Raw genomic sequence first — 54,932 nt, forward strand, 5'->3', positions numbered from 1 at the left:
GATTGTATACAACTTTATATTCACTTTGTAAGCCTGATTTTTCGCATTTTTCACCGACTGTCATCTTTTACTGCTATTGGCGTGAGCCTGCAAGAAATCTGCCTGACTGGTCAATTATTAATTGAAAGGCTTATAGGTTGTGCGGTTCGACGGCAAATATGCAGATGGCGAGGGTGATGCGAAAAATGTCGTTTTTATTGTGTACAATTTTCTTTAAAAGTGTCTTAATCAGTCGCTCGCCGCAGCTTTTCGTGCTCCGAATCGGTGCGGTCTCCTTTTCAACTGACTTCGGGAGGCGCGAAGTCTGACTGCTCCACGCAGGCAGGCGCGCAGAATCAATGGGACGTTTGACTACACACGTTTTGGACGCAGCACACGGTTGCCCGGGCAGCTCGATCAAGGTCGAGTTGTACCGCGTTGAAGGATCGCAGCTGGAATTGGTCGCCACTGCCGTCACCAACAGCGATGGCCGTGTCGATGCGCCGCTGCTGCAAGGCGATGACTACCGCACCGGGGTCTATCAGGTCCAGTTTCATGCGGGCGATTACTACCGCGCCCGTGGCGTCAAGCTGCCGGAGCCTGCATTTCTTGATGTGGTGGTGCTGCGTTTTGGCATCTCCGCCGAGCAGGATCACTACCATGTGCCGTTGTTGATTTCGCCTTACAGCTACTCCACCTACCGCGGCAGCTGATCCCCCAGGCAGCAGCTGCACCCTGGAAGCGACTGCGCATATAGCTTCTTTGGTCTTTCGCCCGCTCACACTGCGGGCTTTTTTTCGTCTGTGAAAAAGTCAAAAGATCGCAGCCTTCGACAGCTCCTACATATCCCGCGTAGGAGCTGCCGAAGGCTGCGATCTTTTGATCTTGCTGTTTAGCGGCTCAGCAGGGACGCTGCACCCGCGCCACTGAACAACCCTGCACTGATCCGGTTAAACCAGCTCTGGCCCTTGCCGCTGCGCAGATACCGCGCCGCACCATGGGCGCCGAGGCCATAAGCCAACTTGCAGGCCAGATCCAGCAGTGTCCAAGTGACAATCATCACCAGCAACTGCGGCAGGAACGGCTGTTCGGCACTCAGGAACTGCGGCAGGAAAGCGGCGAAGAACAGGATGTCTTTCGGGTTGCTTGCGCCCAGCATGAACGCACGCCCGAACAGTGCGCGAAAGCGTGGCACCGGCGCGGCTTGTGGCACTTCAGCGCCGTGGGAAGGCTGGCGCGATTGCTGCCAGCTCTGCCAGGCGAGGTAGAACAGGTAAAGGGCGCCAAGTATCTTCAGGGCACTGAACAGCTGTTCCGACGCCAGCAACAACGCACCCAGGCCCAGCGCCGATGCACTGAGCAGGCAGATCGAGGCCGATACGCCGCCCAGAAAGGCCGGGTAAGAGCGGCGCAGGCCGTAATTCAGACTGTTGCTGATCATCAGCAACGACAGCGGCCCCGGGATCAGGATCACTATCAGCGCAGCGCCGCTGAACAGCAGCCAGGTTTCCAGACTCATCACTTTCCTCCATTTGCACAAAAGCCCCACCCGACGGGGTGAGGCTGTTTTCAAGTGTGTACCGCGTGTGGCTTACAAGAAGATGAACTTGGCGATGAAGATCGCGCAGAGCACCCACAGGCTCACGGAAATTTCCTTGTACTTGCCGGTACCGGCCTTCAGCGCCACGTAGGTGATGAAGCCCAGTGCGATACCGTCGGCGACCGAGAAGGTCAGCGGCATCATGATTGCGGTGACAATCGCCGGAATGCTGTCGGTGGCTTCGTCCCATTCGATATGGGCCATGCCGCCCATCATCAGCATTGCTACATAAATCAGTGCACCCGCGGTTGCATAGGCAGGAATCATCCCGGCCAGGGGTGCGAAGAACATGGCTGCAATAAATAGCACACCTACGGTCACTGCGGTAAGACCAGTCCGACCACCCGCAGCTACACCAGCGGCACTTTCCACGTAGCTGGTGACCGGCGGAACGCCGACTACCGCGCCGAATACGCTGGAAGCACTATCAGCTTTCATGGCGCGGGAGAGGTTTTCGATGCGGCCGTCAGCACCGACCAGATTGGCGCGCTGGGCAACCCCCATCAAGGTACCGGCGGTGTCGAACATATGTACGAAGAGGAACGCCAGGACCACGCTGATCATGCTGACGTTGAACACGCCGGCGACGTTCATGGCCATGAAGGTGGGTGCGAGGCTCGGTGGAGCCGACATGATGCCCTCGTAGTGCACCAGGCCCAGACCCCAGCCAGCGAGGGTCACGGTGATGATGCTGATGAGGATCGCGCCGAACACCTTGTGATAGCTGAGGATGGAGATCATCAGGAAGCACACGGCGGCGAGCAGCGGACCAGGTTCGCGCAGGGAGCCGAGCTTGATCAGTGTGGCCGGGCTATCGACGACGATACCCGCGGTTTTCAGGCCGATCAGCCCCAGGAATAGACCCACGCCGGCGCCCATGGCGAAGCGCAGGCTGACCGGGATGCTGTTGAGCAGCCATTCACGGATCCGCGAGAAGGTCAGGATCATGAACAACACACCGGACACAAACACCGCGCCGAGGGCGGTTTCCCAGTTGTAGCCCATGGTGCCGACCACGGTGTAGGTGAAGAAGGCGTTCAACCCCATGCCCGGTGCCAGGCCGACCGGCCAGTTGGCGTACAGGCCCATCAACAGGCAACCCAGGGCCGCGGCGATGCAGGTGGCGACGAACGCCGCACCGTGATCGATCCCGGCGTCGGCCATGATGTTGGGGTTGACGAAAATGATGTAAGCCATGGTGATGAAGGTTGTCAGACCGGCGATCAGCTCGGTCTTCACCGTGGTGCCGTGCAAGCTGAGTTTGAACAGACGTTCCAGCAAGCCATTGCGTAATGGCGGCGAGAGATCCAGCGTCGATGCTTCGGATTTGCGGCTTTCCACAGCGAATACTCCTCAAGAGTTTTATTGTTATTTCCAGGGCCGGACCCATGAGGGTGGCAGCGGCCCTTTGAGGCACTTGCGAATTTGTTGACCTCTTGGTCAGGAACTCGCACGAAGTGGATTATGCTTTTGTATACAAAGAAAGCAAATAATGTTTTTGATTTTGTTTACGAAAAGTTTGGCTTTAGGGATATATCGCCTGTTCCGACGCCTTCGCGAGCAAGCCCGCTCCCACAGGAAGCGGCGGATCTGCGCATATTTTTTGACCGAATCGAAACCTGTGGGAGCGGGCTTGCTCGCGAAGAGGCCGGATCAGTCAGCATCAAAATCAGCAGGCAGAATGATTCAGTCGGTATGCGCCTGGCTTTCCCCCAACGCCAGATTCACCGCCAGCCACCCATTCACCGCCGTCTCCCCGGCCTCGGCAAACACCCGCTCCAGCAATTTCACCTGCTCGCGCCGTAGCGCCTGTTCAAACCGCGCGCCTTCGGCGGTCAACTCCAGCAGGCGCTTGCGCTTGTCGGTTTCGGACGCGACGCTTTCCACCAGATGCATCTCCAACAATTGCCGCAACGGCATGTTCAACGCCTGCTTGCTCACGCCGAGCAATGCCAGCAGTTCCTTTACGCTCAGGTTCGGATAGCGGGCGATGAAAAACACGATGCGCTGATGCACCCGGCTCAGGCCGCGACGTTCGAGCATTTCATCGGCCTTGGCGGTGAAGGCCTGGTAGCCGAAGAAAAACGCTTCCATGGCCTGCTGCTGGGAAAGCGGGTTTTTAAGGTCAAGCATATTGACGTATCCGTTCGGGGAGGCGTAATTTCGGTCAACAAGTTTGACTCATTTTTCACATGCCTCGCTACCGGTGATCCCCATGGCTTTTTCCGAACGTGTCTCGCGCCTTAAAAGTTCTTTGATCCGTGAAATCCTCGCCGCGGCCCAACGTCCGCAGATGATGTCGTTTGCAGGCGGTCTGCCGGCCGAAGCCATGTTGCCGAAGGTCGATTGGGCCCGGATGCCGGTTTCCATGGGCCAATACGGCATGAGCGAAGGCGAGTCGGCGCTGCGTGAAGCGCTGGCCGCCGAGGCGCGAGCGTTGGGAGTGCCGTGCGAGGCAAGCCAGGTGCTGGTGGTCAGCGGCTCACAGCAAACCCTCGACCTGGCGGCCAAGCTGTACATCGACAAGGGCACCGAAATCCTGCTCGAGGCGCCGACTTATCTGGCGGCGTTGCAGATTTTCCAGCTGTTCGGCGCCGATTGCCTGACCGTGCCTCTGGAGGCCGACGGGCCGAACCTGACGGAGCTACGCGCTCGGCTGGAGCAACACCGTCCGGCCTTCATTTACCTGATCCCGACCTTCCAGAATCCATCGGCGGTGCGTTACAGCGAAGCCAAGCGCGACGCGGTGGCGGCGTTGCTCGATGAATTCGGCGTGACACTGATTGAAGACGAGCCTTACCGCGAACTGACCTTCGACGGTGGCAGCGCCACCCCGATTGTCAGCCGCTTGAAGAAGGCCAGCTGGATCTATACCGGGACCGTATCGAAAACCCTGTTGCCGGGTTTGCGCGTCGGCTACCTGATCGCCAGCCCGGACTTGTTTCCCCATTTGTTGAAACTCAAGCAGTCGGCGGATTTGCACACCAATCGGGTCGGCCAGTGGCAGGCGTTGCAATGGATTGGCACCGAGAAATACCAGCAACACCGTAGTGGGTTGCGCGACTTTTATCGGGGGCGTCGGGATGCATTTCAGGCTGCGCTGGAAACGCACTTCTCGGATCTGGCGGACTGGAACGTGCCGCAGGGCGGGCTGTTTTTCTGGTTGAAACTCAAGCAGCCGCACGACACCCGCACCTTGCTCAATGCCGCGCTGGCCAACGACGTGGCGTTCATGCCGGGCGAACCGTTCTTCCCCGAGCCGGATAATCATCCGGGGTATCTGCGGTTGAACTTCAGCCACATTGATCCGGCGCGGCTGGATGAAGGGCTCGAGCGGTTGGCGGCGGTGGTGCGTGCTGCCCAGGCCGCAAAAGCAGCGTGAAAACAAATAAACCGGCGCGAGGGCCGGTTTATTTTTGTCCGGGATTTGCGGTGCCTGTGCGGGCTTGCTCCGGGCGGCGTTCCGACGAAGGCGTCAGTCAGATCACCACAAAAACATCAGGCCGCCGCGAAACGCTTGTCCAGATAATCAATGATCACCTTGGACTCATACATCCAGGTGGTCTGGCCATTATCTTCAATGCGCAGGCACGGCACCTTGATCTTGCCGCCTTGCTCGAGCAGGGTCTGGCGATCCTGTTCGTTGTTCTTCGCATCACGCAGTGCCACCGGCACATTCAGGCGGCGCAAGGTGCGGCGGGTCTTCACGCAGAACGGGCAGGCGTGGAATTGATACAGCGTCAGGCCCTTGGCAGCCGAGTTGACCTGTGCCTGAACTTCCGCCGGACGCTGCTTCTTGCCTGGGCGGGTGATGAAGTCGATGAAGATGATCAGTTGGCCAAGGCCGACACGAAGCGCTTTTACGAACACGTTGAAAGCCTCACGGTGCGAATGAAGAAGGGCGCGCAGCTTACCTGATTTTTTGCAGGCGAAAAAAAACCGGCGATGAATGCCGGTTTTCTTCGTGCCGCGAATTACTTGATGAGGCTGAGGAATTCGCTGCGAGTGGCGGCGTTTTCACGGAACTCTCCGAGCATCACCGAGGTGATCATCGTCGAATTCTGCTTTTCCACACCGCGCATCATCATGCACATGTGCTTGGCCTCGATCACCACCGCGACGCCCAAGGCACCGGTGACCTGCTGGACCGCGTCGGCGATCTGGCGGCTGAGGTTTTCCTGGATCTGCAGGCGACGGGCGTACATGTCGACGATCCGCGCCACTTTCGACAGGCCCAGGACCTTGCCGCTCGGGATGTAGGCGACGTGAGCCTTGCCGATGAACGGCAGCAGGTGGTGTTCGCACAACGAGTACAACTCGATGTCCTTGACCAGCACCATTTCACTGTTGTCGGAGCTGAACAGGGCACCGTTGGTGACCTCTTCCAGTGTCTGTTCATAGCCGCGGCAGAGGTACTGCATGGCTTTGGCGGCACGTTTTGGCGTGTCGAGCAGGCCTTCGCGGGAAACGTCCTCGCCGAGCTGGCCGAGGATCGCCGTGTAATTCTGTTCCAGGGACATGAAACTACCTGTGGGATTTTACGCAAAGGGCAAGGGTACGGTGACGGGCACGACGCTGCAAGCGTGACGCGTCAGCTTTACTCGTCGCGACCTTCCATCATGGTACGTTTGAGCATCACATAAACCGCGCCGGCACCACCGTGTTTGGCCTGGCACGAGGTGAAGCCGAGCACCTGTGGATGCTGGCGCAGCCAGGTGTTGACGTGGCTCTTGATCATCGGCCGCTTGCCGTCCAGTCGCACGGCTTTGCCATGGGTGACGCGCACGCAGCGGATTTCGAATCTGGTGGCTTCGGCCAGGAACGCCCAGAGGGTTTCCCGGGCCTTTTCCACGCTCATGCCGTGCAGGTCGAGGCTGCCTTCGAACGGAATCTGCCCGACCTTGAGCTTGCGCATCTGGCTTTCCTGCACGCCATCGCGGGCCCACATCAGCTCATCTTCAGGGCCGACGTCGATGACGAACTGATCGGACAGCCCGTCGACGGTGGTGGATTCGGTGCGTACGGTCGCCGCTTGACGCAGCTTGGCAATCTGCGCGCGGTCAGCCTTGGGTTTGCCGGTTTCGGCGCGATCGTGCTTGATCGGCTTGACGCCTTGGATCGCGCTTTTGAACAGGGAAAAATCGTCGTCTTGCATGTCAGCCTCCGCGAAGGGCGGCCAGTTTACCCAACTCGAAGCGAATCGGGCGCGACAAAAACGCGCGCGACGCCAGGCTCAGTCGTGTTTTTTCATCAGGTGCGGGGACATGGCCAGTTCCCGCGACTGCCGCGAGCGACGACGGCAACGGCGCCATAACCAGACACCGAGGTACAGCACGAACAGGCCGATCGCCAGGATCACGGCGGCACCGGTGCGGCTGGTGTTCAATTCACCCAGGGCGGGTGCGTGGCCGAGCAGGCTGGCGGCACCGGCCATGGCGAGCAATACGCCACACATCGCCAGCAACGCTGCGAACGTCGCGCCGATTCGAAATCGCCAGTTGCTTTGGCCTTTGGGCCGCAAGCGGCGAGCGTCAAAACCATCGGATAACTTCATTCCGACCTTCCTCAATGGGTATCGGCCCTTCGACCGGGAGTTGACCGGGATGTTCCTGAGGCTAAGACAATTACGGCAAATGGGAGGCTTTTGCGGATGAGCGGCGTTCCATGCCGCTCATTGAGCGTCGATCAGATCAGTTCACGGGTCAGCGCGAGGGTGGCGAAGTTGTCGCCCATGATCGCCATTTCCGTCTGATGAACGTGTGCGGCACTGAGCACGCCGCCCTTGTAAGGCAGGTCGCGGGTGGCGCAGGCGTCTTCCACCAGGGTGCAGCGAAAGCCCAGGTTCTTGGCGGCACGCACCGTGGTGCTGACGCTGGAGTGGCTCATGAAGCCGCAGACGATCAGGTCAAGGGCGCCGAGGTCTTCCAGGCGTTGTGCCAGTTCGGTGCCGTGAAACGCGCTTGGCAGCAATTTGCCGATGACGGTTTCATCGCTCTGTGGCTCCAGGCCCGGAATGAACTCACCACCTACGCCCTGGGGGTTGAACAACCCGCCGAGCGTACCGAGGTGGCGGACATGCACGATCGGCCGGCCGGCGGCGCGGGCAGCGGCAAGCAATTGCTTGATGTTCGCGACAGCTTCATCCATGCCGCTCAGGGCCAGGGGACCGCTGAGGTATTCTTTCTGGGCATCGATGATGACCAGCGTGGCATGGCTCAGATTGGCCGCTGCATAACCGCGGCCACTGAGTTGAAACATCGTTTTTGGAACAGACATTCTGGGGCTCCTTGGAGTGGGGCTTTTGCGCCATTGTCCTCTGGCTGAGCGGTTCTGTGAATGGCTACGATCACAGGTGCCGTCGTTGCTGGCCTGTAGCCTTGTCAATAGTCGCGTTTTGTTCAATAGCCTGGCGAAAAAATGGATAACTCCTACATTTGAATCGGTGGTTTCCCGCGTCGTCGTGACGTCGTTTGACTGGTAGAATCCCCCGTCGATTTTTCTGGAGTTTGCCGTCGTGATCACTTCCCGCCTTCGCACCCTGCGTGACCATATCCGTTGGGCCGTCAGCCGCTTCCATGGGGAGGATCTGTTTTTCGGCCACGGTACCGACAATGCCTGGGACGAAGCCCGGCAATTGGTGTTGGGCGCGCTGCACCTGCCGTGGGAAATCGCCGATAGCTACCTCGACTGCAATCTGGAAGAAGACGAAGTGGTTCACCTGCAGCTTTTGCTCAAGCGCCGCATCGAAGATCGGGTGCCGACCGCTTACCTGCTGGGTGAGGCCTGGTTCTGCGGCATGTCGTTCATCGTCGATGAGCGCGTGCTGATCCCGCGTTCACCCATTGGCGAGCTGATTGAAAATCGTTTTACCCCGTGGCTGGCCAACGAGCCGGCGCGAATTCTCGACCTGTGCACCGGCTCCGGCTGCATCGGCATCGCTTGCGCCTACGAGTTCCAGCATGCCGAAGTGGTGCTGGCCGACCTGTCGTTCGAAGCGCTGGAAGTGGCCAACCAGAACATCGAGCGCCATGGCGTCGATGAGCGTGTGTACACGGTGCAGGGCGACGGCTTCGAAGGCTTGCCGGGTCAGCGTTTCGACCTGATCGTGTCGAACCCGCCCTACGTCGACGCAGAAGATTTCGCCGACATGCCGGACGAATACCAGCACGAACCGGAGCTGGGCCTGGCCTGCGGTGATGACGGTTTGAACCTGGTGCGACGCATGCTCGCCGAGGCGGCGGATCATCTGACCGAGAAGGGCTTGCTGATTGTCGAAGTGGGCAACAGCCAGGTGCACGTCGAGGCGCTGTACCCGGAAGTGGACTTCGCCTGGCTGGAGTTCGAGCGTGGCGGCCATGGTGTGTTCATGCTCAGCGCGCAGCAGTGCCGGGAGCATCAGGCGTTGTTCGTTTCCCGCATTTAAAAAGCAAAAGATCGCAGCCTGCGGCAGCTCCTACATGGAATGCGTATTCCTGTAGGAGCTGCCGCAGGCTGCGATCTTTTGATTCAACGGTGCGTAGCAATCCAGATCAGCAGCCCCGCCTGAAACACCGCAAACGCCACCAGGCAGGTGATGGTGAATCGCAGCCCGGCGTCTTCGCGTTTGTACTTGCTGACTTTCTCTTCGTGTTTCTTGAGTTTGACTTCCTGCTCGGCCAGGTTCTGCTCGGCTTGCTGGAGCATCTGCGCCGCCTCGAGAATTTCCACGACCTGCAGTTTTTCGCTGTTCCACTCGCCAGAGAGGTCGCCGACCTTGACCGCCTTGACGCTGCCTTTCAAATGCTGGGCATCGGCATACACCACGTCGAACCCATGCACGCGCAAAAAATGATCGCGACGCAAGCGGGTGTCTTCGTTCAGTGCATCCTTGTTGTTCAGGTCAAAGCCGTCGACGGTGTAGGTCGGCCAGCGCTTCTTTGCCCAGTTGATGCCCTGGGCCGCCATGTAGCGGCCAATGCCACGGTTCAGCGGTTCAATCTGCAATCCGCTTTCCGGTCCGAAATGCACGCGTTTTTCGGCGTGATCGACCCACACGTCCAGATGATTCTGCTCCTTGCGTACGCGCTGGCCGGGCAGGGTGATGCTCATGCGCATCAGGCTGTGCGCCTTGTCGTTGCGCTCGGCATAGCCTAATTCGACAAAGCGCAATGGGCGCCCGCCAGTGTTGCGGTCAGTCTGCAGCGGCGCCAGACGGAGCATCTTGTGGTGCTCGACGTGGACGTCCGCCCAGGGTAGCTCGACCGCTGGCGGTGCGTCTTTTTCAGCGCTGGTGTCGGGTGAAGTCTGGGTGTCAGTCATAACGGCGAGATCCTGTCCAAGCTCAGCTTGTCGCCAACCAATGTGTTGGCGACAAAGGCTTATCGGCCGTTTTTTTCAAGACTGGAGGTTAACTGGCGCGAAGTCCGTCAATAAAACCGAGGATTCGCGTGCCCAGTTCCGCCGCCAGGGGTAACTGCGGGTCTTTATAGGAGGCCATCTGGCGTTTGACGTCGTTGGGCACGATGCGCATGACGTGGTTCATGCCCTCGATCAGCGCCAGTTCGGCGTCCGGTTTGGCTGCCTTGAGCAGCCTTGCGTCATTGACTCCGACCTGGATGTCGTTGCTGCCCTGGATGATCAGTGCTGGCATCTTCAGCTTGGCAAATGCCGTGGCCGGGTCCTGGCGGAACAGGGAAATCAGGTAAGGCTGCACGCTCGGGCGGAAAATCGCCTGCAAGGGTGGCGGCACATTGTCGTCGGGTTTCCCGGCCTTGAGGCTGTCGAGCAATTCATTGCTGCGCAGCATCAACGGTGGTGGCAGGCGATTGCCCAGTTGCTCGCGAATGACCTGATCCACTGGCCTTGCGCTGCCCGAGACAGAAATCACCGCGTCGGCATCGATGTCCGGCGCAGCGAGGCTGGCGATCAAGGCGCCTTCGCTGTGACCCAGCACGATCAACTGGCCGAAACGCGGATCGGTCTTGAGCTTGCGGCCCCAGGCCTGAGCGTCGGCCACATAGGCGTCCACCGTCAGATTGCGTTCATCCGGGGTGGCCGCCAGGCTTGCGGCCACGCCGCGCTTGTCGTAGCGCACGCTGGCGATGTTGTGTTTGGCCAGCACCCAGGCCAGACGCTTGAGGCTGTCATTGCGCCCGCCGTCGGTGTTGTTTCCGTCACGGTCCGTAGGGCCGGAACCGGAAATGATCAGCACAACCGGCACTCGATTGTCGGACTTTGGCAGCAACAATGAGCCGAAAAGCTCGCCGGTGCCGGTATCCAGGGTGATCGGTCGTTGCAGGACAGTCGCCTGGGCGAAGCCGGAAATCATTGTAAGGCTCAAGGCTAGAACTCGCAGCATCATCGCGCCATCATCAAGAAGATGCCGGTTGGACTCACAGGCACCCATAAGGTTCGAGGATGAACTACTTGGGTAGCCTGCGTATACTGGCGCGCATTACGTATTCAGGTTCATTTCACGGAGCGTCCTGCATGTCCGGCAATACCTACGGCAAGCTGTTCACTGTCACCACCGCGGGCGAAAGCCATGGCCCGGCGTTGGTCGCCATTGTCGATGGCTGCCCGCCGGGGCTGGAGATATCCCTTGAGGATCTGCAGCGTGACCTGGACCGCCGCAAGCCCGGCACCAGCCGCCACACGACCCAGCGCCAGGAAGCCGACGAAGTCGAAATCCTCTCCGGCGTGTTCGAAGGCCGCACCACCGGTTGCGCCATCGGCCTGTTGATCCGCAATACCGACCAAAAGTCCAAGGACTACTCGGCGATCAAGGATCTGTTCCGCCCGGCCCATGCCGACTACACCTACCACCACAAGTACGGCGAGCGTGATTATCGCGGCGGCGGCCGCAGTTCGGCCCGCGAAACCGCGATGCGCGTCGCGGCCGGTGCGATTGCGAAAAAATACCTGGCCAGCCAGGGCATCGTCATTCGCGGCTACATGAGCCAGCTGGGGCCGATTGAAATCCCGTTCAAGACCTGGGAATCGGTCGAGCAGAACGCCTTCTTCAGCCCGGACCCGGACAAGGTGCCGGAACTGGAAGCCTACATGGACCAGTTGCGCCGGGACCAGGACTCGGTCGGCGCGAAGATTACAGTGGTCGCCGAAGGCGTGATGCCGGGCCTGGGCGAGCCGATCTTCGACCGTCTCGACGCCGAACTGGCCCATGCGCTGATGAGCATCAACGCGGTCAAGGGCGTGGAAATCGGCTCCGGTTTCGCCAGTGTCGCCCAGCGTGGCACCGAGCACCGCGATGAAATGACCCCGGAAGGTTTCCTCAGCAACAATGCGGGCGGCATTCTCGGCGGTATTTCCTCCGGTCAGCCCATCGTTGCGCACCTGGCGCTGAAGCCGACATCGAGCATCACCACACCGGGCCGTTCCATCGACATCCATGGCAGCCCGGTGGAAGTGATCACCAAGGGCCGTCACGATCCGTGCGTGGGCATCCGCGCCACGCCGATTGCCGAGGCGATGATGGCCATCGTGCTGATGGATCACCTGCTGCGCCACCGTGGGCAGAACGCCGATGTGCGTGTGAGCACGCCGGTGCTGGGTCAGCTGTAAATGGCTGGCATCATGGTCGCAGCCGTCTGATGGCGACTGCGGCGCTCCCGTACTGGCGGCTCTCCAGTTTCTATCTGTTCTATTTTGCCTTGCTCGGTTCGACAGCGCCGTTTCTGGCGCTGTACTTCGATCACCTGGGGTTCAGCGCCGCGCGCATCGGCGAGTTGGTGGCGATCCCGATGCTGATGCGCTGTGTGGCGCCGAACATCTGGGGCTGGCTGGGCGACTACACCGGTCGGCGGCTGGCCATCGTGCGCTTCGGCGCGGTGTGCACGCTGCTGACCTTTTCGCTGATTTTCGTCAGTAAGACCTACGCCTGGCTGGCGATGGTCATGGCCTTGCATGCGTTCTTCTGGCACGCGGTGTTGCCGCAGTTCGAAGTCATCACCCTGGCGCACTTGCAGGGCCAGACCTCGCGCTACAGCCAGATTCGCTTGTGGGGCTCGATCGGTTTCATCATCACCGTGGTCGCGCTGGGCCGTTTGTTCGAATGGCTGAGCCTGGATATCTACCCGGTGGCGCTGGTGCTGATCCTGGCCGGCATCGTGGTCAGCAGTCTGTGGGTGCCTAACGCGCAACCGATTCAGGGTGAACGGTTGACCGGGGAGGGATTCCTCCAGCAACTGCGCAACCCCGGTGTGTTGGCGTTTTACGGCTGCGTGGCGCTGATGCAAATGAGCCACGGGCCGTATTACACGTTCTTGACATTGCACCTTGAACACCTGGGTTACAGCCGGGGCGTGATCGGCATGCTCTGGGCGGTCGGCGTGGTCGCTGAAGTTTTGATGTTTCTGGCCATGAGCAAGATCCTCGCGCGGTTTTCCCTGCGCCGGGTGCTGATGGCGAGTTTTCTGCTGGCAGCACTACGCTGGTTGCTGCTCGGGTCGTTGGCCGAATTCCTTTGGGTATTGCTGTTTGCCCAGGTACTGCACGCGGCGACATTCGGCAGCTTTCACGCCGCTGCCATTTCATTCGTGCAACGTAGCTTCGGCGCGCGCCAGCAAGGCCAGGGCCAGGCGCTGTATGCCGCGTTGGCCGGCACCGGCGGTGCGTTGGGCGCTTTGTATTCCGGCTACAGCTGGAATGCCCTCGGCGCGGCATGGACCTTTAGTATTGCCAGTCTCGCAGCCGTCGCGGCTGCCGTTATCATTGCCACACGTATGCAAGAGGACAGGCCATGAGCCTTACCCGTGAACAACTCGCCCAGGAAATCATCGACGCCGGGCGTTTTCTGTATGGCCGCGGCTGGTCGCCGGCCACCAGCAGCAATTACTCGACCCGCCTGTCGCCGACCGAAGCCTTGCTGACCGTCTCCGGCAAGCACAAGGGACAACTGGGCATGGACGATGTGCTGGCCACCGACCTGTCGGGCAACAGCCTGGAGCCGGGCAAGAAACCGTCCGCCGAAACCCTGCTGCACACCCAAGTCTACAGCTGGCGCCCGGAGATCGGTGCGGTGCTGCACACCCACTCGGTGAACGCCACCGTGCTGTCGCGCCTGACGTCGCAAGACTTCATCGAGTTCGAAGACTACGAACTGCAAAAGGCCTTCAGCGGTGTGACGACCCACGAATCCCGGGTGCGCGTGCCGATTTTCGACAACGACCAGGACATTGCGCGCCTGGCCGCCAAGGTGCAGCCTTGGCTCGACGCCCATCCCGATTGCGTCGGTTACCTGATTCGCGGCCATGGCCTGTACACCTGGGGCGCGCGCATGAGCGATGCCCTGCGGCAGATCGAGGCCTTTGAATTTTTGTTCGAGTGCGAGTTGAAGATGCGCTCGCTCTTTAAAGCATGAACCGTTAAGGAGTTGCCCAGATGAGCAGCCTGTCCGTCTATCACGTTTCCAGTCCTGAAATCCCCAACAAGGTGCTGACCCATTTCGAAGACATCGCCTCGACCCTGGCCGAGCAGGGCGTTCGTTTCGACCGCTGGCAAGCGGCGGCGAAGATCCAGCCGGGCGCCAGCCAGGAAGAAGTGATCGCCGCCTACCAGGAGCAGATCGACAAGCTGATGACCGAGCACGGTTACGTCACTGTCGACGTGATCAGCCTCAACAGCGATCACCCGCAAAAAGCCGAACTGCGTGCCAAGTTCCTCGACGAACATCGCCATGGCGAAGATGAAGTACGATTTTTCGTCGCTGGCCGTGGCCTGTTTACCCTGCACATCGACGATTACGTCTACGCGGTGTTGTGTGAGAAAAACGACCTGATCTCGGTGCCAGCCGGAACCAAGCACTGGTTCGACATGGGCGAACATCCGCATTTCGTCGCGATCCGTCTGTTCAACAACCCGGAAGGTTGGGTAGCCAATTTCACCGGCGAAGACATCGCCAGCCAATTCCCGCGCCTGGAGGACTGAGTCGATGCCGATCAAAGCGATTCTCACCGACATCGAAGGCACCACCAGCGCGGTGAGTTTTGTGTTCGACGTGCTGTTTCCCTACGCTGCCAAACACTTGCCGGCATTTGTCCATCAGCACGCCGAGCGCGCCGATGTGGCAGAGCAACTGGCTGCCGTGCGCCGCGACGGCAACGAACCGAACGCCGACGTCGAGCGGGTCATTGAGATCCTGTTGGGCTGGATCGCTGAAGACCGCAAGGCCACGCCGTTGAAGGCGTTGCAGGGCATGGTCTGGGAACAGGGCTATCAGGCCGGGCAGTTGAAGGGGCATGTGTACCCGGACGCCGTTGACGCACTCAAGCGCTGGCATCGGGACGGCTTTCAACTGTTTGTTTACTCGTCCGGCTCGATCCAGGCCCAGCGGTTGATCTTCGGCTGCTCGGAGGCAGGGGATCTCACGCCGTTGTTCAGTGGTTACTTCGATACGACGTCAGGGCCCAAGCGCGAGGCGCAGTCCTACGCCAACATCAGCCAGGCGATCAGCATTGAGGCGGGGCAGATCCTGTTTCTGTCGGACATCGTCGAAGAGCTCGACGCGGCGCGCACGGCGGGGATGGCTACGTGCGGGCTGGCTCGCGAGGGTGGGGAACTGGCGGGGCATGTCACCGTGGACAGCTTTGCGCGGATCGATCCTTCAGCGTTCTAAACACCGGACAACCTGTGGGAGCGGCGGTACGGCGATCCGACTTGCTCGCGAAGAGGGCGTGTCAGTCAACATCAACGTTGAATGACACGCCCTCTTCGCGAGCAAGCCCGCTCCCACATTTTTTTCTCATTTTTTTATAGTGAGTGATAGGTCGGCAGCGCAAACCGTTGCTGGCTCTGCAGCATGGAAATCTGCGGCAGTTCACTGGCTTGTTCGGCGAGGTCGCGGCGAATCGCACTGATGACCCACGTCAGTTGGTCGCCATTGTGCAACTGCTGGTAGGAAATCGAACGCTTGAACACTTTGCCTTCGCCGCCGCTGAGGGTCAGCAGGATCCCACCGTCAGGGCGGGCCTGGGTGGTGACTTCGAAGTTGGAGAACAGGGACGAAAATTTTTCCTGAATCAGGTTCATGTCTTTCAGCTCCGTTAGCTCTTGAATGGCAAGCATACGGAGAGGGTTGCAGTGATTGTGCCAGCCTTGGTTTTCTATAAATCAATATATAAAACAACAAGTTAGTATCGTTGGTGATTTTTGCTTTCGTGCATTCTGCATGAACGGCCATCGTGCATCCTGCATTTTGCGCGGTCGCTCGGCGATTCGATGGAACCATTGCGTGTGCGAGGGTTCACGATTGGCCCTGTATCAACCGCGGATCAAGATCGCAGATCAAGATCGCAGATACAAAACATTTCAAAAACCGCGTGTACAGCTCAAGAACCGTTGACGTATTTTCGGGCTCAGTCATCGCAGCCCGACAATAAAAAGATCGAACGGGAGCAACATGAGTCGCACGTCGAACGACACGATTACCTGGGGCATGATGCTCCGCAAGCTGCCTTCCATTGCCAAGGCCATCCCCCGGGTGGTGAAGGGCATGAAGGCCGCCAACGTCAAGGACCCGACCCAAGCGTGTGGTTTGGGCTGGAGTTTCGAGCAAGCCACGTTGCGTAACCCGGATGGCCCGGCGCTGTTGCAAGGCGACGTAACGCTCAGTTACTCCGAGGTCAACCAATGGGCCAATCGCATCGCCCATCACCTGATCGGCCAAGGCATCGGCAAGGGGGATGTGGTGGCGGTCTTCATCGAGAACCGCCCGGAACTGCTGGTGACCATACTGGCGGTGGCCAAGGTCGGCGCAATCAGTGCGCTGCTCAATACCTCCCAGACCCGCGACACCCTGGTGCACAGTGTGAATCTGGTGGCGCCGGCGGCGATCATTGTCGGTGAGGAGTTGGTCCCGGCGTACCTCGGAGTGCGTGACCGGGTGTCGATCAAGGCTGACCGAACCTGGTTCGTCGCCGATCAGGACACCTCGCGCCAACCGGGTATCGCGCCTGAAGGTTTCATCAACCTGATGACCGTCAGTCTCGACGATGGCAGCGACAACCCGGCCAGCAGCCGGCAGATTTTCTTTGATGATCCCTGCTTTTATATTTACACCTCGGGCACCACGGGGTTGCCCAAGGCGGGCGTGTTCAAGCACGGACGCTGGATGCGCAGTTCGGCGAGCTTCGGCATGATCGCCCTGGACATGCGCCCCGACGATGTCGTCTATTGCACTTTGCCGCTGTACCACGCCACGGGCCTTTGCGTGTGCTGGGGTTCGGCCGTCAGTGGTGCCAGCGGGTTCGCCATCCGCCGCAAATTCAGCGCCAGTCAGTTCTGGAACGATGCGCGCAAGTACCGGGCGACCACCATCGGTTATGTCGGCGAATTGTGCCGCTACCTGGTCGATCAACCGTCCAGCGCCGACGACAGCCGGCACGATGTGAAGAAAATGATCGGCAACGGCTTGCGGCCCGGCGCCTGGAACGAGTTCAAGACCCGCTTTGCGGTCAATCACATCTGCGAGCTGTACGCCGCCAGCGACGGCAACATCGGTTTCACCAACATTCTCAATTTCGACAACACCATCGGTTTTTCCCTGATGTCCTGGGAGCTGGTTGCGTACGACCACGACAGCGGCGCGCCGATTCGTCAGGCCAATGGCCTGATGCGCAAGGTCGCCAAGGGCGAGCAGGGGTTGTTGCTGGCAAAAATCGACGACAAGGCACCCCTGGACGGCTACACCGATCCGCAGAAAACCGCCAAGGTTGTGCTTGAGGATGTGTTCGAAAAGGGCGACCGCTACTTCAACACCGGCGACCTGTTGCGCAACATCGGCTTTGGGCATGCGCAGTTTGTCGACCGCCTGGGCGACACCTACCGCTGGAAGGGCGAAAACGTCTCGACCACGGAGGTCGAAAACATCCTCCTGCAACACCCGCTTATTTCCGAAGCCGTGGCCTATGGCGTGGAAATCCGCAACACCAATGGCCGGGCCGGGATGGCGGCGATTACCCCGGCCGAATCCCTGGCAACCCTGGATTTCAGCGAGCTGCTGGCCTTCGCCCGCGAGCAAATGCCGGCCTATGCGGTGCCGTTGTTCCTGCGGGTGAAAGTGAAAATGGAAACCACCGGGACGTTCAAATATCAGAAGACCCGACTCAAGGACGAGGCCTTCGACCCGGGTAAAACCGGCGATGATCCGATCTATGCCTGGCTGCCGGGGACGCAGACTTACGTGCAGGTCACGGAGCAGTTGTTGTCCGACATTCATGACGGCAAGTACCGCTATTGAATCTGGCTATGGCGGCCCATGAGAAAAAACAAGTGACAGTGCCGGGGGCGCTCGGGAAACTGTCGGCTTTTACGAATGACAGAAAAGGGAGTGCCCAATGTCAGACAAAAGCCGCCAGATGACCCCCGAAGAAGCCGCCGAATTCACCGAACAGGTATTCAACAAGGCACGGGAGGGCGATGCGGCGATGATGGCCGCGCTGCTGACCAAGGGTTTACCGCCGAACCTGCGTAACCACAAGGGCGATACCTTGCTGATGCTGGCCGCGTATCACGGTCACGTGGACACGGTAAAAGTCCTGCTGGAGCACAAGGCCGACCCGGAGATCCGCAACGACAACGGCCAGAGCCCGATTGCCGGCGCCGCCTTCAAGGGCGACCTGGCGATAATCAAGGCCTTGGTCGACGGTGGCGCGCAGGTTGAAGGCTCGTCCTTCGATGGCCGCACGGCGCTGATGATGGCGGCAATGTTCAACCGCGTCGAAGTGGTCGACTACCTGATCAGCAAGGGCGCCGACCCGAAAGCCAAGGACGCCAATGGCATCACCGCGCTGGAGGCGGCTAAAACCATGGGCGCTTCCGATACCGTTGCGCAGCTTGAGAAGCTGATTGGCTGATTGCTTTAAAAGATCGCAGCCTTCGGCAGCTCCTACGGGTGTACGCCACTCAATGTAGGAGCTGCCGAAGGCTGCGATCTTTTTTGGGCATTCGAATCTATCCTTGCGGTATCCTTCGCGCCCTCAAAATTCACCTCGCTACAGGATCCTCCCCATGAAAGCCGCACTCGTCGAACTCATCAGCAAAATCAGCTCCGGGTGCATGGGCGAAGACGAAATCCTCAAGGTTGCGGACGAAGCGGCCCGGGCATACGCCGATCAGGATGCTTTTCTGAGCGCCAATCCGGACATCAACTACGACGAAACCTTCCCGATCCCGCTGGGTGAATGGGTGGTGGTTGGCAGCCTACCGGAAACGGTACTGTTCCAGGCTGACACCTACATGGACCTGTTCGCCCAGATCGTCGCCTCATTCGGCCCAGGGGTGGAGTTCAATCTCAAGCCCAAGCAACTGGCCAAGACCGAAGCCCTGACCGCGCTCAACCGCATCCAGGTGCAGATGAGTAGCATGAACAAGGAAAATGGTGGCTACACGCTGATGAATTTCAGCCAGTTGCTCGATGACGAATTGCAGGTGGTCCTGGTCTACGGCAATGACGTGCCACGGGTGCTGGAATTGTGCGCAGAAGCGGGCATCGCAGCCGCGCCATCCCTGGAAGCCCTGAAAGTGGCGATCCACGTCTGACCCAGACACTGTCAATAAAAAGGAATCCTCGCGACGAGCGTCTATCCTGAGGGGGCATATCACTCTTTGGGAGCGTCACCATGGGTTCCACGTTCAACAGCCTGGTTGCCTTGATCATTTTTGTCCTGGACATCTGGGCCATCATCAACGTCTTCAAAAGCAGTGCCGAGACCGGGATGAAAATCCTCTGGGTACTGCTGATCGCGCTGTTGCCGGTACTGGGACTGATCATCTGGGCCATCGCCGGGCCGCGGGGCAATGTCAAACTCTGACGGATTTCCCACAAACAACACCGACCCTGTGGGAGCGGCGGTGCGGCGATCCGACTTGCTCGCGAAGAACGATTACGCGGTTCGCCGACAAACCGAGTTGCCTGCTTCGCGAGCAAGCCCGCTCCCACAGGATTGTGGCAAGTCGAACAAGTGAGGTTCGACCTGTCATGTTCCGCGACGTAGAATGCGCGCCTTTCCCGGCCAATCGAGACACTCGATTGGCCATCATGGGCGGGTAACCGTCCGTTGCCACCCGCATTCATCGGAGCACTTCCCATGAGCAACACCCCGACCAGCGACTACCTGGAAACCCTCTACGAAGGCTACGGCCAGCGTTTTCGCATGGAAAAACTGCTGCACGAAGTGCGCACCGAGCACCAGCACCTGGTGATCTTCGAAAATCCGCGCATGGGCCGCGTGATGGCGCTGGACGGCGTGATCCAGACCACCGAAGCCGACGAATTCATCTACCACGAAATGCTGACCCACGTGCCGATCCTGGCGCACGGTGCGGCCAAACGCGTGCTGATCATCGGCGGCGGTGACGGCGGCATGTTGCGTGAAGTGGCCAAGCACCGCAGCGTCGAGCACATCACCATGGTCGAGATCGACGGCACCGTGGTCGACATGTGCAAGGAATTCCTGCCGAATCACTCCAAGGGCGCGTTCGATGATCCACGCCTGAACCTGGTGATCGACGACGGCATGCGTTTCGTCGCCACCACCACTGAAAAGTTCGACGTGATCATTTCCGACTCCACCGACCCGATCGGCCCGGGTGAAGTACTGTTCTCGGAAAACTTCTACCAGGCCTGCCACCGCTGCCTGAACGAAGGCGGCATCCTGGTGACCCAGAACGGCACGCCATTCATGCAGATCGAAGAAGTGAAGACCACCGCCGGTCGCCTGCGCAGCCTGTTCCCGGACTGGCACTTCTATCAGGCCGCCGTGCCGACCTACATCGGTGGCTCGATGACCTTCGCCTGGGGCGCCACCAATACCGCTTATCGCAAGTTGTCCCGCGAAACCCTGCAACAGCGCTTCACGGGCAGCGGCATAGTCACCCGCTACTACAATCCTGAAATCCACATCGGCGCCTTCGCCTTGCCTCAGTACGTGCTGCAGGCGGTGAACAAGCCAAGCAACGACTGATAGGTTGAAACACAAAACCTGTGGGAGCGGCGGTGCGGCGATCCGACTTGCTCGCGAAGAGGGACGGTCAGCTGAAATCAAGCTGGCTGACACACCGCTTTCGCGAGCAAGCCCGCTCCCACATGGTTTGCGCTTGGTGGGTTACAAAGGGTGTTGAGAGTGATTTTCACATCCGTCGACGTGTTTGACTCGGCGGAACAATTAGTCAGCTAACAAGGTCGAGATAGAGGTAAGCCCATCCATGGGTTTTATCGAGGAGGCACCAATGCAAAAGTGGAAAGTCACTTTCGTGGATGATCATGGCGAAACCATCGACGAAGTCTTTGAGTGCACCGAGCGCCCGGACTACGAGCGTGCTGCCAAGCTCATCAAGGCCCGGCTTCTTCCTGTCGCCGCCGAACTGGATCTGAACGATCTGGAAGGGCGGACCAATGACGCGAGCGTCAAAGAGCTCAAGTCCCAGAACAGCATTCAAATCCTCGACATTACTCCAATCTGAACGATAGCTGTCGCATTCATATCCAGGCCTTGGCAGAGGCTCTATCTTGAGGCTACTCTGCAAGCGAGATCAGCGAATGAATCGCTAAGGTCTGGTCTTGTCAGCTCCATGCTTGTTTCCCGCCGGCACATCGTTTGCCGTCGCTCGCGCTGTTCGGTTGCGGGTGAGGGAGTACGGAAAGTCTATCCATCGTTTTGAGGAGGACGTTTCATGAGCACAGCCTATCAAGAAGACATCAGCAGCAGTGTGCTGCGCCGCATGAAAGAAGGCGGTTTTGACTTTTCCCGGTTTCATCCCATCGAGTTCTACGCCATTTTCCCGGACGAGGAGCGGGCACGCAGGGCGGCAGGTCATTTCCACCGTGGTGAATCCCTGGATGCGCAAGTCAGTGCGCGCGACGACGGCGCCTGGGCGCTGGAACTGTGCAAGGTCATGTATGCCACCTACGACGATATCGGCGACTTCGAACAGGGTTTCGAAGCAGTGGTCGAGCCTCTGGGCGGCATTATCGAAGGCTGGGGTGTGAAGCAGGAGGTACGAGGGCGACTCGCATAACCTTATGAACAGTGACAACCAGCAATGACGGCTGACCTTCGGGTTGGCCGTTTTCATTTGTGGGCGTTGGACACCAAAAAAAAGCCGCCAGGGCAGGCGGCTAAAAGGGAAGTTCGGTGAGCTTTTCAGCGAATGCCTGGATTATCCGCATCCGTTGCCGGGCAGTGAAATCAACTCTGGCTATGCTGGTGATAGGCGACCACCACGCCTTGCAATGAAGCGGGGGCGATCAGGTTGGGGCATTTACCGCACAGGATTGGTGCGGCGCGTGCGCGTTGATTACCCAACTGATTGAAATTTAAGCGTTTATGCCGATGGCACGGGCCTTGCGAAGGTCTGGACGTCCGAGTGACAAGGAGTACGGCATGATCCGCACCTATTTTGATGAGATGTACGATGCCGGCGGACAGGTCCGCCCGCATTATCGGGAGTTTGCCCGTTGGCTGGCCGAGACGCCTGACGAGCTTCTGGCACAACGGCGACGCGAGGCCGATCTGCTGTTTCATCGCGCCGGGATTACTTTCACGCTCTACGGTGATGAGCAAGGGACAGAGCGCCTGATTCCCTTCGACACCATCCCCCGCAGTATCCCCGCCAGCGAATGGCGGATAGTCGAGCGCGGGTGCATCCAGCGGGTCAAGGCGTTGAACATGTTCCTCGCCGACCTTTACCACGAGCAGCGCATCATCAGGGCCGGCATCATTCCGGCCGAGCAGGTGCTGGCCAACGAGCAGTACCAGTTGGCGATGCAAGGGCTGGATCTGCACCGCGATATCTATTCGCACATCTCCGGCGTCGACCTGGTACGCGACGGCGACGGCACCTACTACGTTCTTGAAGACAATCTGCGAACACCGAGCGGCGTCAGCTACATGCTCGAAGACCGCAAGATGATGATGCGCCTGTTCCCCGAGCTGTTCGCGGCGCAACGCATTGCCCCCATCGACCACTACCCGAACCTGCTGCTCGATACCCTGAAAAGCTCAAGCCCGATCGATAACCCGAGCGTGGTGGTGCTGACGCCGGGGCGCTTCAACAGTGCGTTCTTCGAGCATGCGTTCCTGGCGCGGGAAATGGGCGTGGAGCTGGTGGAAGGCGCGGACCTGTTCGTGCGTGACGACAAGGTCTACATGCGAACCACCGACGGGCCGAAAGCCGTCGACGTGATCTATCGTCGCCTCGACGATGCGTTCCTCGACCCACTGGCATTCAACCCGGAATCGATGCTCGGCGTGCCGGGGCTGCTGTCGTCCTACCGTTCCGGCAACGTGGTGCTGGCTAATGCCATCGGCACGGGGGTGGCGGACGACAAGTCGGTGTACCCGTTCGTTACCGACATGATCCGTTTCTATCTCGATGAAGAGCCGATCCTGAAGAACGTTCCTACGTGGCAATGCCGTAATCCCTCTGAGCTTTCCCACGTGCTGGCCAACCTTCCAGAGTTGGTGGTCAAGGAAACCCAAGGCTCCGGCGGGTACGGAATGTTGGTGGGGCCGGCGGCGACGGCGGCGGAAATCGAAGCTTTCCGCGCGCGGATCATCGCCAAGCCCCATGCATATATCGCGCAACCGACGCTGTCGCTGTCGACCTGTCCGACCTTTGTCGAAAACGGCATTGCGCCACGCCATATCGACTTGCGGCCGTTTGTCCTGTCGGGTCGTGAAACCCGGGTCGTGCCCGGCGGCTTGACCCGTGTCGCCTTGCGCGAAGGCTCCCTGGTGGTCAACTCCTCCCAGGGCGGCGGAACCAAGGACACCTGGGTGGTCGAGGATTAAAGGAAGCCTGTCATGTTAAGTAGAACTGCCTCGGATCTGTATTGGATGTCACGTTATCTGGAGCGGGCGGAAAACCTCGCCCGGATGCTCGATATCAGCTATTCGCTGTCGCTGATGCCGCAGGACGGTCGCGGCGACGGTTTGCACGAACTGGCCATGCCGCTGTTGATCACCGGCACCCTGGACGATTACCTGGAGCGCCATGGCGAGCTGCATGCCGAACGCCTGCTGCATTTCTTTGCCCTGGATGCGGCCAACCCGGCGAGTATCTACAGCTGCCTTGGTGCCGCACGTGCCAGCGCCCATGCGGTACGTGGGCGCATCACCGCCGACATGTGGGAAAACATCAACGCCACCTGGCTGGAAATTCGCGGCATCGCCGAACAAGGCCTAAGTCGCTACGGCATGAGCCGTTTCTGCGAGTGGATCAAGGAACGTTCCCACCTGTTCCGGGGCGCGTCCTACGGCACCATCATGCGTAACGATGCGTTTCGCTTCATTCGTCTGGGGACCTTTATCGAACGGGCGGACAACACCTTGCGCCTGCTCGATGCCCGCTACGAAATGGCCGGCGACCAGGCCGAAGCGGTCAGCGATGGCACCGCTCACGCGTATTACCAATGGAGCGCGTTGTTGCGGGCGTTGTCGTCGTTTGAGGCCTACACGGAAATCTACCGCGACGCCCCCGGCGCCCGGCATGTTGCCGAATTGCTGTTGCTGCGGGCCGATGTACCGCGATCCCTGCGCGCCTGCACCGAAGAAATCGACCAGATCCTCGCGCAATTGCCGGGGGCCAACGGTCGTCCCGCACAACGCCTGGCGGCGGAAATGGACGCACGCCTGCGCTACACCGGCATCCATGAAATTCTCGAAGAAGGCCTGCACGCCTGGCTGACCGAGTTCATCCCGCTGGTGCGCCAGTTGGGTAACGCGATTCACAGTTCTTATCTGGAGGCCGCATGAGACTTTCCATTAGCCACGAGACCACCTATCACTACGAAGACAAGGTGCGGGCGAGCATCCAGTATCTGCGCCTGACTCCCCACGACAGCGAGCGCCAGCACGTGCTCAGCTGGCAGCTCGACCTGCCGCGTCCGGTGCGGGCGCAGCTCGATCCGTTCGGCAACATCCTGCATGTGCTGACCATGGACGAGCCCCACGAGGCGATCATCATCGGCGCCCGTGGCCAGGTCGATATCGACGAATGGCGTGAGGCCGAACACGAGAGCCAGTCGGCACTGCCATTTCTGCGCTTTACCCGTTTGACCGAAGCCGACGCCGCCCTGCGGGCGTTTGCCGAGAAGGAATGCAAGCAACGCCGCGACCGCACGGCGCTGATCGATCTGATGCACGGCCTCAACCAGCATATGACCTACACGCCGGGCTCCACGGAAGTGGATACCAGCGCGGCCCAGGCCTTTGCCGGAGGCTCCGGCGTGTGTCAGGACCACACCCACGCGTTTCTCGCCTGCACCCGCAGCCTGGGCATTCCTGCGCGGTATGTGTCGGGCTACCTGTACAGCGAAAACAGCGAACATCTGGCCAGTCACGCCTGGGCGGAAGCCTGGCTGGATGATGCCTGGTACAGCTTCGATGTGACCAACGAACTGGCCCGACCGGAGCGGCACCTGAAACTGGCGGTGGGCCTGGATTACCTGGATGCCTGCCCGGTGCGCGGGATGCGCCGGGGCGGCGGGTGTGAGCAGATGCACGCCAAGGTGCTGGTTTCACCGACGCCGGTGCCGGTGATTTCTGTGCAGCAGCAGTAGGCGCGATACCAAGGAACCTTGTGGGAGCGAGCTTGCTCGCGATGGCGTCATTTCAGTCAATACTTTTGTGACTGATACACCGCTATCGCGAGCAAGCTCGCTCCCACAGGTACGATGTTGTTACGGCTTCACCTTGCGCCCAACCATATGCTGCAAATACCCCACCAGCATCCCCAGATCCCCATCCGGCAACACCTCGGCCGGGAACCCGGGCATCTTCGCCTGCGGCCACTGACGCAAACTTTGTGGATCGCGAATGTAGCGCTTGAGGAAGTCCGCGCCGAAGTACTCGGTCGGGTTGTACGGAATATTCAGGTCCGGCCCGAATTGCGCATCCCCGGCGCCATTGAGTCGATGGCAGGCCAGGCAGTTCTTCTGGAACAACGCAAAGCCCTTGTTCACCGGATCATCCGCCTTCAATGCCGGATCGGGCAGCAGGGCAGGGAAGCGCTCGGTGACGGGCGCCAGGCGTTTGATGCTTGCCACCTGGAACGGCCATTGTTCGGGGCTGATATTGCCTGCCTGCGGATTGCTCCAGACCAGATAGAACGGTCCGGCGCCCGGCTTGCCTTCCGATAGCGGTGGCCAGGGTTTGGCTGGGTCTTCAATCGCCAGCCACGCCTGTGCACCCTGGGTTTTGAGCAACGGCGCGGCTGTCATTTCGGCGGCAAAGCCATCCAGCGCCACGGCCTGCAGGTGGTCTTCAGGCTTGATGCCGTCCAGCAGTGCGGACAGCGGCACGGCGCGGTAACTCATGTCCCGCTTGTAGGAAACGTCGTTGCTGATGTTGATGGTTTGGACCTGAGGATGCTTGAGCAATTGCTCGGTCTGCCAGGTGCGACTGTTCGCGCCCAGCTCCAGGTTCAGTTGTGCGGCATACAGGGGCGAGCCGAACAGCGTGGCCCCAAGCAGAATGAGCATTTTCAAGTGATCGCCGTCCATGTCGTGCAGGTGCCGCAAAGATTGGCACAGCCACGCTGGCCCGGGTAGCGGGCCAGTCACATTTTGAGAGTGGCAATTCAAAAACTGTGACGCCGTATCTTTTAGACGCGACTAGCCGATGACCTTGGTCAGGTTCGGCAATATCAACAACAGCGTGGTGGCGAAAAGGATGAGCCCGGCTTGACGAACTTTCGATTGTTTGAACATGGCTTGACCGCCTTTTTTGTTATTTCCTGATGCCTGCCCGCATAGCTCCATGATGGCAGCGCGTTGCACTTCCTGTAGTGACGAGCGCCTCGGCAAAACCCGACGACAACTTCGTACAAGTTCACCTTAGAGCCCGCGTTAAGCTTGGCTTAGATCCATTTCGTATGGTGTTCTTGCGATTCGCTTTTAAAAAGGCATGAGGCATATTGCCAGCTTCTTTGGCGCCCGTTGGCTAGACAGCTTGGTGTCCTGAATGGTAGCTGACTACCGTTCGTCTGAGCGTGAGCGTCAACTTCTGTGAGCGCTGCGGTCATTGAATCAAACGCGGCTCGGGCCAAGAGTGGGCACTCGGTATTTACCCACCTGCACTGCGGTTCGAGGACGTCATGACCCAAGCATTGATTTTCGACGCGTTACGCACGCCCCGTGGCAAAGGCAAGGCTGATGGCGCCTTGCACAGCGTCAAACCGGTGAACCTGGTGGCCGGTTTGCTCACCGCACTGCAGCAGCGCACGGCACTGGACACCAGTCAGGTCGATGACGTGGTGCTCGGCTGCGTGACACCGGTTGGCGATCAAGGTTCCGACATCGCCAAGACCGCCGCTCAAGTGGCCGATTGGGATGTCAGCGTGGCGGGGGTACAGATCAACCGGTTCTGTGCTTCGGGGCTGGAGGCTGTGAACCTCGGCGCGATGAAAGTGCGTTCAGGCTTCGAAGACCTGGTGGTGGTCGGTGGTGTCGAGTCGATGTCCCGGGTGCCGATGGGCAGCGATGGCGGGGCCTGGGCGCTGGACCCGGCGACCAACCTGCACAGTCACTTCACGCCACAGGGTGTGGGTGCCGACCTGATCGCCACCCTTGAAGGCTTCAGCCGTCAGGATGTCGATGCCTATGCGCTGCATTCCCAGCAGAAGGCCGCGCGGGCGCGAGCCGACGGTTCGTTCAACAAATCGCTGGTGCCGGTGCAGGACCAGAACGGCATCATCCTGCTCGATCACGATGAGTTCATCCGCGCCGATTCGACCCTGGAAGGCCTGGGCAAGCTCAAGCCGAGTTTCGAGATGATGGGGCAGATGGGCTTCGATGCCACCGCGCTGCGGGTCTACAGCCATGTCGAGCGGATCAACCATGTTCACACCCCCGGCAACAGCTCCGGGATTGTCGATGGTGCGGCGCTGATGCTCATCGGCTCCGAAGCCAAGGGGCGGGCTCTGGGCTTGCAGCCCCGGGCGCGGATTGTCGCCACGGCAGTCACCAGCACCGATCCGACCATCATGCTTACCGGCCCCGCGCCAGCGACCCGCAAGGCGTTGGCCAAGGCCGGGCTGCGGGTCGAAGACATCGATCTGTTCGAGGTCAACGAGGCGTTCGCGTCGGTGGTGTTGAAATTCATCAAGGACATGGCCGTCGATCCGGACAAGGTCAATGTCAATGGCGGTTCAATCGCCATGGGCCACCCGCTGGGCGCCACCGGTTGCGCCATTCTCGGCACGCTGCTCGATGAACTGGAAGCCCGACGCCTGCGCTATGGCCTCGCGACCCTGTGTGTCGGCGGCGGCATGGGCATTGCCACCATCATTGAACGCCTCTGAGCCCGGACTTCAAGGAATCCAGTTATGAACGAAGCTATTCGTTACGAAAAAGGCCAGGACCAGATCGTCGTCCTGACCATCGACATGCCGGGCCAGAGCGCCAATACCATGAACGCGGTGTACCGCGAGGCCATGGCGGACTGCGTTGCGCGCCTGGTGGCCGACAAAGACAGCATCGCCGGTGTGATCATCACCTCGGCCAAGAAGACGTTTTTCGCTGGCGGCGACCTCAACGAACTGATCAAGGTCGGCAAACCCCAGGCCAAGGCCTTCTACGACATGGTGCTGAACCTCAAGGGCCAGTTGCGCGCCCTGGAAACCCTAGGCAAGCCCGTGGTCGCCGCGATCAATGGCGCTGCATTGGGCGGCGGCTGGGAAATCTGCCTGGCCTGTCATCACCGTGTGGCGCTGGACAACCCGTCGGTGCAACTCGGCCTGCCGGAAGTCACCCTCGGTCTGCTGCCGGGCGGCGGAGGCGTGGTGCGCATGGTGCGCATGCTCGGCCTGGAAAAAGCCCTGCCTTATCTGCTGGAAGGCAAGAAGGTGCGGCCACAACAGGCATTGCAGGCGGGGTTGATCGATGCGCTGGCAAGCGATCACGAAGACCTGTTGGCCAAGGCGCGGGAATGGATTCTGGCCAATCCGGCGGCAGTGCAGCGCTGGGACGTGAAGGGCTACCAGATTCCGGGCGGCACACCGTCAAACCCGAAAGTCGCCCAGATGCTGGCGATTGCACCCTCGATCCTGCGCAGCAAAACCCAGGGCACGATGCCCGCGCCAGAGAAAATCCTCTGCGCGGCGGTCGAGGGCGCCCAGGTGGATTTCGATACGGCGCACCTGATCGAAACCCGCTACTTCACCGAACTGACCACCGGCCAGGTCTCGAAGAACCTGATCGGCACATTCTGGTTCCAGCTCAACGAAATCAATGCTGGCGGCTCGCGACCTCAAGGTTTTGCGCCTTATGTCACCCGCAAGGTCGGCGTGCTCGGTGCCGGGATGATGGGCGCCGGTATCGCGTTTGTCAGTGCATCGGCGGGAATCGAGGTGGTACTCAAGGACATCAGCCTCGCGGCGGCTGAGAAGGGCAAGGCGCATTCGGCGGCGCTGCTGGACAAGAAGGTCGCTCGCGGACAAATGAGCATCGAGCAACGCGACACCGTTCTATCACGCATTCAAACCAGCGAAAGCGATGCCGACCTGGCCGGTTGCGACCTGATCATCGAGGCCGTGTTCGAGGATCGAGATTTGAAAGCCAAGGTCTCGTTGGCCGCGCAGAAGGTCGTCGGCGCGGACGCGGTGATCGCCTCCAATACCTCGACCTTGCCGATCAGCGGCCTGGCGTGTGCCGTGCCCGACCAGAGCAAGTTTATCGGCCTGCATTTTTTCAGCCCCGTGGAAAAAATGCCGCTGGTGGAAATCATCAAGGGCGCCAATACCAGCGACGAAACCCTGGCACGCGGCTTCGATTACGTCCTGCAAATCAGGAAAACCCCGATTGTGGTCAACGACAGCCGCGGTTTCTTCACCTCAAGGGTGTTCGGCACCTTCACCAATGAAGGCATCGCCATGCTGGGCGAGGGCGTGAGCGCGGCGATGATCGAGACTGAAGCGCGCAAGGCCGGCATGCCGGTAGGGCCGCTGGCGATCTCTGACGAAGTGTCCCTCAGCCTGATGAACCATATCCGCCTGCAAACCGCCAAGGACCTGCAAGCAGAAGGCAAACCGCTGACAGAACACCCGGCATTTTCCGTGATTGACTTGCTGCTCAATGAATTCAAGCGTCCGGGCAAGGCTGGCGGCGGAGGTTTCTACGAGTATCCGGCGGGCGGCCAGAAACACCTGTGGCCTGAATTGAAAACCCGCTTCGAGAAAGCCGACGGGCAGATTTCGCCCAAGGACGTGCGTGATCGCCTGCTGTTCGTGCAAGCCATCGAAACCGTGCGCTGTGTGGAGGAGGGGGTGTTGACCTCGACGGCGGATGCCAACGTTGGCTCGATCTTCGGCATCGGTTTCGCCGCCTGGACCGGCGGTGCGCTGCAGTTCATCAACCAGTACGGCGTGCAGGACTTTGTGGCCCGCGCCCAGTATCTGGCCACGCAGTATGGCGAGCGGTTCGCGCCACCCGCCTTGCTGCTGGAGAAGGCTGCCAAAGGGGAGGCGTTCTAAGGGGGAGATGATGCATTTCTGGGCTTGCCTTGTCACAGCGTTTCAAGGCAGGCTCTGGGGTGTGCATTATTCCCATCACGTGTCAGGTATTTTTTATGTCGTTACGCATCTGCATTCTGGAAACCGACCACCTGCGTCCGGAATTGGTTGACCAATATCAGGGCTACGGGCAGATGTTCAAACACCTGTTTTCGCAGCAACCGATTGCCGCCGAGTTCACCGTCTACAACGTGGTGCAGGGTGAATACCCAAGCGACGACCTGACGTTCGACGCCTACCTGGTGACGGGCAGCAAGGCCGACTCCTTCGGCACCGATCCGTGGATCGAAACCCTCAAGAAATATCTGCTGACCCGCTACGAGCGCGGCGACAAGTTGCTGGGCGTCTGCTTCGGTCACCAGTTGCTGGCGTTGCTGCTCGGCGGCAAGAGCGAGCGTGCGACCCAAGGCTGGGGCGTCGGTACCCACAACTACAAGTTGGCCGCCAAGGCGCCATGGATGAGCCCTGTGCGCGAAGAGCTGACGCTGCTGATCAGCCACCAGGACCAGGTCACGTCGTTGCCGGAGAACGCCACGGTCATCGCTTCCAGCGATTTCTGCCCGTTTGCTGCCTACCACATCAACGACCAGGTGCTGTGCTTCCAGGGGCATCCGGAGTTCATCCACGACTACTCCCGCGCCCTGCTTGAAATTCGCCAGCAGGCACTGGGTGAGCAGGTCTATTCCAAAGGTATCGCGAGCCTGGAACAGGAACACCATGGCACCACGGTTGCCGAGTGGATGATGCGGTTTGTCGCGCACAAGCCAGCAGCCAAAGCGGTATAAAAGCTAAAAGCTTCGCGAGCAAGCCCGCTCCCACAGTGGTTCTTTGGTGTTGCAGAGATCCAATGTGGGAGCGGGCTTGCTCGCGAATGGGTCCCCCGGTTTTCAATGTAGACACACAGCCCTACAGCCACCCCGATTTCTTGAAACTCGCCCACAACCCCAGACAACCCACCGTAATAAACCCCAGCACCCCGAAATACCCGTAGTGCCAGGTCAACTCCGGCATGTTCTGGAAGTTCATCCCGTAGATCCCCGCCACCGCCGTCGGGAAGGCCAGGATCGCCGCCCAGGCCGCAAACTTGCGTTGCACCACGCTCTGGCGCGAGGCTTCCAGCAGTACCCCGATTTCAATCGTCTGGCTGGCAATATCCGCCAGCGTCGTCAGGTCTTCCATTTGCCGCGTTACATGAATCTGCACATCGCGAAAATACGGGCGCATGTTCTTGTCGATGAACGGGAAGCTCAGTCTCTGAAGTTCCTCTCCTATCTCGATCATCGGGGCCACATAACGACGCAAGCGCAACACATCACGGCGCAGGCCATGCAGCCTCTGGATGTCGTAGTCATTCAGCGAGCCGCACAACACATTGCCTTCCAGCTCATCGATCTCCGCGTGAATGGCTTCGCCCATCGGCTGGTAGTTTTCGATCACGAAATCGAGGATGGCATAGAGTACGAAATCTTCCCCGTGCTCAAGCAATAGCGGACGCGCCTCACAGCGTTGACGGACATGGGCGTAGGATGCCGAGTGACCGTTGCGCGCAGTAATGATGTAGCCATTGCCGGCAAAGATATGCGTCTCGATGAACTTGAGTTTGCCTTCATCCCGGATGGGCGAATACGTCACGATGAACAGCGCATCGCCGAAGGTTTCCAGTTTCGGTCGGCTGTGTTTTTCCAGGGCGTCTTCAATCGCCAGTTCGTGCAGGTTGAACTGGCGTTGCAGGTTGTAGAGTTCCTCGGCGTTCGGCTCCTCAAGGCCGATCCAGACAAAATGCCCGGGCTTTGCCGCCCAGGCGGCGCCTTCGTCAAGGGTGATATTGGTGACTCTCTTACCGGCGCTATAAACCGCAGCAGCAACAACTCTACCCATGATGGTGGTTCACTTCTTATGGCAGCTTTCAATTGGCAGCAAATGCAATGGCAGTGTGGATCAGCTTAGCCTCGCAGTGTTTGAGAGTCAGTTAAATCTGCCGAGTTCTGGGCAAAGATGCGCAGGCAAAAGAAAACCCGCACCAGGCGGGTTTTGTTTTTCAGGCGGCTTGCAGTTGCCGGTCCATCGATTCGATGCATTCACGCATCTGCTCGCGGCACTGGGCGATCAGCAGGGGCATGTCGTCCAGGCTCAAACCGGCGGTGGGGATCGCCGGCAACGAGCGAATCAGGATTTTCCCGCTGCGCCAGCGGTTCAATTGCATGTGTTTGACGTAACTGCTGACACACACCGGGACAATCGGCACCCCGGCGGCAATGGCCATCTGAAAGGCGCCTTTCTTGAAGGGCAGCAAGTCCTCACCCAGGTTGCGCGTGCCTTCCGGGAAAACCCAGATCGAGGTGTCTTTGTTTTGCAGGGTGTGGGTGGTGGTCAGCATCGACTGGCGCGCCTTGTGCGCATTGCCACGGTCGATCAGTACATTGCCGGCCAGCCAGAACAACTGCCCGAACAACGGTACCCACTTCAGGCTCTTTTTGCCGATGCACACGGTACGGCGCGGCACCACGTTGCCGAACACAAACAGGTCATAGTTGGACTGGTGATTGGCGATGATCACGCAACTGTCGGGTTTATCCATCAACGGCCCGACTTCGGCCTTCACCCGCAAACGCAAAATACACATGGCCGGCCATGCGTACAGGCGTGCGCACAGGCGGCTGTTATCCGGATTGAATGGTCGACACAGGCCGAGAATCACTCCCAGCACGCCCGCCACGATAAAGTGCAGGCCCATCAATGACATACGGAACAAAAACAGCATCTACAGGCCCCACCGGGACAAAAGGTGGCGCAGTGTACGGATGTGCACTGTATTCGGCAATTGCTCCCAGGGAAGTGGGAGGTGGCCGATGTTTGAGCTGATGTTTCCGACTATTTGGTCAGATGCGGTCTAGAGCGTTTACAGACGTTTAACACGGATATGTATGAAAAAGCCCGACACGACGGTCGGGCTTTTCGTTGCAGCAGATCCGGGCTTAACCCAAATGTTCCTGGTCCTGGATGATCGCGTTGTCCAGGGCCTCCAGAAGCGCTTTGCGCACTTTCAGTTTGGTGTTCTTGTGCGCAGTCATGTTGATCTTCTTCAACTGACGAGCCGCCGCCAATGCCGCGCCTTGCAGTTCTTCAGGCGAAACCACGACATCAAGGAAACCGGCCGCCACGGCGCCTTGTGGATTGAACATCTCGCCGTTGACCACCGAGCGCTGCAACGCCACTTTGTTCAGGCGGTCACGGGCAATCTCGATGCCCGCGTGGTGCATGGTCATGCCAATCTGCACTTCGTTCAGGCCAATGCTGAACGCGCCTTCTACGCCGATGCGATAGTCGGCCGACAACAGCAGGAACGCGCCCTTGGCCACCGCATGCCCCGGGCACGCTACGATCACCGGGAAGGGGTGCGACAGCAGGCGGCGGGCCAGGGTCGAGCCGGCGGTCACCAGTGCCACGGCTTCCTCGGGGCCGGCCGTCATCACCTTCAGGTCATAGCCGCCAGAGAGAATGCCCGGCTGGCCGGTAATGATCACCACCGCACGATCGGTCACGGCCCGATCCAGCGCAGCGTTGAACTCGGCAATCACATCCGGGGAGATGGCATTGACCTTGCCATTGCTCAGGGTCAGGGTCGCGATACCGTCTTCGAGATGGTAGGAAATCAACTCACTCATGACGCTATTCCTTTCAATAAAGTTGGGCAGACGTTACCCACCGCCGCAGGCCAGGTAAAGCGCCGTGACTGACCCGCCAGTCACCCTTTGCCCGCCCGCCAGGCGTAGCCCGCCGTGCCTGCTGCGCATTCCCGTCTATATAGAAGAGGGCACGAAGCCGGAGATTGGCCGGTTTGCCATGGCCCGGAACGACCGGAAACGCTGAATCGCGTTAACCGCATGAAAATTCTGAAAAAAATGTTTGCCATCGGAAATGCTTTCGACTACATTAGCGCGCCTCGACAGACAGAACTTGTTTGAAGAGATACGGTGAAGTGTCCGAGTGGCTTAAGGAGCACGCCTGGAAAGTGTGTATACAGGAAACTGTATCGAGAGTTCGAATCTCTCCTTCACCGCCAAATTCTGTAAACACAAACCCCCGACTTTCCTGGAGAAAGTCGGGGGTTTGTGGTTTTTGGCGTCTGAAAAAGAGCGATAGGGAAATGCTGCCGGATCATGTTCCCGTTCGTATGCCCCATCTACTCCGCAATCCGGCCCCAAATACATCATCGCGCCGATATCCAAGCCAAAACGAAGCAAGCGTAAGGTCCTTCGCAACTCACGGAGCTCTCCTACAGCCAGAGCGAGGGCGCCTCGATATGCTGCTTCCTATGCATGACACAGTTTTTGAATAGGGTTTTGCGCAAGAATGAGCATTGAAATAAAGAGCATGATCAAGGCTGCCGTGTTGATTTTTGCGGTGTGGCTTGCGCAGTTTCTCGAGCACGAGACTCTGACGGCTTTAATTTTTACGACTGTATTTTCATGTGGTGGGTATTTTGCTTTTTGCAACCGCAAGAATATCAGTGCTTTTGCAAAGAAATGGCCAAGCTCCCTGGCCTACACAGCAATCGTTTTTTACATTTGTAAAATCGTAGCGGAGAAAACCATCAACGCTACCACTGGAATTGAAGTCGAAAATATCAGGTACGCCTCGACAATCGGTGGTGTCATTTTATCTGTACCCATTTCACTGCTGTTGATCAGCATTTGCATGCTCGTCTGTTGGCAGATGAAGGCGTTGTTTGGTGTGCCGATTGGCGCGTCTGCCGAAGAACGCGTTCCAGGGCTGAAGATCTTCTTCATCGGGACCCTGATGGGAGCCGGCATGCTCGCTTCATCACAAGTTGATCCTTTAATCCGGTATGCGGTTCTCGCTGACGCGTCCAAGGTCACGACCTGCGGGCCAGTGGAAAATGACGTTGTCTACATCCGAAAAAACCCGGATACCTGTTCCAGAATCCACGTGAATCTTTTTAAGGGCATCTATGACTTCAGCGATGTACCGGCGAAATCCAACTGAAAGTTCAGAGGAGGGCGGGGCGTTCATGGCGCGTGGTTTCCATGGACAGCGCATCTATGTCGACCCGAAGGCCGAGAGGGGTCATCGTCCGCTACGCATCCCACCCGGTGGCCAGCAACTCGGCCAACGATCCCGTTACCTTGCCGGCGTTTGATGCGTTGGCTGAATATCTGAACAGGAAGGAGCATCAATGATCATCACCACGACCCACGCCATCGAAGGCCGGCAAATTACCGCCTACCTGGACATTGTCAGCGCCGAGTCGGTGCAAGGGATCAACGTTGTCCGTGACGTGTTTGCCGGGATGCGTGACTTTTTCGGCGGGCGCTCCCAGACACTGGAGCGAGCGTTGAAGGAAGCACGCATTCAGGCCACCGATGAGATCAAGGAACGGGCGCAGGCGCTTCAGGCGGACGCGGTGGTCGGGCTTGATTACGAGATCAGCATGCCGGCCGGCAAGGGCGGGATGGTCGTGGTGTTTGTGACCGGGACGGCGGTCAAGTTGCGGTGAAAGGTCAGAAGCCATTCGTCGGTCACGGGAAAATCAGAACGGCAGGTCCGTTAGTGACCGACTAGTCTGAAACACCTTGGCGATTGATATTCTTTCAGGCAAAGGGCTTGCCGGTGTCGATCGCGCGTTTTGAAAGGGGTGAAGAGATGGCTGATCCATATATCGAGGACGATGGCGCAGAATTTCCGATCAACAACTCCGTGCGGTGTGGTCAGACCCAGTATGTGGCCAGTTTCGGCGAGGACCAGACTGAGATCGACAAAATCAAGACCAGGGCGTGCCGGGTACTGAAGGGCAAATTTTTACCCAAGGTGACAGCACCGGTCCGGAAGTAATCGAGCGTGAGGCAGACCCCGTCAAAGAGCGGGGTTTTTCATGCCTGAAAAGTTTTATGACATTTTTTTGAAGGGGGTGATTTTTCACAAACTTTTCACAGTGCCCTCCTTAATCTCGACTCATCCGTTAGAAAGCAACACCTGGCCCGTTTCCCCAGCGGGCTTTTTTTTGTCCGCGATAAAACCTTTTCGGTAAACGCTGTCCAACCGTCGCCAATCGCGAAGTTGGACCGGCGTGCTGGACTTTATCCGCGCAAAAGCATTCAATCTCGCCCCCCTTTTTGTATACCCCTATTTTTTGAGGTTTATGTCATGCGTTTAACACTGCCCGCTCTGGTTCTGGGGCTTCTGGTTGCTCAAGGTGCAATGGCTGGCGACGGCACTGCCGCGCTGGGCGGCGGCTTGGGCGGCGCATTGGGTAATGTGGTCGGCCAGAAGATGGGCGGCAGCACTGGCGCTGCGATTGGTGCGGGTGTCGCTGGTGCGGCGGGCAGCGCAGTTGCCGCCAAAAAAGGCCATCGCACCAGCGCTGCCATCGGTGGCGGTGTCGGCGCGGCCGGTGGTTCGGTGATCGGCAATAGCCTTGGCGGCAAGTCCGGTGCCACCATCGGTGCAGGCCTGGGCGGTGCATTGGGCGGCGGCGTAGGCAGCAACCTGGCCAATGGTCACAAGCGCCACTGATCCTGATACGGATTTGAAAAGAGCCCGGCTTGATGCCGGGCTTTTTCTTTTATGAACGTTTCTCGCAGCAGCAACTCAAATCTTCCATACCCTGGAAGAATGCGAGGCGTGCCATGAACCCGGAAACCAACGGCAAAAAAAACGGAAGCCTGAATGCTCGGCTATTGATGGTGCCTGCGATTGTTTTTGGATTGCTGGTCTCTCAGGTGGCGCTGGCGGGAGGTAATGGAGATGCCGCGGTAGGCGGTGGTCTTGGTGGGGTGTTGGGCAACGTTGTCGGTGGCCAGGTGGGCGGCAGTACGGGTGCAGCGATTGGTGCAGGTGTCGGCGGAGCGGCCGGCAGTGCGATTGCCGCGCCCAAACGCAGTCGCACCGAAGCGGCGGTAGGCGGTGGTTTGGGCGCGGCGGGTGGATCGGTGGTCGGCAACAGTCTTGGCGGCTCGACCGGATCGGCCATCGGCGCAGGCCTCGGTGGTGCAGCCGGTGGTGCGGTCGGCAATGATCTGGGGAGTGACAGCGGTCATTCCCATTCCGGTAACGGTTATAAACACTCGAACAAGCACCACAAAAAGCATCACTAGTTAAGCGAGGCATCCCATGACTGCGAAAAGCGAAGGCAAGGAAGAAAAGGGCCCGAGCGGACTGCCGTCTATCAACGATCCCGGCAATGAAGATCCGGGGTCGCTGATGGATGATGCGACGGTGCCGCTTAACGATGCTGATGATTTGGGCGATGTGGGAAATATCGAGTTTGACGATGAGGAAGAAGACGAAGATTGATCGAGCCGTGCTGGCTGATTAACCGGTTGTCCAGCTGAACGAACACGTCCGTCGCCCGTTCCTCGCCAAGTCGTGGCCTGCATTTCAGGTCACACGAGAGGTGAGCTATGAAGACTGATCGGAAAGTCCCCGACGTTGATGAAACACCGGAGTATCCGCTGCCGTCGCCTACCGACTCCTTGAGCCGCGACCAACGACCGCCGGACGATGATGATGCAGGTGTGGAGCAGGTTCCGAGCGACGATGATGACGATGATATAGAGGCCGACCCAGAAGAACGGGACGATGGCGCGGGTGAGCCAGCCATTACGAGGCGACAGTGAGCCAGCCCGGGGCCGATTGCTTCGTTAAGGCGTCGGTCCGAGGGATTCAAACCCGGTTGAAAACATTTCCCGGAGCTCCCGTGAGTCTCCGTGAAGCACGTATTTATTTGATCGTTCTGGAGAGGGCGCATCAGGCTCTCCCTCATCAACTTTTACCCCTCCTTCCTCATACGGCGCCGAGCATCCTGGCTTGTACGCCCACGGACAATTCCCGCCCAGCCCCAGTGGATCCAACCACCCCGTCGGGTTCCGGGTGTACCGATAGGGGTTCAACCCACCGGCCAGCTTGACCGGATCCTGCGTCAGATAGCGACCGATGTCGGGATGGTAGTAGCGATGGCGGTTGTAGTGCAGGCCGCTCTCTGCGTCGAAGTATTGCCCCTGGAACCGTAGCGGTTGTTCGAGTCGCTCGCCGTCGCTCACTTCGCGGAGTTTGCCGTGGGCGGTGTATTTCGTCGACCAGACGATGGCGCCATCGTAGCTGGTCAGTTCCTGCGGGGTGCCGAGATGGTCGAGTTGGTAGTAGAACGGGCGGACGTCTGCCCGGCCCTTGCCGTCGAGCAGCGCCAGCGGGCGGAAGCTGCCGGGTTCGTAAACGTAGCTGCGGTAGTGCCAGGGAGCGCTTTCGGCGATGAGCTGGTCGCCTTGCCAGAAGAGTTGCGTGGTCTGGCCGTCGACGGTTTTGCGGATGCGCCGACCGAAGGCGTCGTAGCGGTAGCTGACACTTTTACCGTCCGGGGTGTTGACGCCAATCAGGCGGTGCTGGCTGTCGTAGGTGTATTGGGTGACCTGGGGCGGCATACCGCGGCGTTCACGGATCAGGTTGCCGAAGGCGTCGTAGACGTAGTGGCTGTCGCAATGGCGGTGCAGGCGGTTGCCCTGGAGCACGAACGGGCCCGGACGGCCGTGGATCAGCAGGTTGCCGGCCGGGTCATGGGTGAAATTCTCGGCGAACTGGTCGCGGGCGTGGCGTACGCCGGTCAGGCGGTCGAGCGAATCGTATTGATAGTGGCGTTGGCCCTGACGGCTGTCGGCAATCTGCAGCAGATTACCCTTGGCGCTGTAGGAATACTCGCGGTGGTACAGCGGTCGTTGCTTTTGGCTGACCGTATGGACCTGCAAGCGGCCCTGCTCGTCGTAGGCGTAATCGCTGAGCAGCAGACCCTGTTGGCGTTGCTGTTCGCGCCCGCGGACAAAGCGGTGGCTGGTCAGGCGCGTGCCATTGAGATCGATGGCAGTGAGGACGCCCCCCTTGGCGTGGTGGTAGACAAGGACACAGTCGTCCGGCAGGCGCAGCCGCTTGAGCCGGCCGCAGGCATCGTAGCCGTAATGCAGGGTGCCCCAACCCTGATGCTCGGTGATCAGCCGGCCCTGGCGGTCGTACTCGAACGCCAGCGGATGGTCCTGACCGTCATCGACGCCAACCAGTCGCCCACAGTTGTCGTGGTGGTACTCGACCTTGATCCCGTCGGGCAGGGTCTTTAGCAATAAGCGCCCGGCGCTGTCACGTTGGTACTGTGTGACGAGTTGCGAACCGTCGTCGCCGAACTCGGTTTTTTCCAGCAACCGGCCATTACCGTCATACGCATACGCGGTACGACGGCCATCGAAGCCGGTTTCCTGTCGGATCAATCCGCCGGGCGTGTAGTCCAGCCGATAGGTGTCGCCGACCTCGTTTTCGATCTCGGTGAGCAACAGTTGCGCATGGTCGTAGCCGTACTTCAGTGCGCTGCCGTCGGGATTGATCCGACGGCTGACCAAGTGCAGGTCGTCGGCGTATTCGTAACGGGTTACCCGTCCCAGTTCGTCGGTTTCGGCGGTGACCTGGCCATAGGCGTTGTAGCGATAGGCTCGGCAGGCACCGGTGGGCAGCGTGGTCCTGATCAGTCGTCCCGCGGCGTCTGACTCATAGCCGGTGACGGTACCGTGTTCGTCCTGCCGGGTAATCCGCCGGCCCAGCACATCGTAGGAAAAGGATCGCAGGGCACCGTCCGGCAAGATCTCCTCCAACAGTTGCCCCAAGGCGTTCCAGACAAACCGGTGACCGCTCTGGTCGGGGAATCGAATTGTCAGCAAGCGCCCCTGCGGGTCGTAGATATAGCGAGTGATCTGCCCGTCGGGATCGGAGACGGCAGTGATGTCACCCCGGGCATTGCGCTGACAGGTCCACGTCGCCTGACCACGGGTGAGTGTGCGCAGGAAACCGTGGCGATAGTCACAGGACATGGGCGTCTCATCGGGCGCAAGCTGCGCGACCAACCGGCCGACTTCGTCATACTGGTATTCGGTGACGGCACCGAGGGCGTCCTGCTCGGCGATCAGGTGGCCCTGATCGTCGTAGGCCTTGTGCAGCTCTGCGCCGTCGGGCCCGACCTGGCGCACCAACCGTGCGCGATCGTCATGAACGTAAATCTCTTCGCTGCCGTCGGCGTTGTTCACCGTCACGCCGCCTTGATCGTCCCAGGCGTAACGCGCCTCCATCTGCATAAACGAGGCCCAATGATGGATGCAGCGGACTGCTTTGCCGGAGCGTTCCCACGCCCAGAAGAAGCTCGCACCGCCGGCCAGTTGCCGTTGCAGGATGACGTGCCGTTCGTCGTAGTCATAGCGTTCGCTTTCACCTGCGGCGTTGGTTGCCTCGATCAAGCGCTGGCGGGCGTCGTAGCGGTAACTGACCAGGGTCTGTTCGGTGCGCCAGGTGTTCACCTCGGGGTCGCCGCGCTGAAGCACCTGGTAGTCGACGGCCACCAGGTGCTTGAGGTCGTAACGCAGCAATAAGGCGCGGTCGGCGCCGTTGTCCAGGCGCTGGATCCGGTCACAGCGGTCCCGTTGCACCGTCAGGCGGTTGCCGTAGGCGTCGCTGATCGCGCTGAGCCGGCCGTCATGAAAGTGGTAGAACCGCGCGCGGTCGCCGGCCAGGGCGAGGATCAGTTCGTCCGGCTTCCCCCCGAGGTAAATCGTCGCCCGCGACAGGTTGTTGTGGATCACCGGGCGCTCCGTCGTTGGTCGTGGAAACGGCGTGCGACGGTTTTCGGGGTCGATCCACAGCACTTGCTCGCCGTGGAGTTCCAGGTGCTGGGACAGCGAATTGCTCCAGCCAAAACCGAGGCCGTTGTCGATTTCGACGGCGCTGGTGCGGTAGAGGCGGGTGAAATCGAAGGGTAGGATCCCGTCGAGGGTGCCGTCGGTCAGGGGCAGCAGTCCTTCGCCGGTAACCATCGACACTGTGCCGTTATGGGTGGCAGTGCGCTCGATGGTGTCGGCGCTGTCGCCGTTGGGGTTTTTCGCCTGTCTGGAGGCGTCCTCGTGGCGTTCATGCCTGCCGGAGCCAAGTGTCAGGGAGCCGCTGGCGGGGCATGCCAATACCTCTTGGGGATCGAACATCTGCTGTCTTTCGCTTGGCGGAGTGTGGAGCGCGAAACTCTGCGGGGGATCGGCAAGGAAAGAAGTCGGGAAAGGTGGCGCTTGCTGTAGGGCGATTCGCTTAATCGCGGAGGACCATTGGGCGTCGAACGGGATTTGATCATTGCCCTGGACCGGCGGCGCTCGCTATGCTGCTGAATCCTTTAATCCATAGGGCATCGGCCGTACCTGAGCTGCCCCGGATGCCTTAGAAAACGGATCAGATGCGATGAATGCACCACTGAAAGCATTCGGCCCGATCAGGGCCGTGATTTTCGATATGGACGGTCTGTTGCTGGATACAGAGGGCATCTACACCGAAGTCACGTCCATCATTGCCGCGCGTTACGGCCGGACGTTCGACTGGAGCATCAAACAGAACATCATTGGCCGGGGTGCGGGCGATCTGGCGCGCTATGTGGTTCAAGCGCTGGACTTGCCGATCACGGCGCAAGAGTTCCTGGTGATCCGCGAGCCGCTGATGCGCGAGCGTTTTCCTACAGCACAGGCAATGCCCGGCGCACAGGAGCTGGTACGGCATTTGAAAGCCAACAATATTCCCATTGCCGTGGGCACCAGTTCCTCGAGCCAGTCGTTTGGCCAGAAAACTACCTTGCATCGCGACTGGTTCGCCTTGTTCGACTTCATTGTCACCGCCGATGACCCCGAGGTAGGCGCGGCCAAACCGGCACCGGATATTTTCCTGACGGCGGCGCGGCGCCTGGGTGTTGCACCGCAAGATTGCCTGGTGTTCGAGGATTCGCCCTTTGGTGTCACTGCGGCGAAAGCGGCGGGGATGACGGCGATTGCGATTCCGGATGCGGCAATGGCCGACGCCAGGTACGCACATGCCGATGGCATTCTTCGTACGCTGAAGGCGTTTGTGCCGGATGCATTTGGTTTGCCGGCGCTTGAATGGGCCTAGCTAAAAAAAGACGGGTCGACACTGGCAAATATGGGAGCGGGCTTGCTCGCGAAGGCGGTGTGCCAGGCAATATTGATGTCGTCTGATTCACCACTTTCGCGAGCAAGTCGGATCGCCGCACCGCCGCTCCCACATTGGGTTTGCGTTTAACGCTTCAGGCGCCGAAACCACCGTCGATGGTCAGGCTGGCCCCGGTGATGTAACCGGCTTCAGGGCTGACGAGGTAGGCGACGAAGCTGGCAATCTCTTCGGCCTTGCCGTAACGGCCCACGGCCATCAACGGGATCAGGCTTTCCGCAAAGTCACCCTCGGCCGGGTTCATGTCGGTGTCGACCGGGCCCGGTTGGACGTTATTGATGGTGATACCTTGCGGGCCGAGATCACGGGCCAGGCCTTTGGTCAGGCCGACCAGTGCCGATTTGCTCATGGCGTACGGGCCACCACCGGCGAACGGCATGCGGTCGGCGTTGGTGCTGCCGATGTTGATGATGCGACCACCCTCGGTCATGTGCCGGGCGGCGGCCTGGGTGGCGATGAACACGCTGCGCACGTTGATGGCCAGGGTCTGGTCGAAGTCTTCGAGTTTGAACTCGGCCAGTGGTGCTACCGCCAGTACGCCGGCATTGTTGACCAGGATATCCAGGCGACCGAAGGCTTCTACCGTGGCGGACACGGCACCGCGGATGGCGTCGGCGTCGGCGCTGTCGGCCTTGATGGCCAGGGCCTTGCCGCCTTTGGTGGTGATGCTGTCTTGCAGTTCTTCGGCCTTGGCCGTGGAACTGACATAAGTGAAGGCAACGGTCGCGCCTTCAGCGGCCAGGCGCTTGACGATGGCGGCGCCGATACCGCGGGAACCACCTTGAATCAATGCCACTTTGCCGCTGAGGTTCTGAGTAGTCATGTCGATCTCCAAATCCCGAGGCGAGATGTCCCGGTTGATGGAGCCTAGTATCGATTCAGGATTACCTGCTGTGTAGACCATAATTGCGATAGTCTGTATAAACCAAAAGTTTATAGTGGCGCCTATGGAAACCTTCAGCAGTATCGAATGCTTTGTGCGCAGTGCCGAGGTCGGCAGCTTTGCTGAAGCGGCGCGTCGCTTGAGCCTGACACCGGCGGCGGTGGGCAAGAGCGTTGCCAAACTCGAGGCGCGCCTGGGTGTCAGATTGTTCCAGCGCAGTACTCGCAGCCTGACCCTGACGGAAGCCGGTCAGTTGTTTCTTGGTGAAGTCAGCGGCAGCCTGCACACGATCCAGAATGCCGTGGCCAATCTCGCCAGCGCCGGAGGGCAGCCGGCGGGCACCCTGAAAGTCAGCATGGGGACGGTATTCGGCTGCCTGTACATTGTGCCGATGCTCGGCGAGTTTCTGCGACGATTCCCGGCGATCAACCCGGACTGGCACTTCGACAATCGCCAGGTCGATCTGATCGGGCAGGGTTTCGACGCGGCAATCGGCGGTGGCTTCGAATTACCCCAGGGCGTTGTTGCACGCCGACTGAGTCCGGCGCATCGGGTGTTGGTGGCTACGCAGGACTACCTGGAGTCACATGCGGCGATCAGCGAGCCAGATGACCTCAAGCACCATGACGGGATTCTGATTCGTTCGCCGCAAACCGGTCGGGTGCGCTCCTGGCAGTTGACCCATCGCAATCAGCAACACAGTCCGTTGACGCTCAAGGCGCGGATGACCATGAGCGATTCCGAGGCCGCCTGCGCCACGGCCGCGCAGGGTCTGGGCATTGCGCTGGTGAGCATGCCGTTTGCCGCGGGCTATCTGGAGTCGGGCAGGTTGCAGCGGGTGTTGCCGGACTGGTACATCGACGACGGCTACACCTCCATCTATTACGCCGAACACAAACTGCTGCCCGGCAAGACCCGGGCGTTTGTCGAGTTCGTCATTGAGCAGTTTGCCGAGCGGGGGTTGGGGCAGAGGTTTAGTGCTGTTTGAGCCAGTCTTGAAACCGGGGAGCGGCCATCGCGAGCAGGCTCCCACAGAGGGGGATTTCACAAGGCTTGGGATCAGGCTTTTGACTTGCTGATGATATTCCCCGCATGCAGCCCGCATTCCTTCTGCGTCGCTTCTTCCCACCACCAGCGGCCTTCGCGCTCATGCTGGTTCGGCAGTACCGGGCGGGTGCAGGGTTCGCAGCCGATGCTGATGAAACCGCGTTCGTGCAGGCTGTTGTACGGCAGTTCCAGCATGCGGATGTAGCCCCAGATCTCTTCGCTGGTCATTTGTGCCAGCGGGTTGAACTTGTACAGGGTGCGTTCCGGTGTGGAGAACGCGGTGTCGATTTCCATCACCGCGACGGCGCTGCGAGTACCGGGGCTCTGATCCCGACGCTGGCCGGTGGCCCAGGCCGTCACGCTGGACAGCTTGCGGCGCAGCGGTTCGATCTTGCGGATGCCGCAGCATTCACCATGGCCATCCTTGTAGAAACTGAACAGGCCTTTCTCCTTCACGAAGGGTTCAAGTTTCGTGTAGTCCGGCGACACCAGTTCGATGTCGATCTTGTAGTGCTCGCGCACCTGATCGATGAAGCGGTAGGTCTCGGGGTGCAGGCGGCCGGTGTCGAGGCTGAACACCTTGACGTTCTTGTTCAGCTTCCAGGCCATGTCCACCAGCACCACATCCTCGGCGCCGCTGAAAGATATCCACAGGTCATCGCCAAACTCGGCAAATGCGAGTTTCAGAATGTCCTGGGCGGACTTGTTGGCATAGGTCGTGGCGAGTTCCACGACGTCGAACGTTGGGCTCATCAGGGCGGCTTCCTACAGGTCGGTGGCGCTGGGCGCTCTATATGGGGTCGATGGTAACAAAAAGCTGCGCGGGCCGGGGCATCCTCTGCGTTGCGCAGGCAGGCCCGAGTCGCTAGAGTTCGGCAATCTTTTTGCTCGCTCGACTCAATAATCAATACAAATGGGAGTGTCTTGTGGAAATTGCCTGTCTGGATCTTGAAGGTGTGCTGGTTCCGGAAATCTGGATCGCCTTCGCCGAAAAAACCGGGATCGAATCCCTCAGGGCCACCACCCGGGACATTCCCGACTACGACGTGCTGATGAAGCAGCGCCTGCGGATTCTCGACGAGCACGGTCTGAAGCTCTCCGACATCCAGGAAGTGATCGCCACGCTCAAGCCGCTGGACGGCGCCATCGAGTTCGTCGACTGGCTGCGCGAGCGCTTCCAGGTAGTGATCCTGTCGGACACCTTCTATGAGTTCTCCCAGCCGCTGATGCGCCAACTGGGCTTCCCGACCTTGCTCTGCCATCGCCTGATTACTGACGACACCGGGCGAGTCACTGACTATCAACTGCGTCAAAAAGATCCCAAGCGTCAGTCGGTCCTGGCCTTCAAGAGCCTCTACTACCGGGTTATCGCGGCGGGGGATTCCTACAACGACACCACCATGCTGGGCGAGGCCGATGCCGGGATTCTGTTCCATGCGCCGGACAACGTGATTGCACAGTTCCCGCAGTTCCCGGCGGTGCATACGTTCGAAGCGCTGAAGCAGGAGTTCATCAAGGCTTCGAATCGCTTGTAGGAGCTGCCGCAGGCTGCGATCTTTTGATCTTGATCTTAAAAAATCGAAAGATCGCAGCCTCGTTTCACTCGACAGCTCCTACAGGGGTAGGGTTTCAGAGGTTCTGCAGAGTTTCGAGCAACACCTTCACCTTGGTGATCGACTCCTGATACTCAGCCTGCCACTCCGAGTCCGCGACAATCCCGCCACCGCCCCAGCAACACACCTGCCCGTCCTTGACCAGCAAACTGCGGATGGCGATGGAGCTGTCCATCTCGCCGCGTACATCGAGATACAACAACGAACCGCAATACAGTCCGCGCCGGGTCGGCTCCAGTTCGTCGATGATCTGCATGGCGCGAATCTTTGGCGCGCCGGTAATCGAGCCGCCCGGGAAGCTGCCGGCGATCAGGTCCAGAGCGTCGCGCTCATCCGCCAGTTCACCGGTGACGCTGCTCACCAGGTGATGCACGTTCGGATAGCTTTCCAGGCTGAACAGTTCCGGCACCCGTACCGAGCCGGTGCGGCAGGTGCGACCGAGGTCATTGCGCAGCAGATCGACAATCATCAGGTTTTCCGCGCGGTCCTTGGGGCTGGCCAGCAATTCGGCGGCGTTCGCGGCATCTTGCCCGGGCGTCAGGCCCCGCGGGCGAGTGCCCTTGATCGGGCGGGTTTCCACGTGGCCCTGGCTGATTTTGACGAAGCGCTCCGGCGACAGGCTGAGTACGGCATTGCCATCAGGCAAGCTCTGGAAGCCGGAAAACGGCGTCGGGCAAGCAGCGCGCAGCGCGCAGTAAGCGGCCCACGAATCACCCTGGCAGGGTGCGCGAAACCGTTGGGCGAAATTGACCTGGTAACAGTCGCCGGCCTGAATGTACTGCTGGATGCGCTCGATGGCCTGTTGATACTCATCGGCGCTCAAGTCGGCAGTCATCGGGGTGAGCAGTTTGAAGGGCGCGACCTCTTGCGGTGCAGGCTGGCTGAACAGCTCGATCAGGCGCTGACACTCGCTGTCGGGCAGGGTCGGGTGGAACACCAATTGACTGGTCAGCGACAGGTGATCGCTGATCAATGCCCAGCTGTACAAACCGAAACGCGCGTCAGGCAGTTGCAGGTCGTCAAGGGCCTGGCTCGGCAGGCGCTCCAGATGTCGGCCGAAGTCGTAACTCAGGTAGCCGATCAATCCACCGGCAAACGGCAACTCGTAAGGTGCTGGCAGAGTGGCTTCGCCCAGGCGTGTCAGGTTATCGCGCAGGCGTTGCAGGAAAGCGTCGCCACTTTCGTCGGGCGATACCGTCAGTTGTTCCAGTGGCCAGGCGCTGAGCAGGTCATAGCGACCGCGGTCGGCGCTGGGGCGGCCACTGTCGAGCAGGACGGCGCCAGGGGCATGGCGAATCGCCGCGAAATATTCGGCGGGGTTGGCGCGATAGGGCAGCGGGTGTACGGAGCAGGTCAACATGGGCGGGGGAAGTCAGCCATCGAGGCGGGGTGGCGATTGTAGACCTCTGTAGGATTTGGTCCTAGAGGGATGTCGGAAAGAGGCATATTGGTAACGGCCGAAATGTAACTCTGTGGCGAGGGAGCTTGCTCCCTCGCCACAGGGATCAGCCTTCGACCGCGGGAATATGCCCAAACATCTCCTGCACAAACGCCACGCGTTCTTCGACCGTTTCGGTCACGCCACGGGCCTTCAGGTCTTCCAGTCGCGCCTCGACCGCATGCGTACGCAGCGTCAGGCCGCAGTCATTGGCAATCTGGATATTCAGCCCCGGCCGGGCGTTGAGCTCCAGAATCAGCGGGCCTTTTTCCTGGTCCAGGACCATGTCGACACCGATGTAGCCCAGGCCGCACAACTCATGGCAGCCAGCGGCGAGTTTCATGAAACCGTCCCAGTAGGGCAGTTGCACGCCATCTACTGCGTTCGTGGTGTCCGGGTGTTTGTTGATGATGTTGTTCAGCCAGGTGCCGCGCAGGGTCAGGCCGGTGGCCAGGTCCACGCCGACACCGATGGCGCCCTGGTGCAGGTTGGCCTTGCCGTTGGACTGGCGCGTCGGCAGGCGCAACATGGCCATCACCGGGTAGCCCATCAACACAATGATGCGGATGTCCGGCACGCCTTCATAGCTGATGCTCTTGAAGATCTGGTCCGGAATCACCCGGTATTCGATCAGCGCCCGGTCGCGGTGACCGCCCAGGGAGTACAGGCCGGTCAGGATGCTGGAAACCTGGTGCTCGATTTCCTCATGGCTGATGATCCGGCCGGATACCGTGCGATAACGTCCTTCAAAGCGGTCGGCGATCACCAGGATGCCATCACCGCCAGCGCCCTGGGCCGGCTTGATCACGAAGTCACTGCGTGCGCCGATGATCTCTTCGAGATTGTCGATTTCCTTCTCGGTGGAAATCACCCCATAGAGTTCCGGCACATGAATGCCGGCGGCGATGGCGCGTTCCTTGGTGATGATCTTGTCATCGACGATCGGGTACAGGCTGCGCTTGTTGTACTTGAGCACGTAGTCTGCGTTGCGCCGATTGATCCCCATGATGCCCCGGGCTTCCAGGGCCTTCCAGGTCTTCCAGAGGCCGAACATCAGGCGTCAGCCTTTTTCAGGAAGGCCTTGAAACGCACCAGTTCAGTCAGGCGATAACCGCGATAACGACCCATGGCCAGCATGAAGCCCACCAGGATCAGCAGGATCGCCGGGAAAGTGAACACGAAGTACACCAGTTCCGGCACGGTCATGATCAGGTGCGCCAGGGATGCGGCGAACAGGGTGCCGATCGCCACTTTCATTGCATGGCCACCGCCGCGTTCTTCCCAGGTGATCGACAGGCGTTCGATGGTCATGGTCAGGATCACCATCGGGAACAGCGCCACCGACAAGCCGCGTTCCAGGCCGAGTTTATGGCTGAACAGGCTGATGGCCGCAATCAGCACCACCACGAACGTCAGCACCACCGACAACCTGGGCAGCATTTGCAGTTTCAGGTGTTCGAGGTAGGAGCGCAGCGACAGGCCCAGCGCCGTGATGATGGTAAACAGCATGATACCGAAGCCGAGCTGGGTTTCGCGGAAGGCCAGGGCTATCAGCACCGGGGTGAAGGTGCCCAGGGTCTGGATGCCGATCAGGTTACGCAGGATCAGGATCACCAGCACGCCGATCGGGATCATCACCATGATCATGAAGGTCTGCTGGGTTTGCAGCGGCAGGCCGTACAGCGAGTACTCGAGGAAGTTGGCGTCGGTGTTTTCGTCGGTCAGCTTGGCCAGGCGAATGGCGTTCATTTCGCTGTTGTTCAGGCTGAAGGTCACGTTGGCTTTCTTGCCGCCATCGACGGTGATCAGGTTTTCGTCGCCGCTCCACCACAGCAGGCGGTCGGTCGGCAGGCCCTGTTCACCGGTTTCCGGGTTGAAGTACAGCCAGTCGGTGCCGTTGAAGCTGCGCAGCCATAGTTCCGGCATTTGCGGCTGGTCGGCCACCAGGCGGATGGTGTGGACCTTCTCGATTGGCACGTGGGCGATGGACAGCAGCAACTCGACGATTTTTGCCTTGTGCGCCGCGGAGGGATCACCGGCCAGCAGCAGTTTCACGTTGTCGTCGTTGGGGTTGTTGACGCGCTTGATGGCTTCGCCGACGAAGGTTTCGACGTCGGCCGAGTGCTGGCGAATCGGTGCGAGCAGGGCTTCGGCGGCGATTTTTTCCGGGCCTTCGATGGTCATGCTGTCGCGAAAGGTCGGGCCTTTGATCTTGGCTTTTTCACCGGAATAACGCTTGGTCAGCACCAGGCGGTAATACAGCGTCTGGTTGCCTTTGGCCCGGCGTGCCGACCAGGTGACCTTGCGGTTGCCATCGACCCGGTTCACCGCCACGCCGTAGTTGTTGGAGATGAAGCTCTCGTTGAGGCTCACGAAGTCGCGGCTCAGCGGAGGCACGAACATCTGGATCTTGACCGGGTCCTTGGCGCTGGCGACGAACTCGACCTTGGCGTCGATGTTCCACAGGTCGTCGGTGGCGTCTTCGGTCACCGGGATGCCCAGCACGAAGATCTGATAGGCCGTAACTGAAATGCCCAGCACCACCAGGATGGCGATCAGCAGTTTCAGGTGAAGGGTAAGAGAGCGCATTTGAATTACTCGGCGGTATGAGCGTCGGTGGTGCAGGCAGGTTTGCCGGCAGCATATTTAAGGCTGGGGTCGACCAGTGCATCGAAGCGCTTGAGCGCTTCGGAGCCAATCAGTAGCGGGTATTGGAAAGCGCTGCGGTCGGTCAGGTTCACTTCGATGCTGCGCAGGGCCGAGCCCATGCAGATATCCAGTTCGATCACCGGGCGGGCGGTGTACTTCTTGCCTTCCTCCGGGTCGTAGTCGCCGGCCCGGCGCTTGATCTTGCTGACACGGGCCAGCGGGCGTTCGATCGGGTGCGAATGGGCGGCGTCGATGGCCAGGTAAAAGCGCACCCATGATTCGCCATTGCGTTTGAAACGTTTGATGTCCCGGGCGCTCAGGGAAGCGGTTTTCGCCCCGGTGTCGAGTTTGGCCGCCACTTCCAGGTCGATGCCATTGAGCGATGCGTACTCATTGAGGCCATACACGGTCTTTTCCCCGGCCATTGCGAAGCCGGGCAGGCAAAGTAAATAAAGGAAGCTTGGGAAGGGCTTGAGTCTCATAAATCCTGGTGCGCAGCGGTCCGACTTGATTCAAGGCCCTGGCATCGCTGCGCAAGCTCCCTCGTATGCCTGGCAGGGTTTTATGACAGGCAGTGCAGATGTGACAAACAAATGCGGGCGGCATTCTAGCACGGTGGTTTGGTGGCGCCAGCGCTGGCCGGTGGCTATAAATAGACGGGTTGCTTCGTTGTGGTGCAACCGGTTATCAGAAGATTGTCGACAATATCTATTTATCCTTTGACTGATTCGCCTGTATTCGTTAGTTTTTACGGCATTGGCTTTCAAGGTGTCGACAATATGCTGGATCAACTCGATCCCCCGGTTTCTACGCAAGACGATACGGAGACGCTTTCCGAGAACGTCTTCCGACGCATTCAGGCGGCTATCGTCAAAGGCGATATCGCGCCGGGCAGCAAAATTTCCGAACCGGAACTGGCGCGTACCTACGGCATCAGCCGTGGCCCGTTGCGCGAGGCCATCCACCGTCTGGAAGGCCAGCGCCTGCTGGTTCGCGTGCCGCATGTCGGCGCACGGGTGGTGTCGCTCAACCACGCCGAACTGATTGAGCTATACGAAATCCGCGAATCCCTGGAAGGCATGGCCTGCCGCCTGGCCGCCGAGCGCATGAGTCTCGAAGAAATCGACGAACTGCGTCGGGTCCTGGAAACCCACGAGCGCGATGAGGCGTTTCAGGCCGGGAGAGGCTACTACCAGCAGGAAGGCGATTTCGACTTCCACTACCGGATTATCCAGGGCAGCGGTAACCGCACCCTGACGCAAATGCTCTGCGGCGAGCTGTATCAACTGGTGCGTATGTACCGCATGAAGTTTTCCAGCACGCCCAATCGCCCACACCAGGCGTTCGCCGAGCACCACCGAATTCTCGATGCCATCGCCGACCGTGACGGTGAACTGGCCGAGTTGTTGATGCGCCGTCACATCGGCGCCTCCAAACGCAACATCGCCCGTCATTACCAGGACGGCGCCAACCCGACAGCCAAACGAGGTGAGTCATGAGTTTGAACAAGAGCACTCCAGGCCAGCGTTTCCGCGATGCGGTCGCCAGCGAGCATCCATTGCAAGTGGTCGGCGCGATCAACGCCAACCACGCGCTGCTGGCCAAGCGCGCCGGTTTCAAGGCGATCTACCTGTCGGGTGGCGGGGTGGCTGCCGGCTCCCTCGGCCTGCCGGACCTGGGCATCACCGGCCTGGATGACGTACTGACCGACGTGCGCCGCATCACCGACGTCTGCGACCTGCCTTTGTTGGTGGACGTGGACACCGGTTTCGGTTCCTCGGCCTTCAACGTGGCCCGTACCGTGAAGTCGATGATCAAGTTCGGCGCGGCGGCGATTCATATCGAGGACCAGGTCGGCGCCAAGCGTTGCGGCCACCGTCCTAATAAAGAGATCGTGACCCAGCAGGAAATGGTCGATCGCATCAAGGCGGCGGTCGATGCCCGTACCGACGACAGCTTCGTGATCATGGCCCGTACCGACGCCCTGGCGGTGGAAGGCCTGGAATCTGCCCTGGATCGCGCCGCTGCCTGCATCGAAGCCGGCGCCGACATGATTTTCCCGGAAGCCATCACCGAACTGGACATGTACAAGCTGTTCGCCAGCCGCGTGAAAGCGCCAATCCTGGCCAACATCACCGAATTCGGCGCGACGCCGCTGTACACCACCGAGCAACTCGCCGCTGTCGACGTGTCGCTGGTGCTGTACCCGCTGTCGGCCTTCCGCGCCATGAACAAGGCCGCGGAAAACGTCTACACCGCGCTGCGCCGCGATGGCACGCAGGCGAATGTCATCGACACCATGCAGACCCGCATGGAGCTTTACGATCGCATCGACTACCACACCTTCGAGCAGAAGCTCGATGCGTTGTTCGCCGCGAAGAAGTAAGTCGAATAACTCCCTAATAAATTCAAGAAACTGGAGGCAGAAATGGCCGAAGCAAAAGTACTCAGTGGCGCCGGGCTCCGTGGCCAGGTTGCCGGGCAAACCGCACTGTCCACCGTGGGCCAGTCGGGTGCCGGTCTGACCTATCGTGGTTATGACGTTCGTGAACTGGCGGCTGACGCACAGTTCGAAGAAGTGGCCTACCTGCTGCTGTACGGCGAACTGCCGAGCAAGGCACAACTGAATGCCTACATCACCAAGCTGAGCAAGCTGCGTGACCTGCCGCAGGCGCTCAAGGAAGTGCTGGAGCGCATCCCCGCCGACGCCCACCCGATGGACGTGATGCGCACTGGCTGCTCGTTCCTGGGTAACCTGGAGCCGGAGAACAACTTCTCCGAGCAGCACGACAAGACCGACCGCCTGCTGGCCGCGTTCCCGGCGATCATGACCTACTGGTATCGCTTCAGCCACGAAGGCAAGCGCATCGATTGCGTGAGCGACGAGCAGTCCATCGGCGGCCACTTCCTGCACCTGCTGCACGGCAAGAAGCCGAGTGAACTGCACGTCAAGGTGATGAACGTTTCACTGATCCTCTACGCAGAGCACGAATTCAACGCGTCGACCTTCACCGCGCGTGTTTGCGCATCGACCCTGTCCGATCTTTACTCTTGCATCACCGCAGCCATCGGCTCGCTGCGCGGTCCGCTGCACGGCGGCGCCAACGAAGCGGCGATGGAAATGATCGAGCGCTTCTCGTCGCCGGAAGACGCGATCAAGGGCACCCTCGGCATGCTCGAGCGCAAGGACAAGATCATGGGCTTCGGCCACGCGATCTATAAGGACAACGATCCGCGCAACGAAGTGATCAAGGGCTGGTCGAAAAAACTCGCTGACGAAGTGGGCGACAAGGTGTTGTTCCCGGTGTCCGAGGCCATCGACAAGACCATGTGGGAGCAGAAGAAACTGTTCCCGAACGCCGACTTCTACCATGCCTCGGCGTACCACTTCATGGGCATCCCGACCAAGTTGTTCACACCGATCTTCGTCTGCTCGCGCCTGACCGGCTGGGCCGCCCACGTGTACGAACAACGTGCCAACAACCGCATCATCCGTCCAAGCGCCGAGTACACCGGCGTTGAACAGCGCAAGTTCGTACCAATCGAACAACGCTGAATGGTGGAGGTCGGCACCGGGATCTGAAATCAACGCAGATCCCTGTGGGAGCGAGCTTGCTCGCGATGACGGGCTGACATTCAACATCAATGTCGGCAGTTACATCGCTATCGCGAGCAAGCTCGCTCCCACAGTGGATGGTGTGAACTTCAAGTCTGGTGCCAGGCCCCACCTTTTGTAACTACCGTGACCGAGTCCTGACGATGAACACTGAATTTCGCAAATCGCTGCCCGGCAGCCACCTGGATTACTTCGACGTCCGCGCGGCAGTCGAGGCGATCCAGCCTGGCGCCTACGACACCCTGCCGTACACCTCCCGTGTGCTGGCGGAAAACCTTGTGCGTCGCTGCGACCCGGCCACGCTCACCGAATCCCTGAAGCAATTCATCGAGCGCAAGCGCGACCTCGACTTCCCGTGGTTCCCGGCCCGCGTGGTGTGCCACGACATTCTCGGCCAGACCGCTTTGGTCGACCTTGCCGGCCTGCGTGACGCCATCGCCCTGCAAGGCGGCGATCCTGCGCAAGTCAACCCGGTGGTGCCGACCCAACTGATCGTCGACCACTCCCTGGCCGTCGAGCGCGGTGGCTTCGATCCGGAAGCGTTCGAGAAGAACCGCGCCATCGAAGACCGTCGAAACGAAGACCGGTTCCACTTCATCAACTGGACCAAGAAGGCGTTCAAGAACGTCGACGTGATCCCGCCAGGCAACGGCATCATGCACCAGATCAACCTGGAGAAAATGTCTCCGGTGATCCAGGTGCGCGACGGCGTGGCGTTCCCTGACACCTGCGTCGGCACCGACAGCCACACCCCGCACGTCGATGCGCTGGGCGTGATCGCCATTGGTGTCGGTGGCCTGGAAGCCGAAAGCGTGATGCTCGGCCGCGCCTCGTGGATGCGTCTGCCAGAAAGCGTTGGCGTCGAGCTGACCGGCAAGCTGCAACCGGGCATCACCGCCACCGACATGGTGCTGGCGTTGACCGAATTCCTGCGCAAGCAAAAAGTGGTTGGCGCATGGCTGGAATTCTTCGGCGAAGGCGCGTCAAGGTTGACCCTTGGCGACCGCGCGACCATCTCCAACATGGCTCCGGAATACGGCGCCACCGCGGCGATGTTCTACATCGACCAGCAGACCATCGACTACCTCAAGCTCACCGGCCGTGAAGACGAGCAGGTGCAGTTGGTCGAGAACTACGCCAAGACCGCAGGCCTGTGGGCCGACAGCCTGAAGGGCGCGCAATACGAGCGCGGCCTGACCTTCGACCTGTCCTCGGTGGTGCGCAACATGGCTGGCCCAAGCAACCCGCACGCCCGTGTCGCGGTTTCGGATCTGGCGGCCAAAGGCATCTCCGGCCAATGGGAAGACGTGCCTGGCCAGATGCCGGATGGCGCGGTGATCATCGCCGCCATCACCAGCTGCACCAACACCAGCAATCCGCGCAACGTGATCGCCGCCGGCCTGCTGGCGCGCAACGCCAACAAGCTCGGCCTGACCCGCAAACCATGGGTCAAATCGTCCCCGGCACCGGGTTCGAAAACCGTCGCGCTGTACCTCGACGAAGCCGGCCTGACCGATGAGCTGGACAAGCTCGGCTTCGGCGTCGTGGCCTTTGCCTGC

Annotated in this window: 57 protein-coding genes, 1 tRNA gene and 1 pseudogene (1 of these 59 running past the window's edge); 37 read left to right on the forward strand and 22 right to left on the reverse strand. The window is 59.8% G+C overall.

Features of this window, described 5'->3' with window-relative positions; genetic code table 11:
* Positions 1-338 precede the first annotated feature (338 nt).
* Complete coding sequence (gene uraH, locus AB4O40_RS26160; RefSeq protein ID WP_008017679.1) at positions 339-692, forward strand: hydroxyisourate hydrolase; 354 nt, start codon at positions 339-341, stop codon at positions 690-692.
* A gap of 179 nt (positions 693-871) precedes the next feature.
* Here uraH and AB4O40_RS26165 read toward each other — a convergent pair whose 3' ends face one another.
* The 3 genes from AB4O40_RS26165 to AB4O40_RS26175 form a co-directional block, all read right to left on the reverse strand.
* Positions 872-1,498 carry a LysE family translocator gene (locus AB4O40_RS26165; protein WP_223542321.1) on the reverse strand — a complete coding sequence of 209 codons (627 nt, stop codon included), beginning with the start codon at positions 1,496-1,498 and terminating at the stop codon, positions 872-874.
* A 72-nt stretch (positions 1,499-1,570) separates the two neighbouring features.
* A complete protein-coding gene (locus tag AB4O40_RS26170) occupies positions 1,571-2,920 on the reverse strand; it encodes an NCS2 family permease (RefSeq protein WP_008048392.1) in 1,350 nt (449 codons plus the stop codon).
* A 345-nt stretch (positions 2,921-3,265) separates the two neighbouring features.
* Complete coding sequence (locus AB4O40_RS26175; RefSeq protein ID WP_056721813.1) at positions 3,266-3,712, reverse strand: MarR family winged helix-turn-helix transcriptional regulator; 447 nt, start codon at positions 3,710-3,712, stop codon at positions 3,266-3,268.
* A gap of 82 nt (positions 3,713-3,794) precedes the next feature.
* Here AB4O40_RS26175 and AB4O40_RS26180 point away from each other — a divergent pair, with 82 nt between their 5' ends.
* Positions 3,795-4,961 (forward strand): aminotransferase-like domain-containing protein, encoded by a 1,167-nt coding sequence (locus AB4O40_RS26180; protein ID WP_223542322.1) that lies wholly within the window; start codon positions 3,795-3,797, stop codon positions 4,959-4,961.
* 116 nt (positions 4,962-5,077) lie between these two features.
* Here AB4O40_RS26180 and AB4O40_RS26185 read toward each other — a convergent pair whose 3' ends face one another.
* The 5 genes from AB4O40_RS26185 to AB4O40_RS26205 all read right to left on the reverse strand — a co-directional run bounded on the left by AB4O40_RS26185 (position 5,078) and on the right by AB4O40_RS26205 (position 7,855).
* A complete protein-coding gene (locus AB4O40_RS26185; RefSeq protein ID WP_056721816.1) occupies positions 5,078-5,449 on the reverse strand; it encodes a glutathione S-transferase N-terminal domain-containing protein in 372 nt (123 codons plus the stop codon).
* A 104-nt stretch (positions 5,450-5,553) separates the two neighbouring features.
* Positions 5,554-6,099: a GTP cyclohydrolase I FolE gene (gene folE, locus AB4O40_RS26190; protein WP_007988130.1), complete on the reverse strand. Its 546-nt coding sequence runs from the start codon at positions 6,097-6,099 to the stop codon at positions 5,554-5,556.
* 77 nt (positions 6,100-6,176) lie between these two features.
* Positions 6,177-6,734, reverse strand: coding sequence for a Smr/MutS family protein (locus AB4O40_RS26195; RefSeq protein ID WP_056721819.1), 558 nt, complete (start codon positions 6,732-6,734; stop codon positions 6,177-6,179).
* 78 nt (positions 6,735-6,812) lie between these two features.
* Positions 6,813-7,133, reverse strand: a complete 321-nt coding sequence (locus tag AB4O40_RS26200; protein ID WP_008048404.1) for a hypothetical protein — start codon at positions 7,131-7,133, stop codon at positions 6,813-6,815.
* Positions 7,134-7,264: 131 nt separating this feature from the next.
* Entirely contained in the window at positions 7,265-7,855 is a 591-nt protein-coding gene (locus AB4O40_RS26205; RefSeq protein WP_056721821.1) for a cysteine hydrolase family protein, read from the reverse strand.
* A 238-nt stretch (positions 7,856-8,093) separates the two neighbouring features.
* Between AB4O40_RS26205 and prmB the strand changes: the two genes are divergently transcribed.
* Positions 8,094-9,002 (forward strand): 50S ribosomal protein L3 N(5)-glutamine methyltransferase, encoded by a 909-nt coding sequence (gene prmB, locus AB4O40_RS26210; RefSeq protein WP_056721823.1) that lies wholly within the window; start codon positions 8,094-8,096, stop codon positions 9,000-9,002.
* 83 nt (positions 9,003-9,085) lie between these two features.
* Here prmB and AB4O40_RS26215 read toward each other — a convergent pair whose 3' ends face one another.
* Positions 9,086-9,877, reverse strand: a complete 792-nt coding sequence (locus AB4O40_RS26215) for a hypothetical protein (protein ID WP_056721825.1) — start codon at positions 9,875-9,877, stop codon at positions 9,086-9,088.
* Between the two features lie 88 nt (positions 9,878-9,965).
* Entirely contained in the window at positions 9,966-10,964 is a 999-nt protein-coding gene (locus AB4O40_RS26220) for an alpha/beta hydrolase (protein WP_056721827.1), read from the reverse strand.
* 83 nt (positions 10,965-11,047) lie between these two features.
* Between AB4O40_RS26220 and aroC the strand changes: the two genes are divergently transcribed.
* Genes aroC through mtnC form a run of 5 tightly spaced genes read left to right on the forward strand, consistent with a single transcriptional unit; the run spans position 11,048 to position 15,191 of the window.
* Positions 11,048-12,139, forward strand: a complete 1,092-nt coding sequence (aroC, locus tag AB4O40_RS26225) for a chorismate synthase (RefSeq protein WP_460057350.1) — start codon at positions 11,048-11,050, stop codon at positions 12,137-12,139.
* 29 nt (positions 12,140-12,168) lie between these two features.
* Entirely contained in the window at positions 12,169-13,320 is a 1,152-nt protein-coding gene (locus AB4O40_RS26230) for an MFS transporter (protein ID WP_460057347.1), read from the forward strand.
* Complete coding sequence (locus AB4O40_RS26235; RefSeq protein WP_223542323.1) at positions 13,317-13,937, forward strand: methylthioribulose 1-phosphate dehydratase; 621 nt, start codon at positions 13,317-13,319, stop codon at positions 13,935-13,937. The genes AB4O40_RS26230 and AB4O40_RS26235 overlap by 4 nt, the downstream gene beginning before the upstream one ends.
* Positions 13,938-13,957: 20 nt before the next feature.
* On the forward strand, positions 13,958-14,503 hold the full coding sequence (locus AB4O40_RS26240; protein WP_056721834.1) for a 1,2-dihydroxy-3-keto-5-methylthiopentene dioxygenase: 546 nt from the start codon (positions 13,958-13,960) through the stop codon (positions 14,501-14,503).
* A 4-nt stretch (positions 14,504-14,507) separates the two neighbouring features.
* On the forward strand, positions 14,508-15,191 hold the full coding sequence (mtnC, locus tag AB4O40_RS26245) for an acireductone synthase (protein ID WP_460057343.1): 684 nt from the start codon (positions 14,508-14,510) through the stop codon (positions 15,189-15,191).
* Positions 15,192-15,325: 134 nt separating this feature from the next.
* On the opposite strand, the gene AB4O40_RS26250 is transcribed toward mtnC, so the two are convergent.
* Positions 15,326-15,604, reverse strand: a complete 279-nt coding sequence (locus AB4O40_RS26250; protein ID WP_046042946.1) for a DUF3509 domain-containing protein — start codon at positions 15,602-15,604, stop codon at positions 15,326-15,328.
* Between the two features lie 370 nt (positions 15,605-15,974).
* Between AB4O40_RS26250 and AB4O40_RS26255 the strand changes: the two genes are divergently transcribed.
* The 10 genes from AB4O40_RS26255 (at position 15,975) to AB4O40_RS26300 (ending at position 25,136) form a co-directional block, all read left to right on the forward strand.
* On the forward strand, positions 15,975-17,813 hold the full coding sequence (locus AB4O40_RS26255) for a long-chain-acyl-CoA synthetase (protein ID WP_409078460.1): 1,839 nt from the start codon (positions 15,975-15,977) through the stop codon (positions 17,811-17,813).
* Between the two features lie 97 nt (positions 17,814-17,910).
* Complete coding sequence (locus AB4O40_RS26260; protein ID WP_056721839.1) at positions 17,911-18,429, forward strand: ankyrin repeat domain-containing protein; 519 nt, start codon at positions 17,911-17,913, stop codon at positions 18,427-18,429.
* 154 nt (positions 18,430-18,583) lie between these two features.
* Positions 18,584-19,114 (forward strand): hypothetical protein, encoded by a 531-nt coding sequence (locus tag AB4O40_RS26265; protein WP_056721841.1) that lies wholly within the window; start codon positions 18,584-18,586, stop codon positions 19,112-19,114.
* An 80-nt stretch (positions 19,115-19,194) separates the two neighbouring features.
* Positions 19,195-19,386, forward strand: a complete 192-nt coding sequence (locus tag AB4O40_RS26270; RefSeq protein WP_046042941.1) for a PLD nuclease N-terminal domain-containing protein — start codon at positions 19,195-19,197, stop codon at positions 19,384-19,386.
* 276 nt (positions 19,387-19,662) lie between these two features.
* Positions 19,663-20,538 (forward strand): polyamine aminopropyltransferase, encoded by an 876-nt coding sequence (gene speE, locus AB4O40_RS26275; RefSeq protein ID WP_056721843.1) that lies wholly within the window; start codon positions 19,663-19,665, stop codon positions 20,536-20,538.
* Positions 20,539-20,803: 265 nt separating this feature from the next.
* Complete coding sequence (locus AB4O40_RS26280) at positions 20,804-21,037, forward strand: hypothetical protein (protein ID WP_056721845.1); 234 nt, start codon at positions 20,804-20,806, stop codon at positions 21,035-21,037.
* Between the two features lie 210 nt (positions 21,038-21,247).
* Positions 21,248-21,592: a ribonuclease E inhibitor RraB gene (locus AB4O40_RS26285; protein WP_056721847.1), complete on the forward strand. Its 345-nt coding sequence runs from the start codon at positions 21,248-21,250 to the stop codon at positions 21,590-21,592.
* A gap of 365 nt (positions 21,593-21,957) precedes the next feature.
* A complete protein-coding gene (locus AB4O40_RS26290; RefSeq protein ID WP_056721849.1) occupies positions 21,958-23,367 on the forward strand; it encodes a circularly permuted type 2 ATP-grasp protein in 1,410 nt (469 codons plus the stop codon).
* A gap of 12 nt (positions 23,368-23,379) precedes the next feature.
* Positions 23,380-24,330 (forward strand): alpha-E domain-containing protein, encoded by a 951-nt coding sequence (locus tag AB4O40_RS26295; RefSeq protein ID WP_007971901.1) that lies wholly within the window; start codon positions 23,380-23,382, stop codon positions 24,328-24,330.
* A complete protein-coding gene (locus AB4O40_RS26300; protein ID WP_056721851.1) occupies positions 24,327-25,136 on the forward strand; it encodes a transglutaminase family protein in 810 nt (269 codons plus the stop codon). Before AB4O40_RS26295 ends, AB4O40_RS26300 begins: the two co-directional genes overlap by 4 nt.
* A gap of 120 nt (positions 25,137-25,256) precedes the next feature.
* Here the strand turns inward: AB4O40_RS26300 and AB4O40_RS26305 are convergent, their stop codons facing one another.
* Positions 25,257-26,078: a c-type cytochrome gene (locus AB4O40_RS26305; RefSeq protein ID WP_056721853.1), complete on the reverse strand. Its 822-nt coding sequence runs from the start codon at positions 26,076-26,078 to the stop codon at positions 25,257-25,259.
* Between the two features lie 593 nt (positions 26,079-26,671).
* Between AB4O40_RS26305 and AB4O40_RS26310 the strand changes: the two genes are divergently transcribed.
* The 3 genes from AB4O40_RS26310 (at position 26,672) to AB4O40_RS26320 (ending at position 30,870) form a co-directional block, all read left to right on the forward strand.
* Positions 26,672-27,877: an acetyl-CoA C-acetyltransferase gene (locus tag AB4O40_RS26310; protein ID WP_056721855.1), complete on the forward strand. Its 1,206-nt coding sequence runs from the start codon at positions 26,672-26,674 to the stop codon at positions 27,875-27,877.
* Between the two features lie 24 nt (positions 27,878-27,901).
* Positions 27,902-30,046, forward strand: coding sequence for a 3-hydroxyacyl-CoA dehydrogenase NAD-binding domain-containing protein (locus AB4O40_RS26315; RefSeq protein WP_056721857.1), 2,145 nt, complete (start codon positions 27,902-27,904; stop codon positions 30,044-30,046).
* 95 nt (positions 30,047-30,141) lie between these two features.
* The gene (locus AB4O40_RS26320; RefSeq protein WP_056721859.1) at positions 30,142-30,870 is read left to right on the forward strand and encodes an amidotransferase; all 729 of its coding nucleotides are present in this window, start codon (positions 30,142-30,144) and stop codon (positions 30,868-30,870) included.
* A 121-nt stretch (positions 30,871-30,991) separates the two neighbouring features.
* Here the strand turns inward: AB4O40_RS26320 and AB4O40_RS26325 are convergent, their stop codons facing one another.
* The 3 genes from AB4O40_RS26325 to AB4O40_RS26335 all read right to left on the reverse strand — a co-directional run bounded on the left by AB4O40_RS26325 (position 30,992) and on the right by AB4O40_RS26335 (position 33,750).
* Entirely contained in the window at positions 30,992-31,963 is a 972-nt protein-coding gene (locus tag AB4O40_RS26325; protein ID WP_056721861.1) for a magnesium and cobalt transport protein CorA, read from the reverse strand.
* 160 nt (positions 31,964-32,123) lie between these two features.
* Positions 32,124-32,846 carry a lysophospholipid acyltransferase family protein gene (locus AB4O40_RS26330; RefSeq protein WP_056721863.1) on the reverse strand — a complete coding sequence of 241 codons (723 nt, stop codon included), beginning with the start codon at positions 32,844-32,846 and terminating at the stop codon, positions 32,124-32,126.
* Positions 32,847-33,060: 214 nt separating this feature from the next.
* Complete coding sequence (locus AB4O40_RS26335) at positions 33,061-33,750, reverse strand: crotonase/enoyl-CoA hydratase family protein (protein WP_460057329.1); 690 nt, start codon at positions 33,748-33,750, stop codon at positions 33,061-33,063.
* Between the two features lie 308 nt (positions 33,751-34,058).
* On the opposite strand from AB4O40_RS26335, the gene AB4O40_RS26340 reads away from it, so the two are divergent.
* From AB4O40_RS26340 to AB4O40_RS26380, 9 genes and pseudogenes are all read left to right on the forward strand, one after another.
* Positions 34,059-34,148: transfer RNA gene (locus AB4O40_RS26340), tRNA-Ser, on the forward strand.
* 290 nt (positions 34,149-34,438) lie between these two features.
* Positions 34,439-35,092, forward strand: coding sequence for a hypothetical protein (locus AB4O40_RS26345; RefSeq protein ID WP_156385704.1), 654 nt, complete (start codon positions 34,439-34,441; stop codon positions 35,090-35,092).
* A gap of 16 nt (positions 35,093-35,108) precedes the next feature.
* Positions 35,109-35,286, forward strand: a pseudogene (locus AB4O40_RS26350) (6-aminohexanoate hydrolase); the annotation flags it as partial.
* A complete protein-coding gene (locus AB4O40_RS26355; RefSeq protein ID WP_056721868.1) occupies positions 35,283-35,603 on the forward strand; it encodes a YbjQ family protein in 321 nt (106 codons plus the stop codon). The pseudogene AB4O40_RS26350 and the gene AB4O40_RS26355, both read left to right, overlap by 4 nt.
* 146 nt (positions 35,604-35,749) lie before the next feature.
* Positions 35,750-35,938 (forward strand): hypothetical protein, encoded by a 189-nt coding sequence (locus AB4O40_RS26360; RefSeq protein ID WP_056722301.1) that lies wholly within the window; start codon positions 35,750-35,752, stop codon positions 35,936-35,938.
* A 312-nt stretch (positions 35,939-36,250) separates the two neighbouring features.
* The gene (locus AB4O40_RS26365) at positions 36,251-36,619 is read left to right on the forward strand and encodes a hypothetical protein (RefSeq protein ID WP_007988063.1); all 369 of its coding nucleotides are present in this window, start codon (positions 36,251-36,253) and stop codon (positions 36,617-36,619) included.
* A gap of 113 nt (positions 36,620-36,732) precedes the next feature.
* Positions 36,733-37,200 carry a YMGG-like glycine zipper-containing protein gene (locus tag AB4O40_RS26370; RefSeq protein WP_082562897.1) on the forward strand — a complete coding sequence of 156 codons (468 nt, stop codon included), beginning with the start codon at positions 36,733-36,735 and terminating at the stop codon, positions 37,198-37,200.
* Between the two features lie 16 nt (positions 37,201-37,216).
* Positions 37,217-37,399 carry a hypothetical protein gene (locus AB4O40_RS26375; protein ID WP_056721871.1) on the forward strand — a complete coding sequence of 61 codons (183 nt, stop codon included), beginning with the start codon at positions 37,217-37,219 and terminating at the stop codon, positions 37,397-37,399.
* Between the two features lie 107 nt (positions 37,400-37,506).
* Positions 37,507-37,722 (forward strand): hypothetical protein, encoded by a 216-nt coding sequence (locus AB4O40_RS26380; protein ID WP_223542328.1) that lies wholly within the window; start codon positions 37,507-37,509, stop codon positions 37,720-37,722.
* Positions 37,723-37,746: 24 nt separating this feature from the next.
* On the opposite strand, the gene AB4O40_RS26385 is transcribed toward AB4O40_RS26380, so the two are convergent.
* On the reverse strand, positions 37,747-41,106 hold the full coding sequence (locus tag AB4O40_RS26385; RefSeq protein ID WP_460160115.1) for an RHS repeat-associated core domain-containing protein: 3,360 nt from the start codon (positions 41,104-41,106) through the stop codon (positions 37,747-37,749).
* Between the two features lie 247 nt (positions 41,107-41,353).
* Between AB4O40_RS26385 and AB4O40_RS26390 the strand changes: the two genes are divergently transcribed.
* Positions 41,354-42,049: an HAD-IA family hydrolase gene (locus tag AB4O40_RS26390; protein ID WP_056721875.1), complete on the forward strand. Its 696-nt coding sequence runs from the start codon at positions 41,354-41,356 to the stop codon at positions 42,047-42,049.
* 154 nt (positions 42,050-42,203) lie between these two features.
* Here the strand turns inward: AB4O40_RS26390 and AB4O40_RS26395 are convergent, their stop codons facing one another.
* Positions 42,204-42,950, reverse strand: coding sequence for a 3-oxoacyl-ACP reductase family protein (locus AB4O40_RS26395; RefSeq protein WP_056721876.1), 747 nt, complete (start codon positions 42,948-42,950; stop codon positions 42,204-42,206).
* A gap of 124 nt (positions 42,951-43,074) precedes the next feature.
* Between AB4O40_RS26395 and AB4O40_RS26400 the strand changes: the two genes are divergently transcribed.
* On the forward strand, positions 43,075-43,998 hold the full coding sequence (locus AB4O40_RS26400; protein ID WP_056721879.1) for a LysR family transcriptional regulator: 924 nt from the start codon (positions 43,075-43,077) through the stop codon (positions 43,996-43,998).
* 71 nt (positions 43,999-44,069) lie between these two features.
* Here AB4O40_RS26400 and AB4O40_RS26405 read toward each other — a convergent pair whose 3' ends face one another.
* Positions 44,070-44,810 (reverse strand): phosphoadenylyl-sulfate reductase, encoded by a 741-nt coding sequence (locus AB4O40_RS26405; protein WP_056721880.1) that lies wholly within the window; start codon positions 44,808-44,810, stop codon positions 44,070-44,072.
* Between the two features lie 173 nt (positions 44,811-44,983).
* Between AB4O40_RS26405 and thrH the strand changes: the two genes are divergently transcribed.
* Complete coding sequence (thrH, locus tag AB4O40_RS26410; protein ID WP_056721882.1) at positions 44,984-45,592, forward strand: bifunctional phosphoserine phosphatase/homoserine phosphotransferase ThrH; 609 nt, start codon at positions 44,984-44,986, stop codon at positions 45,590-45,592.
* 94 nt (positions 45,593-45,686) lie between these two features.
* Here thrH and pabB read toward each other — a convergent pair whose 3' ends face one another.
* The 4 genes from pabB to rloA form a co-directional block, all read right to left on the reverse strand.
* Complete coding sequence (gene pabB, locus AB4O40_RS26415; RefSeq protein WP_409078458.1) at positions 45,687-47,030, reverse strand: aminodeoxychorismate synthase component I; 1,344 nt, start codon at positions 47,028-47,030, stop codon at positions 45,687-45,689.
* Positions 47,031-47,175: 145 nt separating this feature from the next.
* Positions 47,176-48,162: an alpha-L-glutamate ligase-like protein gene (locus AB4O40_RS26420; RefSeq protein ID WP_056721886.1), complete on the reverse strand. Its 987-nt coding sequence runs from the start codon at positions 48,160-48,162 to the stop codon at positions 47,176-47,178.
* Positions 48,162-49,697, reverse strand: a complete 1,536-nt coding sequence (gene rloB / locus AB4O40_RS26425; RefSeq protein WP_056721888.1) for an osmotic stress tolerance membrane protein RloB — start codon at positions 49,695-49,697, stop codon at positions 48,162-48,164. Before rloB ends, AB4O40_RS26420 begins: the two co-directional genes overlap by 1 nt.
* 5 nt (positions 49,698-49,702) lie before the next feature.
* The gene (rloA, locus tag AB4O40_RS26430) at positions 49,703-50,239 is read right to left on the reverse strand and encodes a retropepsin-like aspartic peptidase RloA (protein ID WP_056721890.1); all 537 of its coding nucleotides are present in this window, start codon (positions 50,237-50,239) and stop codon (positions 49,703-49,705) included.
* Between the two features lie 297 nt (positions 50,240-50,536).
* Here rloA and AB4O40_RS26435 point away from each other — a divergent pair, with 297 nt between their 5' ends.
* The 4 genes from AB4O40_RS26435 to acnD all read left to right on the forward strand — a co-directional run.
* Positions 50,537-51,256: a GntR family transcriptional regulator gene (locus AB4O40_RS26435; RefSeq protein WP_056721891.1), complete on the forward strand. Its 720-nt coding sequence runs from the start codon at positions 50,537-50,539 to the stop codon at positions 51,254-51,256.
* Positions 51,253-52,143: a methylisocitrate lyase gene (prpB, locus tag AB4O40_RS26440; RefSeq protein ID WP_007971535.1), complete on the forward strand. Its 891-nt coding sequence runs from the start codon at positions 51,253-51,255 to the stop codon at positions 52,141-52,143. The genes AB4O40_RS26435 and prpB overlap by 4 nt, the downstream gene beginning before the upstream one ends.
* 42 nt (positions 52,144-52,185) lie before the next feature.
* A complete protein-coding gene (prpC, locus tag AB4O40_RS26445) occupies positions 52,186-53,313 on the forward strand; it encodes a bifunctional 2-methylcitrate synthase/citrate synthase (protein WP_046042905.1) in 1,128 nt (375 codons plus the stop codon).
* 203 nt (positions 53,314-53,516) lie between these two features.
* Positions 53,517-54,932 carry the 5' portion of a Fe/S-dependent 2-methylisocitrate dehydratase AcnD gene (gene acnD, locus AB4O40_RS26450; protein WP_460057316.1) on the forward strand. 1,179 nt of this gene lie beyond the right edge of the window, so 1,416 of the gene's 2,595 nt are visible here — the first part of the coding sequence; it begins with the start codon at positions 53,517-53,519; the stop codon falls past the right edge of the window.

It is taken from the genome of Pseudomonas sp. S2_F07, assembly GCF_054668325.1.

Bases quoted from the DNA above. Each gene is read 5' to 3' on its own strand.
- uraH (WP_008017679.1), top strand. From the start codon at position 339: ATGGGACGTTTGACTACACACGTTTTGGACGCAGCACACGGTTGCCCG.
- AB4O40_RS26165 (WP_223542321.1), bottom strand. From the start codon at position 1,498: ATGAGTCTGGAAACCTGGCTGCTGTTCAGCGGCGCTGCGCTGATAGTG.
- AB4O40_RS26175 (WP_056721813.1), bottom strand. From the start codon at position 3,712: ATGCTTGACCTTAAAAACCCGCTTTCCCAGCAGCAGGCCATGGAAGCG.
- AB4O40_RS26180 (WP_223542322.1), top strand. From the start codon at position 3,795: ATGGCTTTTTCCGAACGTGTCTCGCGCCTTAAAAGTTCTTTGATCCGT.
- folE (WP_007988130.1), bottom strand. From the start codon at position 6,099: ATGTCCCTGGAACAGAATTACACGGCGATCCTCGGCCAGCTCGGCGAG.
- AB4O40_RS26195 (WP_056721819.1), bottom strand. From the start codon at position 6,734: ATGCAAGACGACGATTTTTCCCTGTTCAAAAGCGCGATCCAAGGCGTC.
- AB4O40_RS26200 (WP_008048404.1), bottom strand. From the start codon at position 7,133: ATGAAGTTATCCGATGGTTTTGACGCTCGCCGCTTGCGGCCCAAAGGC.
- AB4O40_RS26205 (WP_056721821.1), bottom strand. From the start codon at position 7,855: ATGTCTGTTCCAAAAACGATGTTTCAACTCAGTGGCCGCGGTTATGCA.
- AB4O40_RS26215 (WP_056721825.1), bottom strand. From the start codon at position 9,877: ATGACTGACACCCAGACTTCACCCGACACCAGCGCTGAAAAAGACGCA.
- AB4O40_RS26220 (WP_056721827.1), bottom strand. From the start codon at position 10,964: ATGGGTGCCTGTGAGTCCAACCGGCATCTTCTTGATGATGGCGCGATG.
- aroC (WP_460057350.1), top strand. From the start codon at position 11,048: ATGTCCGGCAATACCTACGGCAAGCTGTTCACTGTCACCACCGCGGGC.
- AB4O40_RS26230 (WP_460057347.1), top strand. From the start codon at position 12,169: ATGGCGACTGCGGCGCTCCCGTACTGGCGGCTCTCCAGTTTCTATCTG.
- AB4O40_RS26235 (WP_223542323.1), top strand. From the start codon at position 13,317: ATGAGCCTTACCCGTGAACAACTCGCCCAGGAAATCATCGACGCCGGG.
- AB4O40_RS26240 (WP_056721834.1), top strand. From the start codon at position 13,958: ATGAGCAGCCTGTCCGTCTATCACGTTTCCAGTCCTGAAATCCCCAAC.
- mtnC (WP_460057343.1), top strand. From the start codon at position 14,508: ATGCCGATCAAAGCGATTCTCACCGACATCGAAGGCACCACCAGCGCG.
- AB4O40_RS26250 (WP_046042946.1), bottom strand. From the start codon at position 15,604: ATGAACCTGATTCAGGAAAAATTTTCGTCCCTGTTCTCCAACTTCGAA.
- AB4O40_RS26255 (WP_409078460.1), top strand. From the start codon at position 15,975: ATGAGTCGCACGTCGAACGACACGATTACCTGGGGCATGATGCTCCGC.
- AB4O40_RS26260 (WP_056721839.1), top strand. From the start codon at position 17,911: ATGTCAGACAAAAGCCGCCAGATGACCCCCGAAGAAGCCGCCGAATTC.
- AB4O40_RS26265 (WP_056721841.1), top strand. From the start codon at position 18,584: ATGAAAGCCGCACTCGTCGAACTCATCAGCAAAATCAGCTCCGGGTGC.
- AB4O40_RS26270 (WP_046042941.1), top strand. From the start codon at position 19,195: ATGGGTTCCACGTTCAACAGCCTGGTTGCCTTGATCATTTTTGTCCTG.
- speE (WP_056721843.1), top strand. From the start codon at position 19,663: ATGAGCAACACCCCGACCAGCGACTACCTGGAAACCCTCTACGAAGGC.
- AB4O40_RS26280 (WP_056721845.1), top strand. From the start codon at position 20,804: ATGCAAAAGTGGAAAGTCACTTTCGTGGATGATCATGGCGAAACCATC.
- AB4O40_RS26285 (WP_056721847.1), top strand. From the start codon at position 21,248: ATGAGCACAGCCTATCAAGAAGACATCAGCAGCAGTGTGCTGCGCCGC.
- AB4O40_RS26290 (WP_056721849.1), top strand. From the start codon at position 21,958: ATGATCCGCACCTATTTTGATGAGATGTACGATGCCGGCGGACAGGTC.
- AB4O40_RS26295 (WP_007971901.1), top strand. From the start codon at position 23,380: ATGTTAAGTAGAACTGCCTCGGATCTGTATTGGATGTCACGTTATCTG.
- AB4O40_RS26300 (WP_056721851.1), top strand. From the start codon at position 24,327: ATGAGACTTTCCATTAGCCACGAGACCACCTATCACTACGAAGACAAG.
- AB4O40_RS26305 (WP_056721853.1), bottom strand. From the start codon at position 26,078: ATGGACGGCGATCACTTGAAAATGCTCATTCTGCTTGGGGCCACGCTG.
- AB4O40_RS26310 (WP_056721855.1), top strand. From the start codon at position 26,672: ATGACCCAAGCATTGATTTTCGACGCGTTACGCACGCCCCGTGGCAAA.
- AB4O40_RS26315 (WP_056721857.1), top strand. From the start codon at position 27,902: ATGAACGAAGCTATTCGTTACGAAAAAGGCCAGGACCAGATCGTCGTC.
- AB4O40_RS26320 (WP_056721859.1), top strand. From the start codon at position 30,142: ATGTCGTTACGCATCTGCATTCTGGAAACCGACCACCTGCGTCCGGAA.
- AB4O40_RS26325 (WP_056721861.1), bottom strand. From the start codon at position 31,963: ATGGGTAGAGTTGTTGCTGCTGCGGTTTATAGCGCCGGTAAGAGAGTC.
- AB4O40_RS26330 (WP_056721863.1), bottom strand. From the start codon at position 32,846: ATGCTGTTTTTGTTCCGTATGTCATTGATGGGCCTGCACTTTATCGTG.
- AB4O40_RS26335 (WP_460057329.1), bottom strand. From the start codon at position 33,750: ATGAGTGAGTTGATTTCCTACCATCTCGAAGACGGTATCGCGACCCTG.
- AB4O40_RS26345 (WP_156385704.1), top strand. From the start codon at position 34,439: ATGAGCATTGAAATAAAGAGCATGATCAAGGCTGCCGTGTTGATTTTT.
- AB4O40_RS26355 (WP_056721868.1), top strand. From the start codon at position 35,283: ATGATCATCACCACGACCCACGCCATCGAAGGCCGGCAAATTACCGCC.
- AB4O40_RS26360 (WP_056722301.1), top strand. From the start codon at position 35,750: ATGGCTGATCCATATATCGAGGACGATGGCGCAGAATTTCCGATCAAC.
- AB4O40_RS26365 (WP_007988063.1), top strand. From the start codon at position 36,251: ATGCGTTTAACACTGCCCGCTCTGGTTCTGGGGCTTCTGGTTGCTCAA.
- AB4O40_RS26370 (WP_082562897.1), top strand. From the start codon at position 36,733: ATGAACCCGGAAACCAACGGCAAAAAAAACGGAAGCCTGAATGCTCGG.
- AB4O40_RS26375 (WP_056721871.1), top strand. From the start codon at position 37,217: ATGACTGCGAAAAGCGAAGGCAAGGAAGAAAAGGGCCCGAGCGGACTG.
- AB4O40_RS26380 (WP_223542328.1), top strand. From the start codon at position 37,507: ATGAAGACTGATCGGAAAGTCCCCGACGTTGATGAAACACCGGAGTAT.
- AB4O40_RS26385 (WP_460160115.1), bottom strand. From the start codon at position 41,106: ATGTTCGATCCCCAAGAGGTATTGGCATGCCCCGCCAGCGGCTCCCTG.
- AB4O40_RS26390 (WP_056721875.1), top strand. From the start codon at position 41,354: ATGAATGCACCACTGAAAGCATTCGGCCCGATCAGGGCCGTGATTTTC.
- AB4O40_RS26395 (WP_056721876.1), bottom strand. From the start codon at position 42,950: ATGACTACTCAGAACCTCAGCGGCAAAGTGGCATTGATTCAAGGTGGT.
- AB4O40_RS26400 (WP_056721879.1), top strand. From the start codon at position 43,075: ATGGAAACCTTCAGCAGTATCGAATGCTTTGTGCGCAGTGCCGAGGTC.
- AB4O40_RS26405 (WP_056721880.1), bottom strand. From the start codon at position 44,810: ATGAGCCCAACGTTCGACGTCGTGGAACTCGCCACGACCTATGCCAAC.
- pabB (WP_409078458.1), bottom strand. From the start codon at position 47,030: ATGTTGACCTGCTCCGTACACCCGCTGCCCTATCGCGCCAACCCCGCC.
- AB4O40_RS26420 (WP_056721886.1), bottom strand. From the start codon at position 48,162: ATGTTCGGCCTCTGGAAGACCTGGAAGGCCCTGGAAGCCCGGGGCATC.
- rloB (WP_056721888.1), bottom strand. From the start codon at position 49,697: ATGCGCTCTCTTACCCTTCACCTGAAACTGCTGATCGCCATCCTGGTG.
- rloA (WP_056721890.1), bottom strand. From the start codon at position 50,239: ATGAGACTCAAGCCCTTCCCAAGCTTCCTTTATTTACTTTGCCTGCCC.
- AB4O40_RS26435 (WP_056721891.1), top strand. From the start codon at position 50,537: ATGCTGGATCAACTCGATCCCCCGGTTTCTACGCAAGACGATACGGAG.
- prpB (WP_007971535.1), top strand. From the start codon at position 51,253: ATGAGTTTGAACAAGAGCACTCCAGGCCAGCGTTTCCGCGATGCGGTC.
- prpC (WP_046042905.1), top strand. From the start codon at position 52,186: ATGGCCGAAGCAAAAGTACTCAGTGGCGCCGGGCTCCGTGGCCAGGTT.